Origin of the sequence: Glutamicibacter sp. MCAF14 (assembly GCF_052114325.1) — a bacterium.
Taxonomy (GTDB): Bacteria; Actinomycetota; Actinomycetes; order Actinomycetales; family Micrococcaceae; genus Glutamicibacter; species Glutamicibacter arilaitensis.
Genome location: NZ_JBFREO010000010.1, coordinates 1 through 56227, shown reverse-complemented (window position 1 = coordinate 56227; position 56227 = coordinate 1). Strand labels below are relative to the sequence as shown.

Below are 56227 nucleotides of genomic sequence, written 5' to 3'. Positions count from 1 at the left end.
ATCGCCATGATCGCGCCGCGAACCTGGCGGTCGGTGCCCTTCCACGATTGGCCCTTCGGAGTGTAGTGCGGAGCCGGCTGCCCAGCAGCAATCCATGCGCACTGCTCAAAGACCGGGCACTGCTCGCACTTGGGACTGCGTGCGGTGCACACCAGCGCGCCGAGCTCCATCACCGAAATGTTCCACATGTTAGCTATCTGGTGCTCTTCGGGCTGAACTTCCCTAGCGCGGGCGAATTCGCTGGCACGCGGGGTTGGTTCGGGTAAAGCCATGCCGCCAAAGAGCCTGGCGTGCACGCGGCGAATATTCGTGTCCACCACTACGGTGCGCTCGCCGAAGGCAAAGCAAGCGATGGCTGCCGCCGTGTAGTCCCCGATACCTGGCAAGGACAGAAGTTCGGCTTCGGTGCGGGGGACCTCGCCGTTGTATTCGGTGGTGATCTCCACAGCTGCGGCATGCAAGCGCTGCGCTCGTCGCGGATAGCCCAGGCGTCCCCATGCTTTCAACGCTTCAGACAGTGGTTCTGCGGCCAGGTCCTGCGGCCTTGGCCAGCGGCGCATCCATTCTTCGTAGACCGGTAGGACTCGGACGACGGGAGTCTGCTGGAGCATGAACTCGCTGACCATGACCTCCCAACCACTAACTCCTGGGCGTCGCCATGGCAGGTCGCGGGCGTTGCGTGAATACCAGCGGTTGATGCTGTTGTGGATTTGCTGCACCCCACCACTCTAAGCCAGCACGACAACCACCAAGAATCCGTGCGGCGGATTGGAAAAGGTGATTTGCCCCGGGCTTTACGCCATTACCGGTTTCAAGCCGGCAAATGAATTAGCCTTAAGCCATGAGCAACACATCAGGGGGAAAGCCGGGAGCCAGGGTCTACCGGCGCAGGCGGATCACCGTGGCAGTCATCGCTCTGGTGCTTCTCGGCGTGCTTATCTGGGGCATCGTTGCCCTGGTTGGCCTGTTTACCCCTGATGCGCAGAAAACTGCGGGCAATGAATCGCGCACTGAGCAAACCCAGCCAGCTTCTTCACCGTCGAGCGAGCAAAAAGACGATGAGGCTTCGGCGGCGATGTGCAAAGACGATGAGATTGAAATTACCGCGACTACCGATGCGAAACATTATGCATCGGATAAGAACCCGACATTGATCCTCGGCATTGAAAATGTCTCCAAACGCGAATGCGACCTGAACGTCGGAAGCAGGCAGCAGGAGTTCTTGGTTTCCAGCGGTGCAGACCGCATCTTCTCCACAATTGACTGCCTTGACCAGGCAGAGGACGTAAACCTGACTTTCAAGCCAGGCCAGAAGGAGAATTCTCGCTTTACCTGGAATCGGGAGCGTTCAGCACCCGGCTGCAAGGCGGTTAGCGTGCAGCCTCGACCGGGCACATACAAGTTCACCGCGGCAATCGGCGATTTCGTGTCGGAGCCAGTGAGTTTCGTTCTGGAATAAGAATCCTAGATGTAGCGATCCAGGAGCGAGGATTCGGCCATGCGCGCCAGGCCTTCGCGAATGGAGCGCGCACGCTGTTCGCCCACGCCTTCAATCTCCATCAGCTGGCTGGTCGACGCGGCCATGAGCAACTGCAAGTTATCGAAAGACGCCACCAGGCGATCGCCGACAAGCTTGGGCACCGTGCGGATCTGCGAAAGCAAACGGTAGCCCTTGGGGGTGAGCTGGTCATCTTGGCCAACCATTGAGTGCGGGAACAAGATCTTTATCAGTCCATCAATATCGATGAGCTGCGCATCGGAAACTTCATGCAGCTTCTCCAGAGCCTGCTCGATATCAAGCTCTTGGCCTTCTGCATCCGAGTAGTCGCGCAGCAGCAGCTGGTTATCTACTTGGATGCCGGAGAGCAACTCAGCATGCTGGGCTGCCAGCAGGCGCCCGTCGATACCCAGCTCGAGCACGTAACGGGAGATTTCTTCGCTGGTTCGGCGCAGCATCTCTGTACGCTGCAAGACGGCCAAGACTTCTCGTGCGGTGGCGACATCTTCGATTTCCGCAGCAGATAGTGTGCTGGTGACCTGGTCCAGGCGATGGCGATAGCGTTCCAAGGTAGCAATGGCCTGGTTGCCTCGGGCCAGCAGGCGCTCTGCAGGTTCGAGCACATGGCGCTCGCCGTCTGCATAAAGGGTAATGGTCTGCATGGACTGCGAAACGGAAATGGTGGGGAACCCGGTCTGCGCGGCAACACGTTCTGCAGTGCGGTGTCGGGTGCCGGACTCCTGGGTTTCGATCTGCGCATCTGGCATCAGCTGCACGCCAGCTTGCAGGATCTGCCGGCCGGTGCCATCCAGGATGATTGCCCCGTCCATCTTGGCTAGTTCGCGGATGCGCGTAGGGGTGTATTCGGTGTTGATCCGGAAGCCCCCGGAACTGATCGACTCGACGACTTTGTCATGTCCGAGCACAATCAGTGCGCCGGTACGTCCACGCTGGATTCGTTCCAGGCCTTGGGCCAGCTCGGTACCCGGGGCGATTTGAGCCAGAACGGCAAGAAATCCGGGTGTGGGGTGCGCTTTCAACTTGCGTCCTTTCGACGGGCAGCAACACTCAAGTTTATCCTGTTGGCTTCTGCCGTTGGTTGAAGGCGATATCCAGAGCCTGGGCGATGTTCTCCACCTGGAACACCCGGATGCCCTCGGGGATGTTCTTCAATGGTTCCGGGGTGGCCGGAGCCATGGCGAAGGAGAAGCCCAAGCGCTGGGCTTCGGTAATCCGCCTGGAGATTTCGGGCACCTGCCGCACCTCGCCAGCCAGGCCCACTTCGCCGAAGGCAACGAAGTCCTGCGGCAGCGGGAATTCATTCATCGAGGAGGCCAGGGCCAACGCGCAGGCAAGGTCCGAGGCAGGTTCGGCAATCTTTACGCCGCCGACGGTTGCGATATACGAATCCATGGACGACAGATCCATATGCGCACGGGCCTGCAGCACCGCCACCACCATTTGGGCGCGGGCGGCATCCAGTCCGCTGGTAGCCCGGCGTGCGGCAGGGGCATTGCTGCGCGAGAGCAGGGTCTGCACCTCGGCAACCAGCGGGCGCCGGCCTTCCAGCGTGACAGTAATGCAGGTGCCCGGCACCGGGTTGCGGGTGCGGGTGACAAAGAGCTTGGATGGGTCGGTCAGCGATTCGATGCCGTCTTCGTTCAAATCGAAGCAGCCCACCTCATCGGTGGCTCCGTAGCGGTTCTTCAACGCACGAAGAATGCGCAACCGGGAATGCTTCTCGCCATCGAACTGGCAGACCACATCGACCAGGTGCTCGAGCAGGCGCGGGCCGGCTACCGAACCTTCCTTCGTGACGTGCCCGACCATGATGGTGGACATGGCTCGGGTTTTGGCGGCATTGATGATCGAAGCTGCGACTTCGCGGACCTGGGACACGCCACCGGCCGCACCGTCAATCTCTGCGGAGGAGAAGGTCTGCACCGAGTCAAGGATCAGCAGCTGCGGATCGATTTCCTGGATCTGGCCCAAGGCCAAAGACAGGTCGGTTTCGGCGGCCAGGTACAGGGTGTCGGCGATGGCATTGATGCGTTCAGCACGGGACTTTACCTGTGCTGCCGATTCCTCGCCGGTCAGGTAGAGCACGCGCAATCCTGTTTGCGCCGCTTTCGCAGCAACATCGAGCAGCAACGTGGATTTGCCTACCCCCGGTTCGCCAGCGAGCAGGATCGCCGCGGCAGGAACCAATCCGCCGCCGAGCACGCGGTCCAATTCGGAGACGCCGCTGGGGCGGAAGGCCGCTTCTGAGCCATCAATCTGCGCGATCGGCTTGGCTGGATGGGCGATTTTGGCGGCGGCAACGGTGCGGGCGGACACGACGCCTACTTCTTCGACGGTGCCCCATGCCTGGCATTCGCCGCAGCGTCCTACCCATTTAATCGTGGTCCATCCGCATTCAGAGCATTTGAATGATGCGGAAGACTTGCTGCGGGTGGAGGTTTTGGCCATAGCCCAATGCTATCGAGCTATGCGGACATTTTTGCTCAGGACAGCTTGGGCAGTACGTCGATGGCCTCTTGATGCTCGCGGCCGGCTGCTTCCAGCAGGTCCACCACCATGGGGCGCAGCAACAGGACCAGGCCTTCGCCCTGCAGCCCTTCAACGCCCAAAGCGCGCGGATCCAGCTGAGCGGCGACACCTTCGAGCTGCAGCTGCGCGGACTTCTCGTATTTGCGTTGGCCAGCCACGGTTGTCTCGCGCACCGAGTGCGCCAAGGTGTTGACCGCTTCGGACAATTCGCGCATCAGCGGGGCCAGGGTCTGTGCGCCTTCGGGCGTCAGCGCGCTATTACTGAGCACCGATGCCAGTCGCCGGGCGAATACCCGGGAGTTGCGGGCCGCCCAGTCGTAGTGGTTGAACCGCTTGGATAGCCGGTTCAATTCATGGCGGTGGCGTCGCCCGGTGGGTGAAATCATCGCGATTTCCTTGGAAGCACGGAAAGCCGCAGGCAGCTTATCCAAGTGCTTCTGGGTGCCACGGGCCTTGATCAGTGCGTGGAAGGCGGCGCGCCGGTCATCGTCGCGGATGGCCCAGGCGCACTCCAGAAGGGCTTCGGAGAGTTCCTTGAACAGGTCCGAGAGTGCCGAAACCGGGCTGCGTCGCGGGTCGGTGGGCCAGAAAACTATGACCAGCAGGGCAAGCAGGGAACCGGTCAGCGCGTCAATAGATCGGGCAAACGGCCCGTCAACGCTGATTGGCAGCAGCACCACCAGCGCCGATTGCATGCCCAACTGGGTGGAAAAGATGGCTCCGGAATCCAAATAGCGGGCAACGACCAGGCTGAGCGACATCACCAGTGCGGCCTGCCAGATTCCCTGGCCGAACCAGTGCATGAGGGTATCGCCCAGAGCCACGCCAAGCGTGCATCCCAGGGCGACCTCCGCGGTCTTGCGTACCGTAGTGGAGGCCCCGAAGCCCAGCGAAACAAGTGCGCTGGTGGCCGCGAAAATCGGCTGGGAATGCCCCCAGATGCTTTCGGCGATCCAGAATGCACCGATGGCTCCCAGCGTCATGCGCAAAATCTTCGGCAGGGAGCTGCGCGCACGGATCAGCCCGGCGCGGTTGCGCTGGGATAAGAAGCCGAATACATGCGCTGGCATGCGCTTGGCCTTCCGTGTAGTTGCCATGGCTTCAGTCTTCCATGCGTTCGGTCCCAGATGGCAGAAGCTGCCGGCATATTGCATTGGTGAGCAGGATCACGAGCCTGTGGACAACTTGTTAACCTTCTGTTCACCTTCGCTGGGGGAGCTGGTTACTTTTGATCCTTAACGTCGTAGATGAAGCGGGAAGAAGCCGCTGAAGGTTTTACATCGATCTACCAACATGGGGAGTAAATCTCGTGAAGCTCAATCGCATTGGCAGCGCAGCTGCCGTTCTTTCCGTAGCGGCACTCGCGCTGACCGCTTGCGGTTCGGATAGCCCAACCGCTGCAGCCGGCTCCGAAGGCGCCGAGACCTCGGCGGCATCGGGTGTAACCGGTACCCTGACCGGCATCGGTGCTTCGAGCCAGAACTCGGCCATGGAAGCATGGAGCACCGGCTTCAAGGCAGCTAACCCTGACGCCAACGTCCAGTACTCGCCAGATGGCTCCGGCGCTGGCCGTGAAGCATTCCTGGCAGGCGGCGCACAGTTCGCTGGCTCCGATGCTTACCTGAAGGAAGACGAAGCAGCCAAGGCCAAGGAAGTTTGCGGCCCAGAAGGCGCCTTCAACATCCCAGCCTATGTTTCGCCGATCGCCATCGCTTTCAACCTTGAAGGCGTTGAAGAGATCAACATGGATGCAGCCACCATCGCCAAGGTGTTCAAGAAGGAAATCACCAAGTGGAACGATGAGGCTATCGCCAAGCAGAACCCGGATGTGGAACTGCCGGACACCGCCATCACCGTGGTGCACCGCAACGATGAGTCCGGCACCACCGAGAACTTCGTCGAGTACCTGAAGGCCGCGGCCGCCGATGTCTGGACCTACGACGTATCGGGCGACTGGCCAAGCGACATCCAGTCGGAGAACGCCAAGGGCACCTCCGGCGTGGTTTCCACCACCACCTCGACCGATGGCGCCATCACCTACGCTGACTTCTCCGCAGTGGGCAACCTGTCCACCGTGAACGTCAAGGTCGGCGAGGACTACACCAAGATTTCTGCTGAAGCAGCAGCCAAGGCGCTTGAGACCGCAACTCCAGTTGAGGGTGCAGCCGAGAACGACCTGGCTCTGGATCTGGAGCGCGACACCACCGAATCGGGCACCTACCCAATCGTTCTGGTTTCGTACCACATCTTCTGCAGCAGCTACAAGGACCAGGCAACTGCTGACCTGGTCAAGGCCTTCGGCAACTACGTCATCTCCGAAGATGGACAGAAGACCGCACAGGCTTCGGCCGGCAACGCGCCGATCTCGGCTGCGATTGCCGAAAAGGCCAAGAAGTCCATCGACGGCATCACTGTCGCCGAGTAATATCCCGCCGGGCAACCGGCACCAGGTGCGGGTGGATGCACTCACCCACCCGCACCAGCAGTACCCCTCCACCCCCGCAGTGAAAACTGCAACACCCCCGTTTCGTAAAGGCTCTAGCCATGACTGCAAATGCTTTGACAAGCAAGTCATCGACCTCCGGCCGCGCTGGTGACAAGATCTTCTCTGGTGCCGCTCTGGGCGCCGGTGTCCTGATCCTGATCACGCTCTTCGCGGTCGCGGTCTTCTTGCTGATCCAAGCCCTGCCGACGTTCTTTGCTGATCCAGCAGAGATTTCCGGCGGCGAAGGATTCTTCGCGTATATCTGGCCGATTATTATCGGCACGGTTATCGCAGCAGCTATCGCGCTGCTCATCGCTACCCCGATTGGCATCGGCGTAGCACTGTTCATCTCGCACTTCGCTCCCCGCAAGGTCGCAGGCCCGCTGGGCTACCTGATCGACCTGCTCGCCGCGATCCCTTCGGTGATCTACGGGGCCTGGGGCTACATGGTGCTCGCTCCGGCTCTGGTGCCCGGCTACGAATGGCTGGCCAAGAACCTGGGCTTCATCCCGATTTTCGAGGGCCCGGCCAGCCAGACCGGCAAGACCATGCTCACCGCCGGCATCGTGCTGGCCGTGATGGTATTGCCGATCATCACCTCGCTGAGCCGCGAAATCTTCTTGCAGACTCCGAAGCTGCATGAGGAAGCCGCTCTGGCGCTGGGCGCCACCCGCTGGGAAATGATCACCACTGCGGTGATCCCATTCGCCCGTCCGGGCATCATCTCAGCTGTCATGCTGGGTCTGGGCCGCGCCTTGGGCGAGACCATGGCAGTTGCCCTGGTGCTCTCCACCGGAAACTTGATCCCATCGTTGATCAAGACCGGCAACCAGACGATCGCCGCGGAAATCGCGTTGAACTTCCCAGAGGCCTTCGGTCTGCGCCTGGCAGAGCTGATCGCCGCCGGTCTGGTCCTGTTCCTGATCACTTTGGTCGTGAACATGATCGCCCGCGGAATCATCGCCCGCCACAAGGAATTCTCGGGAGCTAACTGATGAGCACCATGACGACTAATCAGAGCAATATGGCTGGCCGGCCGACTCCGCCGGTACGCAAGCGCAACTCGCTGGCCAAGGGCAAGCTTCCGAAGTGGGCTATCTGGGCCATCGCCGCAGGCGCCATCATTATCGGCGCCGCAGCCTCGACGCTCACCGGCTTCAACGTTGCTTCCTTCGCAATCTACTCGGCGCTCATCTTCCTGGTGGCAGCTTCGGTGATCACCAGCGCAGTGGAGGGCAAGCGCCGCGGCAAGAATGCGATGTGGACCTACCTGATCTATGCAGCGTTCATCGTCGCGGTAATTCCACTGGTATCCGTGCTCTACACGGTGCTGGAAAAGGGCATGCCGGGCATGAACGCCCACTTCCTGTTCAACTCCATGAACGGCGTGACCGGTGCGGTGGACAATGAATCCGTCGCCAATGGCGCCCCGGTAGTCGGCGGCGCGTACCACGCGGTGGTAGGCACCTTGCTGATCACCCTGTGGGCCACCTTGATCTCCGTTCCAGTGGGCATGCTGACCGCCGTCTATCTGGTGGAATACGGCCAGGGCAAGGCGTTGTCCAAGGCGATCACCTTCTTCGTCGACGTGATGACCGGCATCCCTTCGATCGTTGCCGGTCTGTTCGCAGCTGCGTTCTTCGGCATGATCCTGGGCCCGAACGCCCGCATGGGCATCGTCGCAGCGGTCGCATTGAGCGTGCTGATGATCCCAACGGTGGTCCGTTCCACCGAGGAAATGCTCAAGATCGTTCCCAACGAACTTCGTGAAGCATCCTTTGCACTGGGTGTGCGCCGCTGGCGCACCATCTTGAAGGTGGTCATCCCGACCGCGATCTCCGGCATTGCCTCGGGTGTCACCTTGGCCATCGCCCGAGTCATCGGCGAAACCGCTCCGATCCTGGTGACCGCCGGCATCGCAAGCCAGATCAACATGAATGTGTTCGCAAACTGGATGTCCACGCTGCCGACCTTCATCTACTACCAGATCCTGACCCCGACCAGCCCGACGAACATCGACCCGTCGGTACAGCGAGCCTGGGCCGCGGCCCTGCTGCTGATCTTCATGGTGATGGCGTTGAACCTCCTCGCCCGCCTGGTCGCCTCGATCTTCGCCCCAAAGAAGGGCCGTTGAGCTAAGGCTCCGGTCCGGACAACCCAAACTTTCCAAGGATTACATCATGGCAAAACGCATTGACGTCAACGATCTGAACGTCTACTACTCCAAGTTCCTCGCCGTTGAAGGCGTCTCGATCAACATCGAGCCGAAGTCCGTCACCGCTTTCATCGGCCCATCGGGCTGCGGCAAGTCCACCTTCCTGCGCACCCTGAACCGCATGCACGAAGTCATCCCCGGCGGCCGCGTCGAGGGCCAGGTGCTGCTGGACGGCGATGACCTGTATGGTGCCGGCGTTGACCCGGTGACCGTACGCAGCCAGATCGGCATGGTCTTCCAGCGTCCGAACCCGTTCCCGACCATGTCCATCAAGGACAACGTACTCGCCGGCGTGAAGCTGAACGGCCAGAAGATCTCCAAGTCCGATGCCGACTCCCTGGTTGAGAAGTCGCTGCGCGGCGCGAACCTGTGGAACGAAGTCAAGGACCGTCTGGACAAGCCAGGCTCGGGCCTTTCTGGCGGCCAGCAGCAGCGCCTGTGCATCGCCCGCACCATTGCGGTCAAGCCGGACGTGATCTTGATGGACGAGCCTTGCTCGGCACTGGACCCGATTTCCACGCTGGCAATCGAGGACCTGATCAACGAACTGAAGAACGACTACACCGTGGTGATCGTGACCCACAATATGCAGCAGGCTGCACGCGTCAGCGACCGCACCGCCTTCTTCAACATTGCGGGCACCGGCAAGCCGGGCAAGCTCATCGAGTACAACGACACTGCAGCCATCTTCTCCAACCCGGAGCAGAAGGCCACCGAGGATTACGTCTCCGGACGCTTCGGATAAAGATTTCGGATACCGCCGCTCCTTGAGCCGGCGGTAGACGGACCGGAAGGGGGGTCTTCCGGGGATCCTGGAGGGGATCACCGCCAGCGGCGCACCGATTACGGTGCGCCGCTGCACTTTAACTATCCATGTAAAGCACCCTTGACTGTAAAGCACGCTTGGCAGTAAAGTGAGGTTTACATCAATAGGGATAGGGGACAACGATGGATTCAAAAGCAGTTGGCCAGAGCAAATGGGGCCGTTCGCGCTTCGGTGGCGGGTCGGCCGCCCTGATTGCCGTCAGCCTCAGCGCAGGGGCCGTGCTTTCAGCCGGTGCAGGTGTGCTCTTCGCCCGGCTGAACGCCCCGGAGCATTTCGTCTTGGCAGCGTTGCTGATGGCCGCTGGCTTGCTGCCGGTGCTTTCAACAGCTTGCTGGGCGTTGCTGCTGGATCGCGACACCCTGCGCGGTGCCACAAGGAACCCCGAGATATCGGTGGAGAGCCAGTGGTATGACCGAGCTGCCATCGGAGTGTTCCAGGATTTGCTGTTAGTTTGCGGCCTCGGTGGCGCAGTGTTTTCCTTCATTCAGATCCAAGCATCACTTGGCCTCGTTCTGGCTGGTGTCGTGCTGCTGGCGTTGCTTGACTTCGGAATCCGTTATTTCATCATTAAGCGGGCAGAAAGCTAGTGGAGAACAATCTCAGCGCATACCGCAGGGAACGCGGGTTCTCCCAGCAAGCATTGGCCGACCTGCTGGGCGTCTCGCGGCAGACCGTCATCTCGCTTGAAAAAGGCCGCTACGACCCGTCCTTGCCGCTGGCCTTCAAGCTTTCAGCGGTCTTCGGGTGCAAGATCGAAGACCTCTTCATTCCAGGTGAAGACTAGGCGTTGCCCAGCAGCGGGTGCACCGCCAAGGTCAGGATCGCGCCACCGGCAACGCAGATGGCCGGGGTCAGCACCCAGTGCACCAGCACCTTGCTGACATTGCGCCAGACCACCGATTCAAAGGCCTGGTTATTGCCGGCACCGACGATGCCGCTGGTGACCGCCTGCGTGGTGGACAGCGGCAAATGCAAGACCAGCGAGCCGAGGAACAGCATGGTTGCGGCCACGCCCTGGGCGATCATTCCGCGCAGCGGATCGAAGTTCACCAGCCGTCGACTGAGCGTGTAGGTGATGCGCCATCCGCCCAGCAGCACTCCCAGGCTCAGCGCCGCACCTGCGGCCAGCTGGATCGCCCAGGTCATCGGCCCCGGATCCATCGCATGCCCGGTGATCAGCACCAGGGCGATCATCGCACCGGTACGCTGGCCGTCTTGCAGTCCCAATCCCAGGGCCACGGCGCAAGCGGCGATGGCCTGGCCTGCGCGTGACCCGTTGTTGACCGACTGCGAGGTGTTGTGGCGCATCAGCCAGGTTGCTGGAATCACCAGCAGATAAGACAGGATGTAGGCGATTACCGGGGTGACCAGCAAGGGCAGGAGCACCGAGCCCAGCAACAGGCCCCAGGCACCGGACATCGACATATCGCCCATGAACGCCGAGGCGCCGCTGGCGCCTACCAGGCCGGAGAACAGCGCGTGGGTGGAACTGACCGGCAGTCCGCGCCACCAGCAGTAAAGGCCCCAGGCCCCGGCGGTCAGCAGACCGCAGATCAGCAGCTTCAGGCCGACCACGCCATCGGGAACGTTGAAGTTCAGCTTGTCCACCAGGGCCACGCTCAGTCCCGTGGTCGCCAAGGTGCCCAGGAAGGCGAATAGGGCGGCCACTGAGACCGCAACAGCAGGACGCAGCGCCCTTGTGCGGATCGAGGCCGCGACGGCGGTGGAGGCATCCCTGAAGCCGTTGAGCACGCCATAGCCCAGGGTGAGGACGATCGCGATTCCGGTGAGGACCGAAAGGATGGCCATTTACCTAGGACTCCTTCACCAGCACGCGACCGAGGTGGTCGGCGAACTGGCGCAGGGTGTTGGCGGTGAGCATCAGGTGATCGGCCACCCGCTGGTGGCGGTGGATGGTTCCCGGCTTGGCGAATTTGGAAATCTCATTGACCCACACCAGGTGGGTTCGGGCCGCGCGCTTGGAGAACTGCAGCATCTGCAGCCAGTTGTCTTCCAGATCATCGAGGTTATGCAGGCGCTGTACCGAATCGGAAGCCAGCTCGGCCAGCTGCGAAATGAGCTCGAGCTGCTCCGAGGAACGTTCGGACAGCGGAGTGGAGCCGACATTCATGATCAGTTCGCCGGTGCCGCGCAGATGCTCCATGGTTTCGTGCAACAAGCGCGAAAGCGTGTACATGTCTTCGCGGGGAAGCGGGCTGATATAGCTGGTTCGCAGGTGGGTGAGCACTGCGTGCACCAGATCGGAGGCCTCGGCTTCTGCTGAGGCCAAATCGCGCAGCTGATCCGCACGGGTGTCGGGGGAGCCGATCATCTCGGACACATTGGCAACGGAGGTGCGAATGGTCGTCGTCAACCCGCACAGCAACTCGATGCCACGCGAGGTGGAGGGAAAGATCTGGAACTTCACTTTACGGCGCACCATTCGATTCGACAGCTAATTGGTACCAACGCAGAACAGTTTACGACGTGGAAGTTAACGAATCGTATTTGAAGGTGCCGGACCGGGAACGCCTCTCGGCGGAAGGCCGCTCGAAGCGGCAGAATTTTGGAGCCCGGGGTTACCAGCGGCCCGGCACCGATACCTAGTGTTCTCGCCCGGCACCGGTGCTGTCAACCGCAGACCGCCACCCGTGCGTTTTCTCACGCTAGCGGCGCACGCTCTTCTCGGCTCCGCTCAGGCAGAGCAGGGCGCAGCAGAACCAGATCGCGCCCGCCGGCCCCAAACCGGCAGCCACGGTACTTGAAATAATCGGCAAAGCTACTTGTCCGACCCGGTTTCCCATGAGCCTCACCGCCAATGCGGCACCGCGATCCACCGCCGGAACCGACGTGGAAATCATGGTCATGGTCATCGGCTGGCCCAGGCCCAGGAAGAATCCGCCAATCAGCAGCGCGGCTCCCGAGGCCCATAAGTTGTCGATGAATACCGGTGCCAGCGCAATGGCAATGCCCGAAATGTACAAGCTGGTAACCAGCAGGTGGTTGCGTTCAAAGTGGGCCGAGAGCTTGGGGATGAACAGCCGTGATACCACCGAGGCGAGGCCTCTAATGGCCAAAAGCACACCAACATCTTCCGGTGTGACACCATGTTTCTCCGCGACCAGCGGCAAGAACGCCGTGAGGATGTCCAGCATGGCCAGCAGGGTCATCGAGGCGAACATGTGCGAAGCCATGCGATTGACGCGCAAAACAGAGGCAAGGGAAGCCTTGGACTTCTGCGGGCGAGTATTCGACTTGGTTTTGGAGATCCGCGGCTGCCAGCTCGGAAGCAAGAAGGGGATGGCCAGCAATGAGAATCCGGCGGCAATCCACAAGGACAGGCTGATATCGGCAATGCGTTCCGGGGAAGTGGCATCGGTGCCGGAGCCGAGCACCAAGCCGCCGATCAGCGGTCCGGCGAATTGCCCGGCCGCATAGGCTGCGGTGAACCAGCCGAATCCCTTGTCCAGATCGCTGTCGGGGAAGAACCGGGCTATGGAAGATTGCCCGCCAATGGTGAACATCAGATGCCCAAGTCCCAGCACGGCACTGGCCAGGGCCACCGTCAATGCGTTGGGCGAGAAGTTGATGCCGATGCCGCCCGCGGCCAGCAAGGCCACGCCGGCGACCATCAAGAACCGCACCCTGCGGATCCGCGAACTGATGCGGCCCAGCAGCATCGCGGTGAACAGCGGGAGGATGGCATAGGCCGCGGTTACCACGCCGACGGTGAACTCGCCGGAGCCAAAAGAGATGAGCTTATAGGTGGTCACCGGGCGGATGAGGTTCAGCGCCGTTTGCGAAAGCAGCGCCGTTGCGATCAAGATCAGCAACCAGCGCACGAGTCCTGAAGAGTTGGTCCTCGATGCTGCGCCCACACCCACCTGCCTAAGATTGAGGGGTAACTTCCCCAGTCCATCCTAGAGGGGCGGGGCCGGTTTTCAGTCCAATGCGTCTTGGCGCCAAAGGCGGGCGCAGACTTCCAAGTCCGCTGCGGTGCCGTCCAGTGCCCGCGCTTGCTGGGTCAGTTTGGTGCCGCGATCGCTGTTGGAGAAATCTGCCGCATCGGCATGCTCGGTCATGCCCAAGGCCAATACCCGGCAATAGGCGGCGGTGCGTTCCAAGGCATGGGCGAAGTCGCCGTTGAAGGCGCCGGAGAGGATTGACCCGGTCATCTTCTTCATTTCCTCGGCGGTCGGCGGTTCAGCTACTCCGGCAACGACGCGTTCCACTTCGGCGCGATGGGCTCCGGCCATGAATCGCGCCGAATGCACCTCGGGCTTGCTCATGGTGGCCGCACGAACCGCATACAAGCGCCACAGGGCACCTGGCAGGGAATGGGCCGGGGCTTCGCTCCACAGCTGTGCGAGCACCTCCAGTCCCTCGTCTTCAGCCACCGCGATCAGCCGGCGGGATACTTCGGGATCGTTATTGGCGATGCCGCGCCGCACGAAAGCCTGTGCGGATAAGTGGGCTGCCTCCGATACCCGCGCCGGATCCGCGCCACCCTCGTATGGCTCGAATTCTGCCGGGGCGAAGGGGCGTGGTTTGTGATGGCGGAATCCCGCATCCTGGGCAACTCTTGATCCTGCGCGTGCACCTCTCATGCGCTCCAGAATACTCGCTGATCCTGAGTTCTCCGCTAACAAGTGATTTAGCTTGCAATCCCCAAGATCCAGCGGAAATTACGGGCTGCCGAATTGCGGAATACGCCGATTAATACTCATGCCGGTCCATCAGGTAGTATGGATTTTGGCCTTGTGCCGTGCGCCTTTAGCTCAGCTGGTAGAGCACTGGACTTTTAATCCATTGGTCGCGGGTTCGATCCCCGCAGGGCGCACAAAATGAAACCGGACCCGGCTTGCTAACGCAAGCCGGGTCCGGTTTTTCGATTTATTGTCCGGCATGGAACCAGCGGACTGCCCTCGTGCTAGACGTAGGGCTGAAGGAACTTGACCATGCGTTCCATCACCAACGCGCGAGCTTCTGGATCATGCGAGCGAAGCGAGCTGTCGGTGAACAGGTGCTGCTTGCCAGGGTAGGTGAAGAGCTGGGCGATATCGCCGCCCTCTGCTTCAACGAAGCGCTGAGCTGCCTCCAGGTCGCCTTCCTTCGCGAAGAACGGGTCCTGGTCCATGCCATGGATCTGCACCGGGACATTTTCCGGCCACGGACCGAAGCTCCAGTCGGCGTCCAGATCCACGAAGGATTCGAGCAGGATCGCGGCGATGGCGCCGGGACGTTGCTGCGCGCACTGCTGGGCCAGGGCCGCGCCCCAGGAAGTGCCGATGTAGACCAGCTCTTCGGGCAGTTTGCCAAATAGCTTGTCCACGCGGTCCTGGATCTTGTCCGCGGTCAGCTTGCCTGCCATGCGCATCCCGGCATCGAAATCCTTGGGCAGCTTGCCGGCGTACAGATCCAGTGCGTGCACGGTGTGGCCAGCGGCGCGCAATTCTGTGGCCATCTCCTGCACCCCGGGGGTCAGGCCCTGGACGTGATGGAAAAGAACAATCGTAGCCATGGGTGCTCCTAGCGGTTTCTAGCGTTCGTCGACCAGGTTCTCGATGCGCTGCGGCAAGTGCTCAATGGCCATGTCCCAGCCGGGCATCTGGCTATTGATCTCCACGCTGTACCCTTCGACCAGCATGAATTCTGCGCAGGTAAGGATTTCCTGGCCGGAACCCGTTTCATAGATGAAGGCACGTTTGATGTCCTGCCAGAGCAGGGTTGCGGACTGGTCGATCACGAGGCCGCTTTTGACGACTTCGACGGTGCGCTGGGGGTAGGACATACTCAACTTGCTTTCGGGGTCCTTGGCGGTGTGCTTTGAACAAGTCTAAACCGGCAGCACACCGCCGTGGGGTTATCAAACTGGATTCGGGTAGGACTTCGTCAAGGTTCCCTGAGGGCCGACTTCCAGCAAATAGTCCAGATCCAGCTGCGACAGGAAATGCTGATCGTGGCTGACTACCAGCAACGCGCCCTTATAGGCGCCCAGTGCTTCACTGAGCTGGCGCACGCTGTCCATATCCAGATTATTCGTCGGCTCATCGAGGATGAGCAGCTGCGCAGTTGGTTCTGCCAGCAGCAGCGTCGCCAGATAGACCCGGAAACGCTCGCCGCCGGAAAGCACCGCCAATGGCCGGTCGGCGCTGTCACCGCGCAGCAGCAACCGGGCAAGCATCTTGCGCACGTCGTTCGCGGTTGCCGCTGGCGCCACCGATGCCACGTTCTGCATGGCGCTCAGTTCCCCATCCAGGCCGTCCAGGCGCTGGGGCAGATACCCAACCCGGTCAAGGAAGAGCTGTCCGCCCAGTCCGGGGCCGGGAGCTTCGCCCGCGAGCATCTGCTTGAGCAGAGTGGTTTTCCCGGAACCGTTGGGGCCGACAAGGCCCACGCGTTCGGGTCCCTGGATGATGAACTGGTGATCCGCTGGACCCAGCGCCGCGACCTGCTTGCCCGAGGGCAGCCGCGGATCGGGCAACTCGATGTTGATGTGCTCGGCCTGCCGAACCCGCTGATCGGCATCATCGAGCCGGGCCTGTGCCGAATCGACCTTGCCATCCAGGTTGGAACGCATCTTCCCGGCGTTTGCCTCGGATTTCTGGCGAAGTTGGTTGGCCAGGATCTTCGGCATGCCTCCGGAAAGCTGGGTGGCCCGCCCCTTGCGTTTGGCACGCGCCAATTTCGTTTCGGCTTCTACCCGTTGGCGCTTTTCCACTTTCAGGGACGCCTGGGCGGTTCTGGCTGCCTGCTCGGCTGCCTGCTGTTCGGTTTCGAGCTGCTCCCGGTAAGCGCTGTAGGGCCCTCCGAAAACGCTGAGCTTCCCGTCGTAAAGCTCCACCGTATGCTCCATGAGCTCGAGCAACTCGATATCGTGGCTGACCACGACCAGCGTGCCCTTCCAGGCACGTACAAGGTCGTAGAGCAGCTCACGGGTTGGGTGATCGAGGTTATTCGTGGGCTCGTCGAGCAGCGTGATCGGCGAATCGGCCAGACGCAGGCCCAGTACCGCCAGCAGCATGACCTCCCCGCCCGATAAGGTGGTGATTTTGCGGCCCAGATCCAGGCCGCCAAAGCCCAATGGTGCCAGCTCGGCGCAAGCCCGGGCTTCCACGTCCCAGTTCGCGCCGACCGCATCGAAATCTGCCGGGTCGATGCTGCCTAACTCGATGGCTTCCAGAGCTGTCAGGACCTCATGTATCCCCAGCAGCTGGGCGACGGTGGTGTCCTTTTCCAAAGCGATGGTCTGCGGAAGATAACTCAGCGGCGCACTGGCTTCTACCGTTCCGCTGGTGGGGCGCAACTGCCCGGCGATCAATTTCAGCAACGTCGATTTGCCGCTGCCGTTGGCGCCGATCAAGCCGGTGAGCCCGGAGGGGAACGTGCCGTCCACATCCGCTAGGGCGTTTTCTCCCGAGGGCCAGACGAAGCTGAGGTTGTTCAGGGTAATTGGTGGTGTCAAAGACATGCAGGTTCCTCCCGCAATTGCGAAGGGGCTGCCAGCTTGGGGGATCGCAGAATCGGCTCAACCACGCAAGGGGAACCGCAAAGCAATGGATACCGAAGCCGGTAGCCGAAATGAACAGGGCGCACCGGACAGAATCGGTGCGCGGTCATTGGCTGGCTTAGTAGGTATCCATGCCAGAAAGTGTAGCAGTCAGGATTTCCGGTGACTACCCTGCTCAGTACACGAAGATCGGCAGCCATTCGCGGTTGTGGGCGTGGACCAGTGCAAGGAATAGGACGAAGTCGAAGATCAGGTGCACGGCGATGACATAGGACAGGGACTTCGTCAGCTTGAAGGTATAGCCCTGCAGCAGGGCGAAGGGGAAGGTCAGCAACGGGCCCCAGGATTGGTACCCAATCTCCCAGAGGAAGGAGGAGAAGATCACCGCCTGCAAGAGGTTGGCCTGCCAGTCCGGGAAATGCTGGCGCAGCAAGGTGAATGCCGTGCAGATGAAGAACAGCTCATCCCAGATGCCGACAGAATTCACTCCGAGGAAGAGCCGCCAGAAAATGGTTGGGTCCGAGGCATCCGGCCAGTTTTGGTAGACCCCGGTGCTGATCAGGTACACCGGAAGAATGAAGAACCCAGGGCAACTACCCCCAGCAGGTACAGCTTGGCAGCCACCGGCCACCTGCGGCCGGTGTTCACCGGGAACTTGATGATCTGCTCGCCTAGGGCGAAGCGGGAGATCAGCCAGGGCAGCAGCACCGCCGCGGCCAGCGCGCCACCCATTAATGCCATATGCCCCAGGCTCAGATCGGCATTCAGCGGAACCAGGCTGATGACCACCAAGCCGGTTGCGATGAGCCCCAGATGCCGTGCAAGCCTGCGGTCGATGAACCCGGCGCACAGCAGGCTCAGTGCCAGCAGGCTGTAGCCCAACATGTCGTTTTCGGCGCCGAAGAGGAACACTGCGGATGCCGAGAGCAACGCAGCTGGCAGCAGCTTCCAGCTGAGCGTCGTGCGCTTGATGGCAGAAGGGGACTGGCTCACGGACACAAGCATGCCAGCTGCGCCGGCAGAAAGACACAGCCCGCCGCCGCGGAACCGGTGCTTTAAAGCTTCTGGCCCGCATCCGTCATTTCGGCTGCGGGCCAGAAGGAAAAATCTGGAGAAGGGCTACTTCCAGGCGCGGTGCACCGCGACGATGCCACCGGTCAGGTTGCGGTATTCCGCGTTCTTCCAGCCGACGTTGACGAACTTGGCGCCCAGCTGATCCTGGTTTGGCCAAGCGGCAATCGATTCAGCCAAGTAAGCGTAAGCGGTCGGGTTGGGAGATACCAGGTAGCCCAGCGCTGGAACTACGCGTGGCAGGAACTGCTGGTAGGCCACCTTGATCGGAGTAATGGTCGGGGTGGAGAACTCGGCGACGACAATGCGTCCGCCTGGCTTGGTCACGCGGAGCATCTCCGAAAGGGCCTTCTCGGTGTCGTCGATATTGCGCAGGCCGTAGGAAATGGTCACGGCGTCAAAGGTGTTGTCCTCGAATGGAAGTTCGTGGGCATCGCCGTAGACGAAATCAAGCTGCGGGTAGCGCTTGCGGCCTTCTGCGAGCATGCCGTTGGACATGTCGCAGGCGGTGACCTTCGCGCCGGCCTCGGCCAGCGGAACCGAGGAGGTGCCGGTGCCTGCTGCCAGGTCGAGGATGCGCTCGCCGGGCTTCGGCGCGATCGCCTCGGTGGTGATCTTGCGCCAGTAGTTCACGATGCCGCCGGTCATCAAGGTATTGAGCAAGTCGTAGCGTGGAGCCAGCTTGTCAAACATTTCCTGAACCTGTTCGGCCTTCTTATCCAGGCCCGCGCGCGCATTCTGAGAACTCATGGTTCCAAGTGTTTCATATTTGCGCGCGCGTGGGCGTCGGATGTGGGGCGAATCGCCCTAGGCGGAGCATTTCGAGTCGCATTCTGCTGGCTGACTTTCCAACCAATATTGCTGACTGAGGAATTGCACGGCATTTGACCTGTTCTCAGCCACGGTATGCAGGCAGCCTCCACTACAGAAATTCGGTAGACTTATCTAATGGAAATAGATGCAGAATCTACTACTCATAGTTGACAGTCAAAAGGGGTACTCGCACACTGGAAGTGCTGGTACCCCCTTGTCGGCATGGGTGTTCACCGATCTTGTGATTTCCGGACTATGGTCGCAATGCCCCCTTGGTGACCTTCCCGGAAGCTACGTCGGCTAGTGCCTCGTTGACATCCTCCAGATGGTAGACGGAGAGGATCGAAGCTAGATCGTGGTTCTTCACTAGATGCGGCAACGACTTCACATACTTGACGTAGTGCGACGGTGCGAAGCCCCACGATCCGAACATCTTCAGCTGCTTCTTGGTGATTAGGTGTGGATTGATTGGGGTAGGGCCGTGGTCCGTGTATTGGCCGAGAATCAGGACTTGCGCATTCGGACGAGCCAAATCGATGGACTCGGCGACTGCGGCTGGAACACCTGCGCATTCAATGACCACGTCCGCGCCATGACCGGCAATTTCATGGAAGGCCGCCAAGCGTTCTTTGGCAGTCGGGTAGGTATCCATATCGATGCCGGCATCTGCCGCGCCGATCTCTAGGGCAACTTCGATGCGCGAGGTCGGACCACCAAGCATGATGACCTGGGAAGCTCCCATGGCCTTTGCGTACATGGCAGATGCCAAGCCGACAGGACCTGCGCCCTGGACGGCAACGATCGAGCCTGGTTCAATATTTAGGTTCTCAACGACGCCGTGGATCGCAGTGGGCCCGGCGCAACCGAGCGTGATGACCTCTTCGAAGCTGACCGAGTCTGGCAGCTTGATAATGGTCGTTCCTGCCTCGAGAGAGATGGTTTCGGCCCAGCCGCCCTGCAGGTGAGGAGCATCAGTAGCCTTGCGATTAATTCCGTAGATCTTGCGGCTCTTGCAAAGGGTCGGCTCCTTGAGGACCATGCATTCATAGCAAGATCCGCAAGGAATGTTGTTTGCCCAAACCACGCGGTCTCCCACAGCGAGAGGTTCACCTTCCACGTCAGTGGTCAGGCCTTCGCCCAAGGTGCGGATGCGTCCGACACCCTCGTGGCCCATGGCAATTGGAAGTGGAACGGAAAGATGCCCCGTGCGGAGGTGGACATCGGTACCGCAGATTCCACCTAGGGCAACATCTACCAATGCACCGCCCGGCGACACCTCGGGTAGGGGAAATTCTTGCAACTCTACCGAGGTGTTGAATTCTGTCAATACTGCCAATTTTGGCATGGAGTTTCTCCGTTCGTTAGCCCGCTGGCAGAGAGGAATATCTCTTTAGGGCCGAGTACAATTCATTTCTATTTGTTGACGGTCATCCCGTCAACCGTCTAGCCGACCTTGCTGGAAGAAGTCGAATCTGCACGCATTTCAACCCGCCGCTTCGCCGGGCGTCCCAGAGCGATTGCAATGAAGCCGACAGCGGCGGCAACCGCGATGTAGGTTGCTACAGCCATGGAAGAGCCGGTGTTCTGCATAAGGTACTCCGCCAGGAATGGTGCAGGAGCTGACGTGATGATGCCACCGATCTGGTAGGCCAGTGAGCTGCCGGTGAAGCGGACTTCGGGATGGAATAGTTCAGGAATGAAGCTAGCAACGACCGCGTAGGCTGTAGCGTGAGCGATTGGCAAGGACAGAATCATGGCGCCCAAGACGGCCATGGGCTCACCGGTGTTGACCAACCAGAATACCGGGTAGATCAGTAGGGCAACCAGCGTTGCGCCGGCGAGCATGACCTTCTTCTTACCCACGCGGTCGGCGATCATAGCAACCATTGGAATGGTGAAGACTTGGATGGAAGCGGAAATGATCAGTGCAATAAAGATCGAATCGCGTTCCAAGCCGACGTGAGAAGGTCCGTAGCTGAGCAGGTAGACCGAAGAGATATAGAAGATAATGTTCGGCGAAGCGAGCGTGAAGGTACCAAGGATCAACGGCCACCACGCCGTGCGGATGAGCTCGAACAGCGGAACGCGCACTTCGCGCTTCTCCGACTTCATCTTGAGGAACTCAGGCGATTCACTAATGCGCAAGCGGATGAAAAGGCCGACGACGATGAGCAATGCCGAGATCCAGAATGGCACTCTCCAGCCCCAAGCGTGGAAAGATGCCTCGTCCATCTGTTGCATTAGCAGGAAGATGGTCGAAGAGAGAACCAATGCGGCAGGCACGCCCGACTGGGTCCAAGATGCGTAGAAAGCCTTCTTCTTTTCAGGAGCGTGCTCCAATGCCATGAGCACGGCACCACCCCATTCGCCTCCAACGGCCAGACCCTGAAGGAATCGAAGCGCCACCAGGAGGATAGGGGCCCAAATGCCTATCGCGTCATAGTTCGGCAGAAATCCCACGATGAAAGTCGACATGCCCATCAACATCAGTGACCAGACCAAGATGGTCTTGCGACTGAGTTTGTCGCCGAAGTGTCCGAAGATGATGCCGCCGAATGGGCGGGCGATGAAAGCTACTGCGAACGTAGCTAGGGCGGCCAGCGTACCTGCCGCAGGAGACAGGGCTGGGAAGAATTGATCGTTCAAAACCAGAACGGCGGCGGTGCCGAAAATGTAGTAGTCGTACCACTCGATGGTGGTGCCGATCATCGAGGCGGCAGCAACTTTCCTTGCCCGGGGCGGTTGCCCATTTGCGATCGAAGACATGCGGAATTCCTTTGCGAGATCATGTGACTTTCTCGTCACGTAAGTATTTTAAGTCACACCAATAGTTGCTTGCATGTAACATGTATGTCAAGAAACATTGCTAGAACCAGTGTCAAGAAGTCGAGAATTCAGGAAGATGAGGGCAACAAATGACTAGCAAAATCTGGAAGAAAATCTCTGGAGGATCTGGGGAAATTGAACTCCCACTTGGCCTTTACATTGAGGGGGAATGGCGCGCTGCTAAAGACGGTAAGGTCTTCGGCGTGCAGAACCCGGCAGATGAAACCACCATTGCTTCGGTCTCGGACGCAGGAGATCAGGACGCCTTAGATGCACTGTCGGCGGCTCATGCGGCGCAGTCGGAGTGGGGTAGCACTACTACCCGCCACCGTTCCAATGTTCTTCGTTCCGTTTACGAATTACTTCAGGAGCACAAGGAAGAAATCGCCTGGGTTATGTCCCTTGAAATGGGCAAGCCGCTGGCCGAAGCTCGCGGAGAAGTCCAGATCTCGGCAGACTACTTCCAGTGGTTCTCCGAAGTAGTCACTCAGCAGCAGGGGACTTTCACCGAGTCGCCGACCGGTGGTTACAAGATCATCACGACGCACCAGCCCGTTGGCCCGTCATATCTGGTCACTCCGTGGAACTTCCCGCTATTCATGGGAGCCCGCAAGACTGCCGCGGCATTGGCAGCTGGATGCACGATCATCATCAAGCCGGCAGCACTGACGCCGCTGGTAACTCACATGTTCGTACAGGTGTTGCATGAGGCAGGGCTTCCGAAGGGTGTAGTCAACCTCGTTACGACCAGCTCCTCGTCGAAGCAGTCCAAGCTACTGATGTCTCGTCAGGAATTGCGCAAAGTCAGCTTCACTGGATCCACGAATGTTGGAGTTACCCTGCTCAAGCAAGCTGCGGATAACGTTATGGCTACGTCGATGGAGCTGGGTGGCAACGGACCATTCGTAGTCCTTTCCGATGCAGACCTCGATGCCGCGGCGGAAGGTGCGGTGATTGCCAAGTTCCGCAATGCCGGACAGGTTTGCGTCGCAGCAAACAGGATCATCGTGGAGAAGTCTGTCGCTGCGGCATTCCGTGAGAAATTCGTGGCCAAGGTCGCCCAGCTGCGAGTTGGCGCGGGAACGGATGAAAAGGTTAATATCGGGCCTCTAGTAGATAAGAAGCAACGCGATAGCGTGACGGAATTGCTCGGCACCGCTGTGGACGAAGGAGCCGAGATCATTTTTGGCGGCGTAGCCGTCGAGGGGCCGGGCTTCTTCATCAACCCGACCGTTGTAGCCAATGCTGGAACTGATTCGTCGATTGCAACCAGCGAGATTTTCGGCCCGGTAGCTTCCATTTACGAGGTCGAAGGTGACGACGCAGCGTTGGAGGTGGCCAACCAGACTCCATTTGGCTTGGTCTCATATGTCTATACGCGAGATGTTAGCCAAGCATTGCGGGCCGCCGAGAAGCTAGATAGTGGAATGGTCGCCGTAAACCGTCCCGTGGTCGCCGATCCGGCTGCACCATTCGGCGGCATCAAGGCTTCAGGCTTCGGAAAGGAAGGTGGGCATGCAGGCATCGAGGAATATCAGATTGAAAAGTACATCGCGTTGACCATGTGATCCGCGAGCGCGATCTAGAAGGCGTCGTGGCTAGGGACTGACAACCAAATAAAGGACTGCTCGACGTTGGCCATCGCGAATTCGGGGCTCTTCTGGTTCTCCTGGTGGATCAGCATTTGCGCCGTGTTAGTGATGTGGCGGAATACTGCTCGTTCGACAGCTTGCGGGTCGCCATCTCGGTAGCCCTTGATGATATCGGCGTGATCGTCGAAGCATTCCATGGCAGAGCGAGACGCAGGTACAGTGCCCACGCCCGTGCTGAGGACGAAGTCCCGCTGTTCGTGAAGGAGGACTAGCGCCTTGTCGTTGCCAGATCCTGCCAACAGCGTTTGATGGAAATCCCTGTCGGCGCGTAGCACCGAATCTGGATCTCCGGATTCGGCGGCTGTCCGGAATTGAGCAACAGCGGTTTCGAACTGGGCCGAAGTGGAATCGTTCTTCTTCAAGGTCGCCAGCCGGGAAAGTGGAACCTCAAGCATGATGCGGATCTGGAAAACCTGGATCAGTGAATCGAGCGAGGTTTTGAGAACTCGGAACCCCTTTTTGTCTTCAATCCGCACCATTCCGCGGCGCGCGAGCTCCATGAGTGCCTCGCGGACCGGGGTACGAGAGACACCGAGCTTCCGGGCAACCTCTGACCCCGTGTACAGCGGTCCGGGGATGAGGGAACCTTTGACGATTTCCAAGCGGATCGCGTCGACGGCTTGTTCAGTCAGGGTTGCATTGCGATTGACAGATTCCATATACCTATTATCCCAATTCAAGTATGAGTAAAGAAAATTTCACAAGGAGAAACTTATCCATGTCTACATATTCGTTCGGTGTTGTGGGCGCCGGCATCATCGGAGCGGCGGTTGCGCGAGAATTAATGCAGCGTCACCCTGGCGCTCAAATCACGATCATTGAGAAGTCAGAGGAAGTTGCAGCCCACCAAACCGGGCATAATTCCGGTGTCGTGCATGCCGGTTTATATTATCAGCCAGGAAGCCTCAAGGCGCGCTTGTGCCGCCGTGGTGTAGACCTGCTGCGTGACTACGCTATTGCCAAGAACGTTCCCTATGAGGAATGCGGAAAGCTAGTCGTTGCCCTCACTGAGGAAGAAGAGGGCCGCGTCCGCGCTATCTACTCCAAGGCAGTTGCAAACGGTGTGCCTGATGTTGAACTCATAGGCCCCGAAGAAATTCGGAAGATCGAACCAAATGCTGTTGGTCGGCTCGCACTGCACTCGCCACATACAGCCATCATCGACTATGCCGGTGTAACCCGTGCCATGATCGAGGAAGTAACCGACGGTGGTGCAAAGCTGCTGCTTAACAGCGAAGTCATAGGCATCTCCAACGCCGGAAACGAGTGCATCGTGACCGTTGACAGTGACGGGCAGAGCAAAAAGCACAAATTCGACTATCTGGTCGTGTGCGCAGGACTGCAGTCCGACCGTGTTGCACGGTTGGCAGGTGGCGCTGCCTACCCGAAGATCGTTCCGTTCTTCGGTCAGTACTCCAAACTTGCTCCAGAGCAGCGCAACATCCTCAACGGCCTGGTCTACCCGGTTCCGGATCCAGAGTACCCATTCCTGGGTGTGCACTTGACCAAGAGGGTGGACGGCGAAATGCTGGTTGGACCGAATGCCTTCCTCTCCTTTGGACGGGAGAACTACAAAGGTTGGCGGATCGGCGTCAAAGATACCCTTGATGTCGTCTTCAGTCGCGCTTTCTGGAAGTTTGCCTCGGGAAATATGAAGGCTGCCGTCCAGGAATTCGGCGCTGTGGTGTCCCGTAAGAAGTTCCTCGCAGGCGCAGCAGCATACGCTCCAGATCTCAATGACGCGGCCTCGACGCCCATCACGCGGGGAATCCGTGCTCAGGCTATGGACGAGAACGGCCAGCTGGTCGACGACTTCGTTATCGAACGCTTGGGCCGTGTGACCGCGCTGCGCAACGCTCCGTCGCCGGGTGCAACCTCGTCGCTGGCAATTGCCGAGCATCTCGTCGAGCACCTTGGCGAGACTCTGGAAATATCCGACAACAAGTTGCCGAGTTCGGATAGCAACTAGCGCTCAGGGTGGGAGGGAACGCGCTCAGTTGCCGTCCATGCTGAGGTCTGTTCTCTTGTTGGCATTTCCGGGAGATGTGCATGGTTTCGCTTGCAGCGAGCAAGGACTTGCGCAGTGGTGGGGACCGCCTGCAGCGACTCTGGATGAGTGGATACCGCGGAAAGCGTATTGGACGAGGTTCGCTCTTCTCATGCTCCGCCCCTTCGTCTAGGCTTGTGGGAACTGCGGAAAACAGGCCTTGCTAGCTAGGGGATTGCATGAGTGGTTTCGCCATTGATTGGCCCGGCGCATCGCGCCGCGCCAAGCATGCCCACGAGCTCCTGGGATCCAGCGGAACCGGTGTTGCCGAGTTGCCGTTGCGGCGGGATGTGCGCGAATCCTGGAAGCGATCCCTGGAGAGCTCCGCCCAGTTGCGCGGCCCTTCGGTGCTCAGTGATGACCACTTGCGCCTGGCACGCGAGCGAAGCGAACTGCAGCGCATCTGGCCCGTTTTCGAAAAGCTCCTAGTCCCGGCGGCCGCTGACTCCAATCTCCTGGTAGCGCTGGCCGATGCTGGTGGAACGTTGCTTTGGGTTGCCGGCGGCAATGGCGCGATGAGCCAGGCTGAAGGCGTGGGTTTCATGGCGGGTGCCGACTGGGCTGAGCAGAGCGTTGGCACCTCGGCGCCGGGCATGGCCTTGGCTACTGGCTCAGGTTCCCAGGTATCGGGCGCCGAGCACCTCTACGAGCAAGCCCATCACTACAGCTGTTCCGCGGTGCCGATCCGCGATCCGCGCACCGGGCAGGTAATTGGCGCAATCGACCTGACCGGTGGCCCCGAAGCCATTGCCACGCACTCCTTGCCGCTGCTGCAGGCGGCGGTCATGGCCGCGGAAACCCACCTGCTCCTGCCGGGTGCCGGAGTCGTGGCCGATCCGGACTATCTGGACTTGGGTCGATCCGATGGAGCCCATTTGGGTTCGGTTCCGATTTCGCTTCGCCATGCAGAGATCCTGACCCTGCTGGCGCATTACCGGGAAGGCCTGAGCACTGCCCAGCTGGTAGAGGAACTGTTCGAGCGTCCCGATGCCGCGGCAGCCGGCACGGTCCGCGCCGAAATTGTCAGGCTGCGCAAGGTGCTCGCCGGTCCAGGTGGCCGCTCCCTGACCTCGCGGCCTTACCGTCTTGAATGGGAACTGCACACGACCATCGGCCGGCTATGGCACGCACTGGAGCGTGGCGATCTCGACACTGCCCTGCCGCTGTACACTCCGGGCCTGCTGGCCCGATCCCAAGCGCCAGGCGTCGTCGCGCTGCTGTACCGGACCGAAGCGGCACTGCGTGAAATGGTGCTGGATCGCGGCACTGCGCATCAGTTGCTCAACCTGGGACGCCAATTGGCGGACCCCGGCCTATTGCGCGCGGCTTTGCGGGAATTGCCCGAGCAGTCACCGGCTCGTTCACTGGTTGTTGCCGAAGTCCAAGGCCTTGAAGGCTAGCGAAAATCATGGCGGAAATAATCGTCGCGAAAGCACGGAAATAGCATTCTGAATCTCGTTACTTCAGACCCTTAGTTGAATTCTCTTGTTATTCGATGATTATTCCGTCTTCGTTGAAATCAAGTTCTGAGTCAGAATCATTATCAATCAGATACTTTAAAGCTCGTTCAATAGACGTGAGCTTCTTCTTGATTTCAGTTAACCCTGTAGCGTTGCGATCAGAAAATTCATCGAGACGTTCGTATTCTCGACGCACCTGAATTTCAGTCTCAATCAAAGTCCTACGTACGGCAGGATCCGCGGGTAGACCTTGAAGGCTCCTCAGGATCTCCGTTGACAACATTCGTTCTACGACTGCTTCCATATCAGCCGCCGAGGTAGCAGCACTTGCGAGCCCGAACGCAATTCCACCGCCGCCGACGCTCGCGAGCGAACCGGCGGTAATGAGTCCGCCGATCATGCCACCCGGGCCGAAGCTTGCCAATGCGCTCGAAAGCAGGGCCGCGCCCGCAAGGCCCGGGGCGGCAGCTAATGCCAACCCTCCTGTGGCTGCGACAAGAGCTGCGGCACCCAGACTAACGGCTCCCCACTTTTTCCAATTTAAGCCGCCTTGCCCATTGAGTGTTACTTGCGCTTCCTTTGCGGCTTTAAAGACGTCGGACCCGAATTTGCTGGAGAGTCCCATTTCGGCGGAGAGGTCTTCTAGGGCTGCTTGGCGAATTTCAGGCTTCACCGAGATTTCGAAAGGTCGAATGACATTTTCAGAAGCAAGCGCCGAGAGCGGGAGGATCGCCTGATCGATTGGAAGGTGAATGGCCGGCGAAGGAACCGGGGTTTCTGCGTCGAGGTCCGAAAGATCAAACGCTAGACGCGATAGAGAGTAGGGGGTCCTCCTTCCTTCAGACTCATTCCAGCGCATAATTCCGTCTATCACGGTTGCCTGAACCTGACGCAGCGCGCCGGAATAGCGTTCTTTCAGGTCGTTTTCCAACCGCATGTTGATTAGGTGAGCGAAGCGCAATGCGAACATGGCCATTTGTTCGGTATCGCTTAACTTTGATTCAACCGGAGATTCTTTGGCGACAATTTCTTTGGATTTGGCTCCGTAGAGGCCGTATCCGATTGCTTCGGCGACTATCGGGCGCTGAAGATAGTCGACTGCCTTATGTGCTTGGAGCTTCGAAAGTGATAGTGCATCGATCTTGTAGTCGGTCATCCACGGGAAACGAGAAGACAGTCCGCGGTGGGCAGTTACGGGATCGTTTTCATTCCAGAAGTTAACCCACCACGATAGGTGTGCAGGTGGCTCCTTGAGGTAGTCCCAAACTTTGTCGATATTGAATGCCTTGTGCCCCAGGGGGCTGCCGATCGTTACCAGTCCTGCGATTTCTACGTCCTTAGGCAGGCGCATCAGCAAATCAGCGGCGATTACCGACCCGAGGCTATGTGCCACGATGACAAGGCGACCTGAATTGGGAAGCTTGCTCAAGATCCGCCTGAGCACCTGTCCTCGAATGTCTTCATTTTTTAAATACAGCGAGGCTTGGGCCATATGAGGCAGGTATTCGACAGCGGCGTGGATAAGGAGATCGTCTCCAAAGCGGCTTTTTCCTTGGTTGTACCGGCCGAGCTTAAACTCCATGGCTGCCATCCGTCGCTCAAAGTCACGGCGGATTTGTGGCGCCTCGGATCGATTAGGACGTTTGTGGACTCTTGGCGGTATTTCGGAAGGTTCATCTGCACCTTTGAGTGCATGGGCAAATTTGGGGATAACTAGATCGATGTTTTCAAGCGCTGGGTAGTCGATTTCTGCCAGCGATTGACCCAATTGCTGCTGCCACTTATTTTCCGGGTCGCCGTTGCCGACGCCGTGAATAAACAGCAAGGTCGTCTTTTTTGTCAACGTGTAGTCCTCCGCTTGATGCGCATGAAAAGTAATTGATTATTTATTGTTATCACATACGAGGGGCAGTTATTTGATTGATGAATTTTAAGATCATGATTAAATTCTGATTTTTTCATCCTTGACGAACTCGGAGCCCGCACCTCATGATCGGATTTCGGTATAAAGGTGAAAATTGGGGACGTGAAGGGGATGGGGCTGCAATTTCTGGCCTGCTGAATCTCCTGATGGCAAGCAGGAACTTGCTGATTTTCGACACCTGAATCCCGTTGCAACCTGCCTGCAACCTTCATGTGACTAGAGTCACATGCAAGGTGCTGCGATGATCTGATCGCGGCCAGGAAGTCCGAACAAGGAGTCGTGGAGCAATGGCGGTTTACGCAAACCCGAACACCGATGGCGCGCTGGTTAATTTCAAGGAGCGCTACGAGAACTACATTGGCGGCCAATGGGTCGCCCCGGCCAAGGGCATGTATTTCGAGAACGTCACCCCGGTGACCGGCAAGGTCTTCTGCGAGGTGGCCCGTTCCACCGCCGAAGATATCGAGACTGCCCTGGATGCAGCCCATGCGGCCGCTCCTGCTTGGGGCAAGACCAGCCCTGCCGAACGCGCTGTCATCCTGAACAAGATCGCGGACCGCATCGAGGAAAACCTCGAAATGATGGCCGTGGCCGAAACCTGGGACAACGGCAAGGCCATCCGCGAGTGCCTGAACGCCGACCTGCCGCTGGCAGTTGACCACTTCCGCTACTTCGCCGGAGCAATCCGCGCCCAGGAAGGCAGCCTCTCTCAGCTCGACGACGACACCACCGCATACCACTACCACGAGCCGCTGGGCGTGGTCGGGCAGATCATCCCGTGGAACTTCCCGATCCTCATGGCCGTCTGGAAGCTCGCCCCGGCGCTGGCTGCCGGCAACGCGATCGTGCTCAAGCCCGCCGAGCAGACCCCGGTCTCGATCCTGGTGCTCATGGAGCTGATCGGCGACCTGCTGCCAGCCGGCGTGCTGAACGTGGTCAACGGCTTCGGCGTGGAATGCGGCAAGCCGCTGGCCTCCAACAAGCGCATCCGCAAGATCGCCTTCACCGGCGAAACCACCACCGGCCGGCTGATCATGCAGTACGCGTCGGAAAACCTGATCCCGGTCACCCTGGAACTGGGCGGCAAGTCCCCGAACATCTTCTTCGAGGACATCGCTGCCAAGGATGACGCCTTCTACGACAAGGCGCAGGAAGGATTCACGCTGTTCGCGCTGAACCAGGGCGAAGTCTGCACCTGCCCATCGCGTGCGCTGATCCAGGAAAGCATCTATGACCGCTTCATGGGCGATGTGGTGGCCCGCACCAAGGCCATCAGGCAGGGACACCCGCTGGATACCGACACCATGATGGGTGCCCAGGCATCCAACGACCAGCTGGAGAAGATCCTCTCCTACATGGACATCGGCAAGTCCGAGGGCGCCAAGGTGCTGCTCGGCGGGGGACGTGCGGATCTGGGCGGAGAGCTCTCCGGCGGCTACTACGTGCAGCCGACCATCTTCGAGGGCACCAACGACATGCGCATCTTCCAGGAGGAGATCTTCGGGCCGGTGGTAGCGGTGACCAAGTTCAAGGACTACGACGACGCGATCTCCATCGCCAACGACACCCTGTACGGGTTGGGTTCGGGGGTGTGGAGCCGCAATGGCAACGTGGCCTACCGTGCCGGCCGCGCCATCCAGGCCGGACGCGTGTGGGTCAACCAGTACCACGCCTACCCGGCGCACTCGGCCTTCGGCGGATACAAGTCCTCGGGTATCGGCCGCGAGAACCACCTGATGATGCTGGACCACTACCAGCAGACCAAGAACCTGCTGGTTTCCTACTCGGAAGACAAGCTGGGCTTCTTCTAGGAGCAGTAGCTGCCACGAGCAGCATGAGATGACAACAGACCTCGAAGGTGCGGGGCCAGCCGGGACAGCGTCCGGGGATCGATTGGCCTCATCCCCCGCACGCCAGCCGGCACCCCGCACCTTCGAATGCCATGCAAAGGACAAAGTACATGAGCAAGATGAAAGCTGCAATAGTCGAAGGCTTCGGCGAAGAGTTCCAGGTGAAGGACGCCGAGATCCCCGAGCCCGGCCCCGGCCAGGTGCTGGTGAAGCTGATCGCCTCGGGCGTCTGCCACACCGACCTGCACGCCGCCGAGGGCGATTGGCCGGTCAAGCCGAAGCTTCCGCTGATTCCCGGGCATGAAGGCGTGGGCATCGTGGAAAAGCTCGGCGAAGGAGTCACCGAGGTCGCGCTCGGGGACATGATCGGCAACGCGTGGCTGGACAGCGCCTGCGGGCACTGCCAGTACTGCGGCACCGGCTGGGAGACGCTGTGCGAAGCCCAGTCCAATGGCGGATACTCCATGGACGGTTCCTTCGGCCAGTACATGCTGGTGGATTCCCGCTATGCCGCGCACATCCCGGAGGGCTCGGATCCCCATGAAATCGCGCCGGTGCTGTGCGCGGGAGTGACTGTCTACAAGGGCCTGAAGATGACTGAGGTCAAGCCCGGCCAGTGGGTGGCTATTTCGGGTATCGGCGGACTGGGCCATATCGCGGTGCAGTACGCGGTGGCCATGGGCATGCGGGTGATCGCCATTGACGTGGCCGATGACAAGCTGGCGCTGGCCTCGAAGCATGGAGCGGAAATCACCGTCAATGCCTTCGCCCAGGACCCGGCCGAGATCATCCAGCAGAAGGTTGGCGGAACGCACGGCGTGCTGGTTACGGCGGTGCATCCAAAGGCGTTCGGGCAAGCGATCGGCATGACCCGGCGCGGCGGAACGATCGTGTTCAACGGGCTGCCCGCCGGTGATTTCCCCGCACCCATTTTCGACATCGTGCTCAAGGGCCTGACCATCCGCGGATCGATCGTGGGAACACGGCAGGACATGATCGAGGCGCTGGAATTCTATGCGGCAGGGAAGATCAAGCCGACCTTCCATACCCGCCCGCTGGAAGACATCAACGCCGTATTCGACGAAATGCGCCATGGCAAGATCGATGGGCGCGTTGTCATCGACTACGCCGGCAGGGCGTAGCCGGATCCGCAACGGTTGATGGCACGGTACCGGATGCGGCTTTTCGAAGCGGCATCCGGTACCGGTGTCCTGGCCGCCCTGGCCGAGCGATGGACGGTGCGGCCCAAAAAGAGGACACTGGCCACAACGAGATAAATCCGGACGTGGACAACGAGGCAGGAGCAGGACATGAGCACCGTAACCGAAACGCGCGCCGCAATCGAGGGCGAAGAGTTCTCGCGGGTGGCCTTCACCTCCGAAGCCCTGGACCTGCTGCGCAAGCTGTGGGGGATCCACGGCCCGCTGATGTTCCACCAGTCCGGAGGGTGCTGCGACGGGTCCTCGCCGATGTGCTACCCGGCCGGCGAGTTCCGCACCGGGGGATCGGACATCCGGCTCGGCGTGCTTTCCCTGGACGGCGCTGATGGCACCGCTCTGGGCGACATCGATTTCTGGATGTCCAAGGAGCAATTCGAATACTGGAAGCACACCAAGCTCACCGTGGACGTGGTCAACGGGCGGGGATCCGGTTTCTCCGTCGAAGCCCCGGAGGGCAAGCGCTTCTTGATCCGCAGCGAGATCATCGAGTTCCCGGCTGGCCCGAACCCCGACTAGGCTTGGCCCATGCGACTGTGGTCCCTGCACCCCTCATTGCTCGACGCCAAAGGGCTCGTTGCCTGCTGGCGTGAAACACTGCTGGCCCAGAAGGTGCTCGCAGGCCAGACCAAGGGCTATACCGGGCACCCGCAGCTTCTCCGGTTCAAGGCGCAGCCCGCCCCGCTGGTGCATATGGGCGGCTACCTGCAGGGCTTGTGGGACGAAGCGGCTGTCCGGGGCTATCGCTTCGACGCCGCGAAGATCCTGCATCCGGCAGCCGCCGCGCAGCTGGAAAAGATCCCGGTCACCCAGGGGCAGGTGCACTTCGAGCGCGAGCACCTGCTGCGCAAGCTCTCCGTCCGGGATCCCGCGCGCATCGCCCGCTTGGAACCGGCAGGGCAGGTGGCCCTGCATCCGCTGTTCGTGCAGGTCCCGGGGCCAGTGGAGGCCTGGGAGAAGGATGCGCTCGCCAGCGGATGAGCTGCTGGCCCGGCAAAATCCTAGAGCAGCTCCGCGCGCAACTGTGCGGGGGACTTGGGCGAGAGCAGCCCCGGGGCCACATCGTACACGGTCTGCGCACCGGTGATGCCGCGCTGGTTCATCCGGAAGGCGGCCCGGGCGTAAGCCACCAGCACGCTGGAAGTGAATTCCGGGTTGGAGCCAAGGGCCAGCGAATACTCGATGACCTGCTTCTGCTCGTCGCTGGTATTGCCCGAACGGATCACGAACCCGCCGTGGGGCATATTCGAATGCTCGGCGGCCAAGGTCTGCTCGTCGATGAACTCGACGGTGGTGTCGTACTGGTCGAAGTAGTGCTCCATGCCCACGATCGCTTCGCGCACCGCCTGCGCATCGGCACCGTCTTCGAGCACCACGAAGCATTCGCGCTGGTGCTTCTCGCGGGTGCTCAGCGAAGGCCGCTGCCCAGCGCGGACCCGGTCGATGGCCTCTTGGCTTGGGATGGTGTACTGCACGCCGGCGGCGACACCCGGCACGCGGCGGATCGCATCCGAGTGGCCCTGGCTCAGGCCGCGGCCCCAGAAGGTGTACGTCTGCCCGTCGGGCAGCAGTGCTTCGCCGAAGACGCGGTTGATCGAGAACATGCCCGGATCCCAGCCCACGGAGATCAACGCGGTCTTGCCCGCAGCTTTCGCCGGGGCATCCACGCTCTGGAAGTACTCCGGGATGCGGGCGTGGGTGTCGAAGCTGTCCACGGTATTGAACAGGGCCGCGAACTTCGGGCCCTGTTCTGGCAGGTCCGAACGCGAACCGCCGCACAGGATCAGCACGTCGATGCCGCCCGCGTGCTGCTCAAGCTCGTCCATGGCGAAGCGCGGGGCAGGCTGGGCCAGATCCAGGGTGCCAGGGTCGCGACGGGTGTAGACACCCACCAGTTCCATATCCGGATTCTTCGCGATCGCGCTCTGCACGCCGCGTCCCAGATTTCCGTAGCCTGCAATGCCGATGCGGATCTTTGAAGTCATGCCAGCCGTTTCCTTGGGGTTGAAGTTTGCGCAGCCGCTCAGGGGCTAAATACTTCGGATTATGCCAATGAAACAGCGGGCGGGGAAACCTTAGGCGGAGTATGACCTCGGACTTAGCCGAACAGGCGCTTGAAGAAGCCCTTCTTCGGCTCCGCTTCGTGGCCCTGGCAGCGATCCTTGTTCGGGACGTTGCGCATGGTTGCTTCGACGTGCTGGCCGCAGCCAGCCCAGGTGGTCTTCTTGCAGGTCTTGCATTGAACCTGACGGCACATGGTGTTCCTTAGGGGGTTGTGTTGCGGTTAGGACAGGGAGAGGAACAGCTTTTCGAGTTCTTCGACGCTCAAGCCGTCTTCTTCCTCGGAAGCCTTTTCGGGATCCGCAATGCAGTACTGCATTGCCGAGGAGACAATGGCGAATCCGGCGCGGTCCAGTGCGGTGGAGACGGCAGCCAGCTGGGTGACGACCTCCTTGCACGAACCGTCGGTTTCCACGGCATTGATGACCGCATCGAGCTGGCCGCGGGCGCGCTTGAGTCGGTTGAGGATTCGCTTGCGGGTTGCTTCATCAGCAGTGCGCATCATTCTCTCCTTGGTAGGGATGGTGGATCAACGGGCTTTTGCAGCTTCATGAGAAGCTGCTCCAAAGCAGCGGCTTTCAATGCTCCAGGTTTCGAATGTACAAGTATCCCATTCTTGAACGCCACGAGCGTCGGGATGGACGCAATCTGCATTGTTCGTGCCAGCTCCGGCTGGGTTTCGGTATTCACCTTGGCGAACGCGATGCCCTCATGGGCCTCGGCGGCCAGCTCGAAGACCGGGGCAAATCTCTTGCAGGGGCCGCACCACGGTGCCCAGAAGTCAACGAGCACCATTTGGTTATTCCCAATGAACCGCTCGAAGTTCGCGGCGGATAATTCCAGCGGTTTCATCAGGCACCGGATTTCATGGCTAGCGGACAGCGTGCGTGCAACGCCGGAACCTTGCGGCACAGCAGCATCAGCAAGCCCGCAAACACGGCGATTAGCGCAATGGCCAACCCGCCGGGAGCCGGCACCTCCTGGCTGAGCACGAATACGCCCATGGCCAAAACGAAGTAGCCGAATCCCTTGCGCAGGCGGTGCTCAGCAATCCGATGCGAGAGCCGTGCGCCAAGCAGCGAGCCGAGGATCGCTGTGACAGCCAAGGACATGGCCAGCGGCCAATGCAGCGCCACCGAATTCAGCTGTCCGGCCAGCGCCGCCGCCGAATTCAAGGTGATCACCAGCAAGGAGGTGCCCACCGCCTGCGCCATGGACAGCCCGGCTAGCAAGGCCAGTGCCGGGACGATCAGGAAGCCACCGCCAGCGCCCACCAGGCCGGTGACCGCCCCGATGCCCAGGCCAACCGGCGCGAAGAGCCATACTGGCAGCGAAGCGCCGCCGGGGTTCTTGCGACCGCGGATCATCCCGCGGGCACTGGCCAGCATGATGACCGCAAAGCCGAGCATCAGCAGCTGGGCTGGGATGCTCTCAGCCAGCAGCCCGCCACCGAAGGCGCCGAGCATGCTGGTGGTCGCGAAGACCAGCCCCTGTGCCCAGCGCACATGCCCCTTGCGGGCATGCGGAATCAGGCTGGCCGCCGAGGTCGATCCCACCACCAGCAGGGAGGTGGCGATCGCTTCCTTGCCCGGCATGCCCGCGACATAGCTGAGCAGCGGAACCATCAGGATTGAACCGCCGCCGCCAAACAGCCCCAGGGTGAGCCCGACGACGCCTGCCAGCGCAACGGCCAGAATCAGCAGCGGTCCTACTTCCATGGTTTACTTCGCCACCTTGTTCCAGGGCATCTTGCCCAGGGCGCTGATCATCGGGCAGGAATCGCGCACTGCCGAGAACACCAGTCCGCCGCCGATTCCGGCCGAGAGGTAGGCGAACTTCGGGGAGATGAACTTTGCGCCCAGCAGGCCGGCGAGCACCAGCGAACCTGCGGTCATGCGCATCTGGCGATCCAGTGCCCAGCGCTGCACCCCGCGCACCATTGTTCCGCCGGCGTTTTCGTAGGCGGTGACGCCGCCGATCAGTACGGTGCTGTGCCCGAGCTGCTGCTCGTTCAGGGCGCGCTGCGCCTTGGAGGCGCGGTTGCCGCTGTGGCAGATCAAGACCGGAGTGCCCGGGATCTTGGCCAGCACTTCGGCGGCGTTCGCGGTGAATTCTTCCAGCGGTACGTTGTACGAGCCGGGAATGTGGACGGTCTCGAATTCGCCCGCGGTGCGCACATCGATCAAGGCGAGGTCGGCGTCGGGGGCGTCTACCAGGCACTTGAGCGCTGCGGCGTCCATGGTGTTCAAAGTGCTAGTCATTGGCGGGGGTTCAGCTTTCGTTGCAGGGGTGGTTAGTTGGCGAAGGCGGACCAGCCGAGGTAGCTGCCCTGAAGCTCGATGATCTCGAAGCCGGCATCGCGCAGGGCGCTGGCGGCCACGGCATTGCGCATGCCGCTCTGGCAGTAGGTCACGATGGCGCCGCGGGTTGGCAACTGATCCTGGTTCCACAGCACGCGTCCGCCGGACAGCTGCGTAGCGCCCGGGATGTGCCCGGCGGCGAACTCGGTCTTGTTGCGCACATCCAGCAGCATTGCGTAGTCGAAACCTTCCAGCTGGGCTGGGGTGATCGACTTCGGCTTCACGAGGGTCAAGCCTTCGAGGCTGGTGGTGAAGCCCTTGACCGCGTCGATTCCCACGCGCATCAGGTGGGCGCGGATCTGGGCGGCATGCTCGACGGAGTCGGCGAGCACGATCAGATCGCGTTCATCCTTTTCCGGGTCGTAGGCCCAAGCGCCGAAGCTTGCGGTCTTCGCCGTGCCCGGGATGGACAGGGCCCCGGCTACGGTGCCTTGGGCGATCTGGGTGTGCCCGCGGGTGTCGACGAATGCCGAGGCGCCCGAGCGCATCTGCTCCGCGATTCGCGCTGCCGGTACTTCTTCCAGTGCTTCGAGCTCGCCGAGGACCGCTGGGCCCAGGCGGTTCTGGCGCTTCATGCGGCCAAAGTACGCGTGAGCGTCGGGCTGGCCGTTGAGCAGTTCGGCAATGAAGCCTTCCTGGTCGTCGTTGGCCAGGTAGGTGCTCCACCATGCGAATTCGCGCTCGTAGCCCAGGGTGGTGGAAGGGACCGCGCCCAGCGCCTTGCCGCAGGCGCTGCCCGAGCCGTGGCCAGGGTGGATCTGGATGTAGTCGGGCAGTTCGGCCAGGGTCTTCTTCAGCGAGGCGTAGAGGTCACGGGCGCCTTGGAAGCGGGTGTCCACTCCGCCGGCTGCCTCATCGAGCAGGTCTGGTCGGCCCAGGTCGCCGGCGAAGATGAAGTCGCCGGAGAGCAGGTAGCCCGGGGCCTTGCTGAAGGCGCCGTCGGTGACGGCGTAGGCCAGGTGTTCTGGGGTGTGGCCGGGGGTGTGGCGGGCGGTGATGCGCAAGTTGCCCAGCACGATGGCGTCGCCATCCATCAGGCGCTCGGCTTCGAAGCCGTACTGCCAGTCCTTGCCGCCTTCGCCCGAGACGTAGCTGGTGGCGCCGGTGGCGGCGGCCAACTCGCGGGTTCCGGAGAGGTAGTCGGCGTGGATGTGGGTTTCGGCTACGGCAGTGATGCGCATGCCGTGCTTGGCCGCCAATGCCAGGTAGTCGGAAATGTCGCGGCGTGCGTCAACTACCAGGGCTTCGCCCTTGGCCTGGCAGCCGATGAAGTAGCTGGCCTGTGCGAGGTCTTCGTCGTAGAGGCGTTCAAGCAGCATGGTTGGTTCCTTTCAAAGATGAATTGAAACCACCATACATGATACCCCCGGGGGTATGTCAAAAATACGGGTGGGGGTATACGTTGAACTGTCGAAAATCACTTCTGGGGGAGGGTGGTTCTAGCCTTGTGCGAACTGGCGCAACCAGCTGTGCAGCTGTTTCTGCTCGAGAGGATCCAATGAACCTAGCAACTGCAGTTCCCCGTCGCTGGAGGGATGCAGGATGCCGAGGTGATCTGCGGGAAGGTGCGCCATTGCCGCGCCGGCATCGGAGTCGGCGGATGCGCTCGCCGGAGCGGAGATGAATATTTCCGCAGGAGAATCCGGCCACCCTTCGAGGATTGAAATCGTGCCCTCTAATAGGCGCAAAGTTTCATGCGCGCTGAGCCATGCGGTGACCGTGCCGATGCCCAGTTCCAGGCCCGCCTCGGGGGTGTTTTTGCGCATTCCCTTGGTGAGAATCTGGGTTTTCACGTTGAACTTGTCCGTTGCCATTGGCTTCGCCCGGGCCAGGCGCTGTTCCATGCGCGCGAAATGCTGCTCGATGCTTTTACGGCTTGCGAAGATACCCATGTAAGTAACTTTGCCTGCTTCGGTGGACGCTGTCGAGCTATTTGCCGGTTGCAGCCGAAAGTACCGAAGTGAAAGCCGACTTCAGCGACTGCGCCAGATCTGCAGATTCTGCCAAATAGCCATTGACCATTGCTCCGTCGCGCAGCATCATGAACTGGCGTGCAGCGGTTAGTGGATCCTTGACTCCGGCATCGGAGGCGATGTCGGCGAATTTTTCGAGCATCCACTGGCGGTGCGTGCCGATGATTTCGCGTACCGGGTCTGCCGGATCTGAATACTCGGCCGCCGCGTTAATGAATGCGCAACCGCGGAATCCCGGGTTGCAGCTGGACGCGCCAATGCCTTCTGCGATCGCGCCGAGTGAAGCGGCCGGGTCTGAGGGGTCGTGCACGCTTTGGAGCCACTCGCGTTCCTTTTCGCCCAGCTCGCCGAGGTAGGCGACGACCAGGTCGCTTTTGCTGCGGAAGTGGCGGTAGAAGGTGACCTTGGTGATTCCTACTTCTTCAATGATCTTGTCGGCGCTCGTTGCGCGGATGCCTTGGGTGTAGAACAGGCGGCTGGTTGCCTCCAGGATGCGCTCGCGAGTGGCACCGGCCGAGCGGGTTCGGATGGATTTGGCCGCTGCTTCTGATTGCACGAGTGCCTCCAAGTAGAAAAAAGTTCTTGCGCAGGTATACGAAGTAGTCTACCTTAGTGAATGTAGACGAACTAGCAACTCTACTAGTTCCGGATTTTGAGGAGACGCAACATGTCAGCACCCCTGTACAGCACCACCGCAACCGCAACCGGCAATGGCCGTTCCCAGGCCCGCGCTGTCAGCGACGATGGCTTGCTCGATGTCACGCTGGAAACCCCGACCTCCATGGGCGGCCCGGGCGGTGCAACCAATCCCGAGCAGCTTTTTGCTGCCGGCTGGGCCTCTTGCTTCCATTCCGCTCTGAAGCTCGTCGCCGCGAAGCGCAGGGTCAAGATCGCGGACTCCACCGTCACCGCAGAAGTTTCCCTGCGTAAGACCCCGGAAGGCGGGTTCGGATTGGAAGCGGCACTGCAGGTGAACTTCGCTGCGGGCCTGAACAAGGAAATGGCTGACGAGCTAGTTGACGCCGCGCACGCCGTCTGCCCCTACTCCAACGCCACTCGCGGCAATATTCCGGTGACGCTGACCAGCGTCGTAGCTTGAGCACCGCCATGAGCATCACGTCCAGCGATTACAGCCGCAAGTTGCGCAACCTTTATTTCGCCCGCTTCGCCGTGGCAATCATCTGGGTTGGCCTCATGCTTGCAGCGGCCGCCCGGGCGACTGAACCGAGCATCTTGCTGACAGCGCTGCTGGTAATTTTTCCAGCATTCGATGCAGGCGCCGTGCTGTGGCAAATGCGAGCGGATCCCGCGGGGCGGGGCTCCTGGGCGGTACAGAAGGCAGCGATTGCCTTGAGTTCAGTGGTTGCCATTGCCTTGGGGATCGCCTCTTCGATCTCGCTGCCGGCGGCCGTTGCTCTCTGGGGAGTGTGGGCGATTGCCTCCGGTGTCGCGCAGTTGCTGACCGCGATTCGCAACCGAGGTGCCGGCGGCCAAATTGCGCAGGTGCTATCGGGAGGTATCTCGGTGCTCGCCGGTGGCGGTTTCCTCTACCAAGGGCTCCTGGGACGCGCAATGATGGCCGGGGTAGCGGGCTATGCGACCCTCGGGGCGGTCTTTTTCCTCGTCTCGGCCATCGTCTTGAGCGCAAAACTGCGCAAGGTCAGCGTCTAGGCCAAGCTGTCGAGGTGCTTGGCCAATCGTGCGCTGGCGTTGGCCAGATGCTGGGCCAATACCTCGGCGGCACCGTGGGCATCACCGGCTTCAATGCACTGAAGCAGGCGTTCGTGCTCGTCGGCAATATCTGCGGTGTTGAGCAAGGTCGCATCCTGCACATGGGTCATGCACAAGCGGATTTCATCGCTGAGCTGGCCGTAGATGGAGCTGGTGCGCTGCGACTGGAGGGCTTGGACCAGGGCGGAGTGGAACTGGACATCCGGGTCCACGATGTCGATCGGGGACGCATCGCGCAGGGCAGTGATTTCCGCATTGGCTTGGCGAGCGGCTTCTGGGACTTGGCCGGTGCTCGCCAGTAGTCGGACCGCCTCGGCTTCGATGATGGCTCGGGTGCGGTAGATGTCGCGAGCGTCGGCCGAAGTCAGCAGCGTGACTTTAGCGCTCTGATGCGCGTTGCGCGTCAGTAAGCCGCTGGCAACGAGGTTTTCCAAAGCCGCTTTTGCTGTTGGCCGGGCCACCTCATAGTGCGCAGCAACGTCGACCTCGCCCAGCGGCGTGCCGGGGGCCAGTTCTCCGCTGAAAATTCTGGCACGCAAAGATTTCACGATGGCCTGAACCACGGAAACCACACCTAATCGGGCTGCCACATGGATCCTTTCGCCCTGCTGGAAAACAACCTAACAAGTATCCCACGAATCGTACTACTATGACATGAGTACTTGTTAGACAATTTTCGTATTCGGCAAGCGGCGCTTGCCAACCGCACAGGAGCGCACCATGGCTTTGAGCACGCCAGCACTCGGCGAAACAACCGTTTCGTCCACGATCCTTGACCTCGTCGGGGACCAAGACCGCGTTAAAACCCGATCCATCGACCGCGTTGCCTACGCTTCGGATGCCTCGCACTACCTGTACACCCCGCAGGCAGTGGTGCTGGCCAAGGATGCTGCCGAAGTATCGGCGTTGCTGACGGCCGCCGCCGCCAAGGGCCAGCCGGTCACCCTGCGCTCCGGCGGCACCTCGCTGGCCGGACAGGCCAGTGGCGACGGGCTGATGATCGATGTGCGCCGCAACTTCCGCGGGATTACCGTGCTCGATAAGGGAGCACGCGTGCGCGTGCAGCCCGGAACAACCGTGCGCCAGGTCAACGCCCGCTTGGCGGTCTACGGAACGAAGCTGGGCCCGGACCCGGCCAGCGAGGCCGCATGCACCATCGGCGGCGTGATCGCCAACAACTCCTCGGGCATGGCCTGCGGCACCGAATTCAACACCTACCGGACCCTGGAATCGATGACCTTCGTGCTGCCATCGGGCACTATGATAGATACCGCGGATCCCGAGGCTGACCGCAAGCTGGCCGCCGCCGAGCCGCGGCTGGTTGCCACTTTGGACAAACTGCTCAAGCGCGTGCGCAGCAATCCTGCTTCGGTCGCGAAGATCGAAAAGCACTTCGCGTTGAAGAACACCATGGGCTACGGCATCAACGCCTTCCTGGACTTCGATAGGCCTGCCGAGCTGATGGCACACTTGATCATCGGTTCCGAGGGAACCCTGGCGTTCGTCGCAGAGGCCGTCTTCCGCACTGTGCCGATCCGCAAGCTGGCTGTCGCCACCTTGGCCGTATTCGACAACCTGGATCTGGCCACCCGTGCGCTGCCTGAGCTCGTGGAATCCGGTGCAGCCACCCTGGAGCTGATGGACTCCACCTCGCTGCGCGTCGGCCAGTCCTTGCCTGGCGTGCCCGATGCCATCATGGGCTTCGACGTCGAGCAGCAGGCCGCCTTGCTGGTGGAGTACCACGCGGACACCGAAGAGGAGCTGGCTGGGCTGCGATCCGCAGGCCAGTCGCTGCTCGATGCTTCGGCATTGCGTGCTCCAGCCATCTTGTCCCCGGATGCCAAGAACCGCCAGGCCGCCTGGAAGTTCCGCAAGGGCCTGTATGCTTCGGTGGCCGGCGCCCGCGTTTCGGGTACCACCGCGCTGCTGGAAGACGTCGTCGTCCCGGTTGAGACCCTGGCCGAAACCTGCGACAGCCTGCAGGAGCTATTCACCGAGTACGGCTACGAGGATTCGGTGATCTTCGGCCACGCCAAGGACGGCAACATCCACTTCATGCTCACCGACCGCTTCGAGGGCGATGTGGCGCTGAACCGCTACAACTCCTTCAACGACAAGATGGTGCAGCTGATCCTGGACAAGGACGGCAACCTGAAGGCGGAGCACGGCACCGGCCGCGCTATGGCGCCATTCGTTCGCGCGCAGTACGGCGATGAGCTCTACGAGGTGCACCTGGAACTGAAGGCCGCCTGCGACCCCCGCCTGATGATGAACCCGGGCGTGATCATCGATGAGGACCATGCCGCGCACATCCGCAACATCAAGCTCAACGAGACCATCGAGGTTGAAGCGGACCACTGCGTGGAATGCGGCTACTGCGAACCGGTTTGCCCGTCCAAGGACCTGACCCTGACCCCGCGCCAGCGCATCGTGGTGCGCCGCGCCATTGCCAAGGCCGAAGCCGAGGGGAACACCGCCCTGGTGGCCGAACTCGAGCGCGACTACGAGTACAACGGCGTGCAGACCTGTGCCGTTGACGGCATGTGCGTCACCGCATGTCCTGTGGGCATCAATACCGGCCTGCTGGTCAAGCGCCTGCGCCGCGAAGATGCACATCCTGTGCTGGAAGCCGGTTTCAAAGCCGCTGCCAAGGGCTGGGGTGGTGCGACCCGCGCTGGTTCGCTGGCGCTGAGCGTTGCCGACAAGTTCCCGACCGCAGTGGTCCGCGGCGCTACCGACTTGGTTCGCAAGGTGGTCAGTGAGGATCTCATGCCACGCTACGATGCTGACCTGCCAGGTGGCGGCGAAGCCCGCAAGCCAATGGCCGGGAACTTAGGTGCCGTTGGCACCGAGCCTCTGGCGATCTACCTGCCAGCCTGCGTGAATTCGATGTTTGGCCCGGCTGGAGATGGCGAGGGTGTTGCCCCGGCATTCACCAAGCTGCTGCACGCTGCCGGCGTCTCCGTATACGTCCCAGAAGGCATTGAATCCACCTGCTGCGGCACCCCTTGGACTTCCAAGGGCTACGAGCAGGGCCACGAAGTCATGGGCCAGCGTGTGCTGGAGGAAATCCGAGCTGCCATGCCGGGCAAGAACTTGCCGATTATCTCGGATGCTTCGAGCTGCACGGAAGGCTATGAGCACACCCTGGCCGAGCACGGTTACGAGGTAGTGGATCTGTTGGCATTCACTTCGCAACACCTGCTCGACAAGCTGCCCGAAATGCAGAAAATCTCCTCGGTGACCCTGCACCCGACCTGCTCATCCACGCAGATGGGCTTGAACCCGGATATGCAGAAGATTGCCGAGGCAGTCGCTGACACCGTGAACACCCCGGTCAATTGGGGTTGCTGTGGTTTTGCCGGCGATCGCGGCATGCTGCACCCTGAGCTGACCGAGTCTGCAACTGCCCGGGAAGCGGCCGAGGTTCGTGAATTGGATGCGCAGGAACATGCTTCGTGCAACCGTACCTGCGAACTGGGCATGACTCGTGCGACCGGCAAGGAATACCGCCACATCGTTGAATTGCTGGCAGAGGCTGCTGGCAAGTAGCACTCAGGACAAAGCCGCTTGAAAGGCAACTTTCAGGCGGCTTTGCCGCAGGGTGATGCTTAGAGCTGGTACTTGCCGAGGATCAGGCCGCGAGATCTTCGGGGCCGTCATGCGGTTTCAGTCGTTCCTTGAGTTTCTGCATCCATTTCGAATCGCATCTCAATTGAGGGAACGGTTTGTGCGCGTATCCGGTGGCCGGTGGTGCGGTGGACTTGTACGACATTGCTGATCCTGGGCAAACCATGATGGGATGGCCGTTGCCGAATGCAATGTATTCGTACCAACCGACGGCTTCCTTGGCTTTGTTGCAGGCAGCGCACCGGCCATCGCCGTTGAAAACAGTGGTCTTGCCGCCACGGGCGTATTGCTTGACGTGGTCTATTTCCTCGACGATTCCGTCGCAGAATGGCGTGCGGCAGTGTCTGTCGCGGACCGCGATGAACTTCTTGAGCTTTTCCGGGAAAATCCGGGCTTTAGAATCCATGGTGATCAGGTCCTGGTCACCGGGCGCCGTGTAGAAGCGGGCGAGTTCGGTGCGCACTTCGAGCTGTTCGATGAGTTCTTGGTCAGGTTTGGCATCGATCTGCTCGGGGGTCAGGTCATTTGGGATCTGATGCCCGCTAATCCATTCACGCACGCTCTGGGCAGGAATGAATCCGTAACCTTCCAAATAGGCTGGTTCGCGTTCGCCGGCGAAGAGGGCTCGGTCGGTCATGATCACACCGACGTGCAGCGCGATGGGCATCTTGGAAGGTTCACCAATCATCATGTAGCTGAAGAGCAGGTCGGCACGAATCTGGGCGCGAGAGCGCTTATCGCCTTTTTTGCGCAGGGCTTTTGACTCATCGTCCAAGTAGTTCTTCAGGCACATGCCCTGCAGCAGGGGGTATTCGCCGTTGATCATGATGCGGCCGCGCTGATGGTCGATTTTCAGGCTGAGTTTGCGTTGTTCTTCAACGGTTTTCTGCTCGATTGATTCCTGGTCTGAAGTGTAGGACAGGACGAACTTATGGACCGTTTCCTTGATCTGGTTAGTGCCCATGGACTCGAACATGTCCGGGTTCTGGGCGAAGAACTGGTCGAACTCGGTGCGACGCAGGGGTTTGAGGGCTTGCAACGGAGTCAGGATGGCTTGGGCTTGCGCCTCGGTGAATTCTCCGCGTGCGCAGGCTGCCGCGAGGTGAGGGGTGTCTTCGAAGAGGATGCGGCAATTGACCAAGTAATTGCGCATTCCGTGCGGTGATTGCCTGCGGGCCAGAGCGACGCTGGCGGCTGCGCCGCGCGTTTGGTCATCCATGTGGATGCCACGTTCTTCATGGTCTCGAACGAATTCCTTCTCGAGTTGGTGGCCGAGGGCGGCCTGCTTGAAGCGCAATGTGGAGATGAAAGACTCCAGTAATTCGATGCCTTGGGCGCACTCGGTTTTGCTGCCATGTTCTTCAATAGCAGACAGGTCGTCTTGCACCATTTGCATGTGGAGGTCGAAGTCCTCATGTGGTGCTGGTGGGGTGAGGCTGCTTCCGTGCGCCTTTGCTTCGGACATGTTCTAATTATACTTCTTTAGATAGAACATGTCTTCTAATAATGTGGAAAACTTCGGAATCTGCGTTGCGTGCATACTTATGCAAACCTTGTAATGATATCCATCTCAAAATCTCGATGGCCCGCACGGTGCAATATCGTTGAATGCCCAAGTAAAAGGGCGTAAATGCGGAAAATTCGCTGGTTTCCAAGAGATCCTGGCCCGGTGGGAGCATGACATGATGTTCCAGTTCGGAACTTCCATTTGCAGCGCCCGGCCGCATCCAAGGCCGGATCGAGGCAGCAATAACACCCCCATTGAGGACTCGCGATGAATCGCAAACCATCCATGAGCTCGCGCCAGGCCACAATGCTCGGTGCCCAGCTGCGTCGTCGCAAGTCGATCGCGAACATGATCACCGAGTCGCAGACCAATGCGGGAGCGGGCCAGCTGCGACGAACCTTGGGCATGTGGCAGCTGACCATGATCAGCGTCGGCGCCACCATGGGCACGGGCATCCTGGTAATCCTCGGCGATACGGTGCCGGTCGCAGGCCCGGCCATCTGGATCTCTTTCGTGATCGCGGGCATCACCGCCCTGCTCTCTGCGGTGTCCTATGCGGAAATGGCCGGCATGGTTCCGGTATCCGGCTCCAGCTACTCCTATTCTTACGCGACCATGGGCGAAGGCATCGCCTGGATCTGCGGCTGGTGCCTGGTGCTCGAATATGCGGTATCGGTGGCTGCGGTGGCCGTAGGTGCGGGCCAGTACGTGAACGAAACGCTGCGGACCTTCGGCATGGAACTGCCCCAGATGCTTGCCGGGGGACCTGCTGAAGGCGACGTGGTGAACTTGCCGGCACTGATCGTCATCGCGCTGGCCACCTTGCTGCTGGTGCGCGGGGCGCGCGAATCGGCCATCGTGAACTCGATTGTCGTGGCCATCAAGGCCGGAATCCTCATCTTCTTCTCGATCGTCGCCTTCAGCGCCTTCAATGCGGGCAACTTCGAACCGCTGCTGCCAATGGGCGCCGCCGGCGTGACCGCCGCGGCCTCAAGCGTGTTCTTCTCCTACATCGGTTTCGATGCCGCCTCCACCGCCGGCGAGGAAGCGAAGAACCCGAAGCGCGATTTGCCGCGTGCCATCATGCTCTCGATGCTGATCGTGACCATCAGCTATGTGCTGGTAGCCGTTTCGGCCATCGGTGCGCGCGAATGGAACTGGTTCGAAGGTGCGCAGGCGCCGCTGGTGCAGATCGTTGGCGAGCTGACCGGCCGGCCGGTCTTCGTGCTGATCTTCGCGGTGGCTGCCGTGCTGGCCATCGCCTCGGTGGTGCTGACCGTGCTCTACGGCCAGACCCGCATCCTGCTGGCCATGTCCCGCGATGGACTGGTGCCGCCGGTGTTCGGCAAGGTTTCGGCGCGCACCGGAACCCCGGTTGCCGGAACCTGGATCACCGGCATCCTGGTCGCGATCACGGCTGGGTTCATCCCGCTAGGCGCGCTGGCTGACGCCACCAGCATCGGCACCCTCTTCGCCTTCGCGCTGGTGGGCGCATCGGTGATGTACCTGCGCAAAACCCAGCCGAAGGCCGAACGCACCTTCCGCGTGCCGCTGTACCCGATTACCCCGATCCTGGGCATCCTCGCCTGCTTGTTCCTGATGAGCCAACTCGGCTGGCATACCTGGGCGGTGTTCATCATCTGGATGATCGTCGGTGCTGCCGTCTACCTGGGCTATGGCCGGCGTCGTTCGCGCCTGGGCCAGATGACCAAGCAGGAATACGCCGCCACTCTCGCCGACGAGAAGTAGGAACGCCAGGTGCTGCAGGAGAAAGAGGTTCGGTGGAAGGTGTGAATTCCATGGTATTCATCGGCGCTATTCGGCTCGTGCTTGCGATACGCGTAGGGTGGGAATCACTCGAATGAGCAGGAGTTTGCAATGAGCACCACAGGCCGCAGGGATATCCATCTTTCGTTGACCGCCGACCAGGCCGACGACCTGATCAGCGCGCTGGAAGCGCACCGCGGAAGCTTCGAACGCCTGGAGAAGGAGGCGGGCCATGGTTTCGGGCTTCCTGCGGCGTATTGGACTGGCCGGGTTCAAGAGGTCCAAGAGCTGCTTGATGCGGTGCGCCGGCAGGAACCCGGCGATGATACCGGGCTGCAAGGCGAGGGCGGAGCTGGCCGGGCGCTTGGGCAAGCGGACTAGCCAGCTGGGCTCTGCCGCCGGATCAGTCCTGGTGCTTGTCGCTCTGGGAGTCCGATAAGTCCAGATGCTCGGAGGACTCTGCTCCGGGAGCGCTCTGGGTCCTGATCGAAAACGGAATCTCATGGATTGCGGCACTGTGGGCCCAGTACCCGACGCGGAAGGTGGCGAGCCGAGACTCGCTGTTCCGTCGGCACAGGTCGCCCATCGTGGATTCTGCCGGGAGCGCGGGAACTTCGGGGAAGATGGGGCTGGGCACGGTCACGTGCCAAATCTGCAAGTTATCAGGTTCTCCTCCGCACAGCACCAGCAGGACCGCGCGGCCTTGGGTGGAGATGAATCCCATGACGTCTTCAACCAGTTCATGGGGTTCGGCGATGACTACCGGCATGCCCTCTGTCCAGCCGTAAGTGGACAGGTGCCGTCGTGCTGCGTGTGAGTTGAGCAGTTCGGTGATGCGCCGGGTGGCATTTGAGCGCAGGTTTGAGTGGTTCAAGGAATCCTCCGTTGATGGCAGCTCGCCGTTAGGTGAATGCCCACGAAATCAGGGTGTGACGGATCACAGCTTGAATCCCCGGGTTTCGCCTCAGGCGCTCGGTGAACATCGTGGAGTTATTTTCCTAGAATATGCGAATTCCTCGAAAAAATGTAGCCCCAGCCTGCGAATGCAGGCTGGGGCCCCGGGGGCTGTATCGGCTAGTAGCTCAGGCCGAAACCGTAGTCGAAGAGCGCACCGTCGGAGGTCTCAGCGTAGCCGGGCAGATCGCTGAACTGCTCGGTGATAGCCTCGCGTGTACCAGCCAACGCGAACGGCGTGTGGCCTTGCGGAGAGAACTTGCCGGAGAGCACGTCCATCAGCGCGGTGTCGGTCATGCCGAAGCCGGCCACGATGGCGCCCGCCTCGCGCAGCCCGCTGGGCTCGTCCATGACGAATGGCTGGCGGAAGTACACGTGCCTGACGACCTTGCTGGGGTCCTCGACCTCGCTCATCACCTGCTTGATGGTGTCCAGCGACGGGCTGATCTCCCAGGACTGCGACTCGGCCATGCCGGTGAAGTCCAAGATGCTGGATTCCCAAGGCAGCGACCCGCCGAAGCGCAGGCTGTTATCCGTGCAGGATTCGGCGCCCTGGGTCACACAGGCATCGGCTGCGCCGAATGGGCTGGCTCCGTCAAGGCCTTCAATGCCGTCCATGGTGATCGGGCTGATGTGCTCCGGGTTCATGCCCGATTCCGGATCATCGGACTTGTAGGAACTGGTGTTCTTGTTGTTCACCGATACCGAGAACTTTCCGCATTGTGGTCATGGGTGTTTCAGGCTGTGGAAAATCTACGGTGGGCGAGTTGCTCGGTGGCCAGATCAAAGCAGAGTTCCTCGATGGAGACTCCCTGCATCCGAAGGCGATCATCGACAAAATGGCTTCGGAAAAGCCGTTGGATGATGCCGATCGCGAGCCCTGGCTCGGTGAAATCGGGCGTCTGCTGGCGGCAGCCGGAGAACGTGAGCCATTGATCATTGCGTGTTCAGCACTCAAGCGGAAGTACCGCGATCAGATCCGCGAGCAGGCGCCTGCAACGGTGTTCATTCACCTGCACGGGAGTCTTGAGCTGCTGACCGTACGCATGGGCGAGCGTGCTGGGCACTTCATGCCAGTCGGATTGCTGAAGTCCCAGTTCGAAACGTTGGAAGAGCTTGAACCAGATGAACGCGGACTGGTGCTCGATATTTCAGCATCGCCGCAACAACTGGCCAGTCAGGCAGCCAGTTGGTTGGGCAACCATTAAGTAGGGCTGGCGCAGCCCGAGGCAGGTACGGACAAATCCGTGCGTGCCTCGGGTTTTGCGTTTGGTCCCCGAGGTTCCGCCGGCGAGGCCTGGTGCATTCCACTTTCGGCCAGCAGCGTGCCAGCGTCAGGGAAGCCAGGCGCAGCAACAGCTCCGAGGCGCAGCTGGAGGTGCCGTCCTCGCTGTAGGAGGAATCGCTGAGGAATCCCTTGATTTCGGCGCCTTGCCTCGGGCACTCGTTCTGCAAGACGCCGTAGCGAGGGTCGCACGTTCGACTGTCTGCAGATCATCTTCGGAGCTGCTCGAATTCTGTGCAACTGTCGTGGCAAAAGTTTGCCATAGGGCACCGGAGTCCAGGATCTATGGCCATTTTCCTGAGGTGTGCCTTATTATTTAGAAGTCAGGAATCCAGCTCAAGCAGGTTCCGGCGCTCTCAAAAGGGGCGATACCCGTTGCGGCCCAGCAACCGGTAACGGCAGACATATATGGAATTTCTTCAGCACGATTTCTTGAAAAGAGTCCATAATGTCTAGCGTTTCAGCTGCCATTTCCCATGCCCTCAAGCCCATCGCCCCGCAGATCTTCGGATTAATGGGCAACGGCAACGCCCACTTCCTGGATGCCGCCGTCCGCGCGGGATTCGACTACACCGCCGTGCGCCACGAATCCGCCGCTGTTTCCGCGGCCGACGCGTACTTCCGCATCTCCAACAAGCTGGCCATCGCCTCGACCACCTACGGAGCCGGGTACACCAATACCATCACTGCCCTGGCCGAAGCCGCCGCAGCACGCACCCCGCTGCTGTTCATCACCGGCGATGCCCCAACCACCGGCCTGCGCGGTTGGGATGTCGACCAGGCTGCGATCGATGCCGGCGTGGGGGCAGCGCGCTACGTCGTGGACCGCCATACCCCGGGTGCCACCGCGATGGAAGCGGCCGCCCATGCGCTACGCGAACGCCTGCCGGTGGTCTTGGCTATTCCCTATGATTTAGCGGCAGCGGATCCCCTCGAAGAACAGCTTCCTGATTTCGCATCGCTGCGCAGCACCCCGCCGGCGCCGCAACTGAACTCCACCCAGCTGGAGCAGATCGCGCAAAAGCTCAATGCGTCCGAGCGCACCCACATCCTCTACGGCCGCGGCGCGATAGATGCCGCAACCCACGTCAAGGACTTGGCGCAGAAGCTGGATGCCACCACCTCGGGCACTCTGCTGGCCCGCGACCTGCTGGACTACGAGTTCGATCTGGGCATCACCGGCGGCTTCTCCACCGAGGCCAACGCCCGCATCATCGCCCAGGCCGACACGGTGCTGGTGCTGGGCGCTTCGCTGAACCAGTTCACCATGCGCTTTGGCGATCTCATCGCCGCCGATGCAACGTTGATCCAGGTCGATCTGGGAAGCACCGCCACCAACCCGCGCGTAGACTACTTTGCCACCGCAGATTCGGCTCTGGCCGCAGCAGATCTGCTCGAAGCGGTTGATCCGGCAGCCGGCGGATGGCGTTCGAGCCTGGATCTGTCGAACCTGCGCAGCCGCCCGGCCGGTGACGAGCAGGCCGCCGACGGGCAGCTTGATCCGCGCCGCGTGGCCAGCGAGCTGGAGCAAATCCTGCCGGCCAACCGGCTGCTGGTGCAGGACGGCGGCCACTTCATCGGCTGGGGACCGATGTACTGGTCGACCACCGGGGCGCGCTCCGTGAGCTGCGTGGGCACCGCCTACCAGTCCATCGGCCTGGGCATCGCTTCGATGGTCGGTGCCGCCCCTGCGGCGGATGGCCGCACGGTAGTGCTGGCCGCCGGCGATGGCGGGTTCCTGATGGGGCTGGCGGATCTGGAATCGATCGTGCGCACTGTGGAAAGTGGCGTAATCGTCATCTACAACGACTCCGCCTATGGAGCGGAAATCCACCAGTACGGATCCATTGGCCTGCATGAGGACCCGATGCTGATCCCGACCGTCGATTTTGCCGGCATTGCCAACGCCATGGGTGCCACCGGAATCCGCCTTGACACGCTCGAAGACCTTGCTGGGGTGCGGCAGTGGGTCCAGGCTGGAGCGCGAGGGGTGTGCCTGGTCGATGCCCGCGTATCAACGCATGTGCGCGCCCCTTATATGGAAGAAGTCCTGGCTGCGAACAAGAAAGCAGCGGCGGCTTCGGGATTACAATCCGGTAAAGGCGTTGGAAAGCGATAGCTGAACGTCGTAGGGTGGTTAAGTGCGCAAGTTATTAGTTGGAACCGCAAGTCTGGGTCTAGGGGCACTTTTGATGTTCCCTGCGGCTGCCGCATTTGCCGTCCCATCTGGAACTGGTGATGAAACGGGAGCCAGCTCAGCACAGCTTTCCGAGACCTCCCTACGCGTGGCAACCATCCAGGCAAACCTCAGCGGCGAAACCCCTGAGCAGCTTCCGGCGGATCTGCTGCGTGGCTCTGACCGCCAAGCGGGGCAGGTTGCTGACAAGATCAGCCGAGCCAACGCCGATGTCGTAGTGCTCACCGAGATGGATGCCACCCAGGAAGCCGTGGATGCATTCAACGACCAGTACCTGCAGAACCCGGACGATGACCGCGCGGATGTGGAATACGAGTATTCCTATCTCGCAGTGGGTTCCAAGGGCCTGCAGAGCGGTGCTGATCTGAATGCAGACGGCGTAATTGGCAGCGCCGAGGATGCATGGGGCCAGGGCGCCTTTGCCGAGCAGGGTTCCATCGTGGTGCTTTCGAAGTATCCGATCGCTCAAGACCAGGTCACCGGCGTATCCCAGCTCCGGTGGCAAGAGGTCGCACATGACATGATGCACCACACCGACTTCTCCGGCGTGCTTGCTGCTTCCATCCCGGTGATGAGCACCGGTTTGTGGGACATCCCGATCCAGTACCGCGGCGAGCCGGTGCATGTGCTGGCCACCCAAACCCAGCCAGATGCACAGGACCAGGAATTCGCTGACGCCCGTCTGGCCGATGAGCTGAAGGTCATCAACGGCTACCTGGCCGGCGAGGACTACATTCGCACCGATGAGGGCCGGCAAGCCGAAGGGGTTGGCGAAGACCGCTTCGTCATCGCAGGAGCCCTGGGCCTGCAAGAAGGCGCGGCCGATCGCGTGGAGCCATTCCTTGCGGGACTGGACCGCGAGAACGCATTGGATGATTCGGGCAGTTACCTGGTTCCAAGCCAAGCCTGGCAGGTACTAGGCCAGGGCCGCATCCAGGAACACCAGCCGAGCATTTCCCAGCCGATTTCCGGTACTGTGCCTAATCTGGTTGAGGAATCAACTCCACTGATCTGGACCGATATCCAGTTCTAAGCGCCAAGCAGCTCACGAAGATACGGGTTGAGGAATAGTCCCTGCGGATCGAGAGTTTCGCGCAACCTGGCGAAGTCGCTGAATTTCGGATAGAGCCGAGCCAGCTCTGCTGCCTGCAGGGAATGCTCCTTGCCCCAGTGGGGCCGGCCGCCCAAAGACCGGAAGATCTCTTCCATGGCCGCAAAATATCCCGGAGCCTGATCACGGATATAGCGGTGCACGGCAATATACACGCTGTCCCTTCCGGTAGCCGTACCCAGCCACGTGGAATCCGCGGCGGCAGTTCGCACCTCGATGGGGAAGAACACCTCAACCCCGTTGCGCTCGAAGTATCCGCGCACCCGGGTGAAGGCTTCGGCGAAAGTATCCAGCGGCAACGCATATTCCATTTCGGCGAAACGCACCCGCCGGGGGCTGGTGAAGGCTTCGTTCCAAGGTGAGATGGAGCTGCGGCCAGATAAGGCAGCGCAAGCTACCGCATTCAACTTGGCCGTGCTGCCGGGCACTGCCGCGCTCACCGAGCTGAGCAGCTGCAACGCACCATTGGAAAGCAGCTCATCGTTGAGCCACTGGGCCACCGGATTCGGCTTCTTTGCAGGGCTCTGCCCATCGAGCCGGGTATTGATCTTCACCTGGGCTTTGCTGGTGCCCGGGAACCAGAAGAATTCCAGATGGTCTTCGTGCCGGGCCCGGTCCATGAAGCTTTCTGCGATCTGCCCAATTGGTTCGATGCTTTCGGCCGCATGGATCATGAAGTGCGGGACGCAGCGCATGCGCACATGGGTGAGGACGCCCAGCACGCCCAAGCCGAGACGGGATGCTTCGAAAAGTTCGGGATTCTCCTGCGAACTGGCACGCACATGCGAGCCGTCGGCCAGCATGATCTGCACGCCGGTAACCGCCGCGCTCAATCCGGTGAATTTCAGGCCCGTACCGTGGGTACCGGTGCTGATTGCCCCCGCGATCGATTGCCTGTCGATATCTCCCATATTTTCCAACGCGAGGTGGAATGGCTTGAGCAGCGCGGGGACTTGCCAAAGCCGGGTTCCAGCGCGGAAGAGCACCTCGTGGGTGAACGCGTCGACTTCTTCTATTCCCTGGAAACCATCCAGGTTCAGCAGCACCCCGTCGGTATGTACCAGCGGGGTAAAGGAATGCCCGGCGCCGACGGTGCGCACCGGCTGATGCCGGGCAGCGGCCTGCTGGAGATACTGGGATAATTCGGTGACGCTGCGCGGACGGTTGATTGCTGCGGGATGAGCGCGGACAGTCCGTGCGAAATTCTTGAAGGTGCTCACAAGAATGCTTTCCCTTCACCGCGGTAGGTAGGCCATTGCTCGATGATCTTGCCTTGGCCGTAGACCGCTACCTTATTAACCCGTTCGGCTGGTTCGCCCGCTTTGGCATGGCGCAGCCACACCCGTTCGCCGATGGCGATGCGATGCGCTGCCGGTCCGGTCAGCGGGGTCTGCACTTCACCGGCTCCTTCCAGTGCCAGAAAGCGCAGCTTCTTAGGATGTTCGATCTTGGGCAAGCGGTCCTTGCCGGATGGACCCGATGCCACCCATCCGCCGCCGAGGATGGTTACCGTCTGCTCATCGGGGCGGCGGACCACAGGGAAGCCCAAGAACAGTGCAGGGGCAGGGCGGAATGCGCGGAAGGAATCGAATAGCGCAGGGGCGAATAGTCCCGAGCCCGCAGCTATTTCGGTTACTGCCGGCTCCTGTACGGTACTTTCCACCGAGCCGGTCCCACCGGCATTCACAAATCGAAGGTCACCAAGGTTGCGTACCAGCTCCACGGTTTCTGCACGGCGCTGGGCCAATTCGGCAGCGCTACGCTGCCGCAGTTTTCGGGCGACCAGGGCCTTGGGGCTGAAACCGCCATCGGGGACCGAAGCGATTTGGGACTCGTAGCCCATCAGCCCGTCCAGGATGAAATTAGACCGGCGGTGCACTTCGGCGGCCAGCTCGGCGACCTGGGCCGGACGGGTCAGTGGAGAGCGTGCAGCACCGATGCGCCAATTGCTGCTGGGGTAGTATGCAGCATCGAGTTCCAAGGCGACCTTTAACGGTCCGTGCTTCGGGGCAATCCGATCGATCAGGTCCAGTTGCTCTTCGGTGTCCACCATCAGCGTCACTTCTTCACGGGCCTGCTCGCTGGCAGCCCAGCGGCTGATCGCCTCAGCGTCGGTTTGCGGGTAGGCGACCACTAGATCCCTCAACCCATGGCTAGCCAGCCAAAGCGCTTCGGCCAGGGTGAAGCAGAGAACTCCGCGAAATCCGGGTTCATCCAGTGCCCGTTCCAGTGCCTTGCGGACGCGCAGCGATTTGGAAGCGACACGAATCGGCACCCCTGAGGCACGTTCGCGTAGGGCGATCAGATTGGAATCAAAGGCATCCAGGTCCAGCAGAGCCACTGGATGCTCTGAAATGCCGGCACTTTTCAAGGTGTGGTTATACCGTTTGGCCTGTGCGTTCTTCATAGGCCAACTCTTTCACCAGGTTCATGGAGTATCAACGAATTTTTCAAGGTGCTTGTGCTCAAGCTGAAAGCTCAAGGAAACTCTCAGGGTCTTGCGGTTAGGCTGGAGCCATCATGAAAAACGATCCAATTTCAATGACCCTGCTTGGCAAGGATGGAAAGCCGCGCTCGGGCGTGCAAGATGCCATCATGAAGGCCATTGGCGTGCAGCGTCCGCTGGTACTTGCGTACATCAAGCGTCTGCGTAAAAAGCACCCCGAAGCCACTACTGCTCAGCTGGCAGCAATCGCCGAACGCGATTACCTGCGCGTAGTAACCGGTAGCGGCGCGGCCGTTGGCGGAACCGCAGCAGTTCCAGCAGTTGGTACCGGTGTAGCGCTGGGTCTGTCTGTCGCAGCGACGCTGGGCTTCCTCGAAGCTTCGGCGTTGTATGCGCAGAGCTTGGCGGAGTTGCACGGTATTGCCATCGATGATCCGGATCGTTCCCGAGTACTGGTCATGGGCATCATGATGGGCGAGGAAGGCAGCTCGATGATTTCCGGATTGACTTCCCAGGTTGCCGGGCGTGGTGGCGGACCTATCCAGGGATGGGCGAGGTCCTTCGGAATTGGCAAGTCCAAGACTGTCTACTCCTCGGTGCAGCGTGCCTTGCAGAAGAAGTTCCTGCGCAAGATCATCGGAACCCAGGCTGCTAGCACCTTGGGACGCTTGGTTCCGTTTGGTGTTGGCGCAGCGATCGGTGGCGTAGGCAACCGGTATATGGCAAAACGAGTCATCGAGAATGCTGGTGTTGCTTTCGCCGGTATCCCGACGATTGCTCCGAGTTCGTTGCCTTTGGACGACCCGCGGGTCATTGAAGCGGAGATTGTCGAAGACTAGCAGCACGGCAAAGTGCGTTTTCAACCGTCTCCTTAATATGTTTCACGGATTTTTACGCACGTCGATCCGCATGAATACGGGCTTTAATCGACGATCGAAAATTAAGTGTGCACGGTCACCGCTGAAAAAGACTTCGCCGATTTGCAGACCCCCCAAAACCTGTGTATAGTTTTTCCTTGTCGCCGAGAACAAAACGGAAGAAATAACCGGATGTGAAACGGCAGCAAAACCCCAGAAAATCAAGGTTTTTCCACAGTCCTGTGGACAACGTTGGAAAAGAATGGGAACTAAGAATACCGATTCAAATCACAAACAATGGATTTGACTTTCAGGAATTCGAAGTTATAGAATATGAATATAACGCTGGACGAAATTACCGCCTGGAATGGTGGGTAAAGAACCGGTAAGTGTTTGTTGTTTGA

The 56227-nt window shown here is 60.5% G+C and carries 54 protein-coding genes, 1 tRNA gene and 1 pseudogene (1 of these 56 cut by a window edge); 24 read left to right on the top strand and 32 right to left on the bottom strand.

The features are described from left to right. Nucleotides 1–719, bottom strand: the 5' portion of a protein-coding gene (locus tag AB4Y71_RS16300) for an A/G-specific adenine glycosylase (protein ID WP_441722041.1). Its footprint begins 190 nt before the window's first position; the window shows 719 of its 909 coding nt (coding positions 1–719); the start codon lies at nucleotides 717–719; the stop codon falls past the left edge of the window. A 122-nt stretch (nucleotides 720–841) separates the two neighbouring features. On the opposite strand from AB4Y71_RS16300, the gene AB4Y71_RS16295 reads away from it, so the two are divergent. Then, nucleotides 842–1459 carry a hypothetical protein gene (locus AB4Y71_RS16295; RefSeq protein WP_013347504.1) on the top strand — a complete coding sequence of 206 codons (618 nt, stop codon included), beginning with the start codon at nucleotides 842–844 and terminating at the stop codon, nucleotides 1457–1459. A gap of 5 nt (nucleotides 1460–1464) precedes the next feature. Here AB4Y71_RS16295 and disA read toward each other — a convergent pair whose 3' ends face one another. Genes disA through AB4Y71_RS16280 form a run of 3 tightly spaced genes read right to left on the bottom strand, consistent with a single transcriptional unit; the run spans nucleotide 1465 to nucleotide 5145 of the window. Continuing rightward, entirely contained in the window at nucleotides 1465–2538 is a 1074-nt protein-coding gene (disA, locus tag AB4Y71_RS16290) for a DNA integrity scanning diadenylate cyclase DisA (RefSeq protein WP_013347505.1), read from the bottom strand. Nucleotides 2539–2572: 34 nt separating this feature from the next. Continuing rightward, nucleotides 2573–3967 (bottom strand): DNA repair protein RadA, encoded by a 1395-nt coding sequence (radA, locus tag AB4Y71_RS16285; RefSeq protein WP_134778936.1) that lies wholly within the window; start codon nucleotides 3965–3967, stop codon nucleotides 2573–2575. A 35-nt stretch (nucleotides 3968–4002) separates the two neighbouring features. Then, nucleotides 4003–5145: an FUSC family protein gene (locus AB4Y71_RS16280; protein WP_441722038.1), complete on the bottom strand. Its 1143-nt coding sequence runs from the start codon at nucleotides 5143–5145 to the stop codon at nucleotides 4003–4005. Between the two features lie 212 nt (nucleotides 5146–5357). Here AB4Y71_RS16280 and pstS point away from each other — a divergent pair, with 212 nt between their 5' ends. The 6 genes from pstS to AB4Y71_RS16250 all read left to right on the top strand — a co-directional run bounded on the left by pstS (nucleotide 5358) and on the right by AB4Y71_RS16250 (nucleotide 10358). Continuing rightward, on the top strand, nucleotides 5358–6473 hold the full coding sequence (pstS, locus tag AB4Y71_RS16275) for a phosphate ABC transporter substrate-binding protein PstS (RefSeq protein ID WP_441722035.1): 1116 nt from the start codon (nucleotides 5358–5360) through the stop codon (nucleotides 6471–6473). Between the two features lie 119 nt (nucleotides 6474–6592). Further along, the gene (pstC, locus tag AB4Y71_RS16270) at nucleotides 6593–7528 is read left to right on the top strand and encodes a phosphate ABC transporter permease subunit PstC (protein ID WP_441722032.1); all 936 of its coding nucleotides are present in this window, start codon (nucleotides 6593–6595) and stop codon (nucleotides 7526–7528) included. Further along, a complete protein-coding gene (gene pstA / locus AB4Y71_RS16265; protein WP_013347510.1) occupies nucleotides 7528–8667 on the top strand; it encodes a phosphate ABC transporter permease PstA in 1140 nt (379 codons plus the stop codon). The genes pstC and pstA overlap by 1 nt, the downstream gene beginning before the upstream one ends. A 46-nt stretch (nucleotides 8668–8713) precedes the next feature. Next, complete coding sequence (gene pstB / locus AB4Y71_RS16260) at nucleotides 8714–9493, top strand: phosphate ABC transporter ATP-binding protein PstB (protein WP_441722029.1); 780 nt, start codon at nucleotides 8714–8716, stop codon at nucleotides 9491–9493. 203 nt (nucleotides 9494–9696) lie between these two features. After that, entirely contained in the window at nucleotides 9697–10161 is a 465-nt protein-coding gene (locus AB4Y71_RS16255) for a hypothetical protein (protein WP_134778933.1), read from the top strand. Continuing rightward, nucleotides 10161–10358 carry a helix-turn-helix transcriptional regulator gene (locus AB4Y71_RS16250; protein WP_105658998.1) on the top strand — a complete coding sequence of 66 codons (198 nt, stop codon included), beginning with the start codon at nucleotides 10161–10163 and terminating at the stop codon, nucleotides 10356–10358. Before AB4Y71_RS16255 ends, AB4Y71_RS16250 begins: the two co-directional genes overlap by 1 nt. On the opposite strand, the gene AB4Y71_RS16245 is transcribed toward AB4Y71_RS16250, so the two are convergent. The 4 genes from AB4Y71_RS16245 to AB4Y71_RS16230 form a co-directional block, all read right to left on the bottom strand. After that, entirely contained in the window at nucleotides 10355–11383 is a 1029-nt protein-coding gene (locus AB4Y71_RS16245) for an inorganic phosphate transporter (RefSeq protein WP_013347516.1), read from the bottom strand. The genes AB4Y71_RS16250 and AB4Y71_RS16245 overlap by 4 nt on opposite strands. Before the next feature lie 4 nt (nucleotides 11384–11387). Beyond that, a complete protein-coding gene (locus AB4Y71_RS16240; protein ID WP_041649201.1) occupies nucleotides 11388–12002 on the bottom strand; it encodes a hypothetical protein in 615 nt (204 codons plus the stop codon). 238 nt (nucleotides 12003–12240) lie between these two features. Beyond that, nucleotides 12241–13452, bottom strand: coding sequence for an MFS transporter (locus tag AB4Y71_RS16235; protein WP_441722024.1), 1212 nt, complete (start codon nucleotides 13450–13452; stop codon nucleotides 12241–12243). 63 nt (nucleotides 13453–13515) lie between these two features. Next, nucleotides 13516–14181 carry a hypothetical protein gene (locus AB4Y71_RS16230; protein ID WP_102598763.1) on the bottom strand — a complete coding sequence of 222 codons (666 nt, stop codon included), beginning with the start codon at nucleotides 14179–14181 and terminating at the stop codon, nucleotides 13516–13518. 160 nt (nucleotides 14182–14341) lie between these two features. Between AB4Y71_RS16230 and AB4Y71_RS16225 the strand changes: the two genes are divergently transcribed. Continuing rightward, nucleotides 14342–14414 (top strand) — tRNA-Lys (locus AB4Y71_RS16225). Nucleotides 14415–14504: 90 nt separating this feature from the next. Here AB4Y71_RS16225 and AB4Y71_RS16220 read toward each other — a convergent pair. From AB4Y71_RS16220 to AB4Y71_RS16190, 7 genes and pseudogenes are all read right to left on the bottom strand, one after another. Then, the gene (locus AB4Y71_RS16220; RefSeq protein ID WP_441722021.1) at nucleotides 14505–15095 is read right to left on the bottom strand and encodes a dienelactone hydrolase family protein; all 591 of its coding nucleotides are present in this window, start codon (nucleotides 15093–15095) and stop codon (nucleotides 14505–14507) included. Nucleotides 15096–15113: 18 nt separating this feature from the next. Then, nucleotides 15114–15365 carry a hypothetical protein gene (locus AB4Y71_RS16215; RefSeq protein ID WP_105658992.1) on the bottom strand — a complete coding sequence of 84 codons (252 nt, stop codon included), beginning with the start codon at nucleotides 15363–15365 and terminating at the stop codon, nucleotides 15114–15116. A 75-nt stretch (nucleotides 15366–15440) separates the two neighbouring features. Then, a complete protein-coding gene (locus tag AB4Y71_RS16210) occupies nucleotides 15441–17045 on the bottom strand; it encodes an ABC-F family ATP-binding cassette domain-containing protein (protein ID WP_441722018.1) in 1605 nt (534 codons plus the stop codon). 214 nt (nucleotides 17046–17259) lie between these two features. Continuing rightward, a pseudogene (locus tag AB4Y71_RS16205) lies at nucleotides 17260–18089 on the bottom strand (CPBP family intramembrane glutamic endopeptidase). 114 nt (nucleotides 18090–18203) lie between these two features. After that, entirely contained in the window at nucleotides 18204–18905 is a 702-nt protein-coding gene (locus AB4Y71_RS16200; protein WP_134778929.1) for a class I SAM-dependent methyltransferase, read from the bottom strand. Between the two features lie 316 nt (nucleotides 18906–19221). Continuing rightward, on the bottom strand, nucleotides 19222–20313 hold the full coding sequence (locus tag AB4Y71_RS16195; protein WP_441722014.1) for a zinc-binding dehydrogenase: 1092 nt from the start codon (nucleotides 20311–20313) through the stop codon (nucleotides 19222–19224). A 98-nt stretch (nucleotides 20314–20411) separates the two neighbouring features. After that, entirely contained in the window at nucleotides 20412–21734 is a 1323-nt protein-coding gene (locus AB4Y71_RS16190; protein ID WP_441722011.1) for an MFS transporter, read from the bottom strand. A gap of 149 nt (nucleotides 21735–21883) precedes the next feature. Here AB4Y71_RS16190 and AB4Y71_RS16185 point away from each other — a divergent pair, with 149 nt between their 5' ends. Further along, nucleotides 21884–23362, top strand: coding sequence for an NAD-dependent succinate-semialdehyde dehydrogenase (locus tag AB4Y71_RS16185; RefSeq protein ID WP_441722008.1), 1479 nt, complete (start codon nucleotides 21884–21886; stop codon nucleotides 23360–23362). A 14-nt stretch (nucleotides 23363–23376) separates the two neighbouring features. On the opposite strand, the gene AB4Y71_RS16180 is transcribed toward AB4Y71_RS16185, so the two are convergent. Next, nucleotides 23377–24105 (bottom strand): GntR family transcriptional regulator, encoded by a 729-nt coding sequence (locus AB4Y71_RS16180; protein ID WP_441722005.1) that lies wholly within the window; start codon nucleotides 24103–24105, stop codon nucleotides 23377–23379. Nucleotides 24106–24164: 59 nt separating this feature from the next. Here AB4Y71_RS16180 and lhgO point away from each other — a divergent pair, with 59 nt between their 5' ends. Beyond that, the gene (gene lhgO, locus AB4Y71_RS16175; protein ID WP_441722003.1) at nucleotides 24165–25415 is read left to right on the top strand and encodes an L-2-hydroxyglutarate oxidase; all 1251 of its coding nucleotides are present in this window, start codon (nucleotides 24165–24167) and stop codon (nucleotides 25413–25415) included. A 257-nt stretch (nucleotides 25416–25672) separates the two neighbouring features. Further along, the gene (locus AB4Y71_RS16170; RefSeq protein ID WP_441722000.1) at nucleotides 25673–26893 is read left to right on the top strand and encodes a GAF domain-containing protein; all 1221 of its coding nucleotides are present in this window, start codon (nucleotides 25673–25675) and stop codon (nucleotides 26891–26893) included. Nucleotides 26894–26981: 88 nt separating this feature from the next. Here AB4Y71_RS16170 and AB4Y71_RS16165 read toward each other — a convergent pair whose 3' ends face one another. Next, a complete protein-coding gene (locus AB4Y71_RS16165) occupies nucleotides 26982–28796 on the bottom strand; it encodes a hypothetical protein (protein ID WP_441721997.1) in 1815 nt (604 codons plus the stop codon). Between the two features lie 368 nt (nucleotides 28797–29164). Between AB4Y71_RS16165 and adh the strand changes: the two genes are divergently transcribed. The 4 genes from adh (at nucleotide 29165) to AB4Y71_RS16145 (ending at nucleotide 32925) form a co-directional block, all read left to right on the top strand. After that, on the top strand, nucleotides 29165–30688 hold the full coding sequence (adh, locus tag AB4Y71_RS16160; RefSeq protein ID WP_441721994.1) for an aldehyde dehydrogenase: 1524 nt from the start codon (nucleotides 29165–29167) through the stop codon (nucleotides 30686–30688). A gap of 149 nt (nucleotides 30689–30837) precedes the next feature. Continuing rightward, complete coding sequence (gene adhP, locus AB4Y71_RS16155; protein ID WP_441721992.1) at nucleotides 30838–31869, top strand: alcohol dehydrogenase AdhP; 1032 nt, start codon at nucleotides 30838–30840, stop codon at nucleotides 31867–31869. 168 nt (nucleotides 31870–32037) lie between these two features. Beyond that, nucleotides 32038–32463: a DUF779 domain-containing protein gene (locus AB4Y71_RS16150; protein WP_013347532.1), complete on the top strand. Its 426-nt coding sequence runs from the start codon at nucleotides 32038–32040 to the stop codon at nucleotides 32461–32463. 9 nt (nucleotides 32464–32472) lie between these two features. Further along, on the top strand, nucleotides 32473–32925 hold the full coding sequence (locus AB4Y71_RS16145; RefSeq protein ID WP_105658982.1) for a pyrimidine dimer DNA glycosylase/endonuclease V: 453 nt from the start codon (nucleotides 32473–32475) through the stop codon (nucleotides 32923–32925). A gap of 20 nt (nucleotides 32926–32945) precedes the next feature. On the opposite strand, the gene AB4Y71_RS16140 is transcribed toward AB4Y71_RS16145, so the two are convergent. From AB4Y71_RS16140 to AB4Y71_RS16100, 9 genes are all read right to left on the bottom strand, one after another. Beyond that, nucleotides 32946–33929, bottom strand: a complete 984-nt coding sequence (locus tag AB4Y71_RS16140; RefSeq protein ID WP_134778924.1) for a diaminopimelate dehydrogenase — start codon at nucleotides 33927–33929, stop codon at nucleotides 32946–32948. Nucleotides 33930–34042: 113 nt separating this feature from the next. Next, entirely contained in the window at nucleotides 34043–34201 is a 159-nt protein-coding gene (locus tag AB4Y71_RS16135; protein ID WP_013347535.1) for a hypothetical protein, read from the bottom strand. A gap of 27 nt (nucleotides 34202–34228) precedes the next feature. Further along, nucleotides 34229–34507: a metal-sensitive transcriptional regulator gene (locus AB4Y71_RS16130; protein WP_041648278.1), complete on the bottom strand. Its 279-nt coding sequence runs from the start codon at nucleotides 34505–34507 to the stop codon at nucleotides 34229–34231. Continuing rightward, on the bottom strand, nucleotides 34507–34857 hold the full coding sequence (gene trxA / locus AB4Y71_RS16125) for a thioredoxin (RefSeq protein ID WP_134778923.1): 351 nt from the start codon (nucleotides 34855–34857) through the stop codon (nucleotides 34507–34509). Before trxA ends, AB4Y71_RS16130 begins: the two co-directional genes overlap by 1 nt. After that, complete coding sequence (locus AB4Y71_RS16120) at nucleotides 34857–35723, bottom strand: sulfite exporter TauE/SafE family protein (RefSeq protein ID WP_441721989.1); 867 nt, start codon at nucleotides 35721–35723, stop codon at nucleotides 34857–34859. Before AB4Y71_RS16120 ends, trxA begins: the two co-directional genes overlap by 1 nt. 3 nt (nucleotides 35724–35726) lie before the next feature. After that, on the bottom strand, nucleotides 35727–36266 hold the full coding sequence (locus AB4Y71_RS16115) for a rhodanese-like domain-containing protein (RefSeq protein ID WP_102598754.1): 540 nt from the start codon (nucleotides 36264–36266) through the stop codon (nucleotides 35727–35729). A 32-nt stretch (nucleotides 36267–36298) separates the two neighbouring features. Next, the gene (locus tag AB4Y71_RS16110; protein ID WP_441721986.1) at nucleotides 36299–37684 is read right to left on the bottom strand and encodes a rhodanese-like domain-containing protein; all 1386 of its coding nucleotides are present in this window, start codon (nucleotides 37682–37684) and stop codon (nucleotides 36299–36301) included. 120 nt (nucleotides 37685–37804) lie between these two features. Continuing rightward, nucleotides 37805–38257 carry a hypothetical protein gene (locus tag AB4Y71_RS16105; protein WP_441721983.1) on the bottom strand — a complete coding sequence of 151 codons (453 nt, stop codon included), beginning with the start codon at nucleotides 38255–38257 and terminating at the stop codon, nucleotides 37805–37807. Nucleotides 38258–38294: 37 nt separating this feature from the next. Then, complete coding sequence (locus AB4Y71_RS16100) at nucleotides 38295–38894, bottom strand: TetR/AcrR family transcriptional regulator (RefSeq protein ID WP_134778919.1); 600 nt, start codon at nucleotides 38892–38894, stop codon at nucleotides 38295–38297. 111 nt (nucleotides 38895–39005) lie between these two features. Between AB4Y71_RS16100 and AB4Y71_RS16095 the strand changes: the two genes are divergently transcribed. Next, complete coding sequence (locus AB4Y71_RS16095) at nucleotides 39006–39437, top strand: organic hydroperoxide resistance protein (RefSeq protein WP_134778918.1); 432 nt, start codon at nucleotides 39006–39008, stop codon at nucleotides 39435–39437. Between the two features lie 8 nt (nucleotides 39438–39445). Further along, on the top strand, nucleotides 39446–40009 hold the full coding sequence (locus tag AB4Y71_RS16090) for a hypothetical protein (RefSeq protein ID WP_441721980.1): 564 nt from the start codon (nucleotides 39446–39448) through the stop codon (nucleotides 40007–40009). On the opposite strand, the gene AB4Y71_RS16085 is transcribed toward AB4Y71_RS16090, so the two are convergent. Beyond that, entirely contained in the window at nucleotides 40006–40659 is a 654-nt protein-coding gene (locus AB4Y71_RS16085; protein ID WP_134778916.1) for a GntR family transcriptional regulator, read from the bottom strand. The genes AB4Y71_RS16090 and AB4Y71_RS16085 overlap by 4 nt on opposite strands. Nucleotides 40660–40789: 130 nt before the next feature. On the opposite strand from AB4Y71_RS16085, the gene AB4Y71_RS16080 reads away from it, so the two are divergent. Further along, entirely contained in the window at nucleotides 40790–43621 is a 2832-nt protein-coding gene (locus AB4Y71_RS16080) for an FAD-binding and (Fe-S)-binding domain-containing protein (protein ID WP_441721978.1), read from the top strand. An 82-nt stretch (nucleotides 43622–43703) separates the two neighbouring features. Here the strand turns inward: AB4Y71_RS16080 and AB4Y71_RS16075 are convergent, their stop codons facing one another. After that, the gene (locus tag AB4Y71_RS16075) at nucleotides 43704–45164 is read right to left on the bottom strand and encodes an HNH endonuclease (RefSeq protein WP_013347546.1); all 1461 of its coding nucleotides are present in this window, start codon (nucleotides 45162–45164) and stop codon (nucleotides 43704–43706) included. A gap of 309 nt (nucleotides 45165–45473) precedes the next feature. Between AB4Y71_RS16075 and AB4Y71_RS16070 the strand changes: the two genes are divergently transcribed. Together AB4Y71_RS16070 and AB4Y71_RS16065 are read left to right on the top strand one after the other, a co-directional pair. Further along, the gene (locus AB4Y71_RS16070; protein WP_441721976.1) at nucleotides 45474–46955 is read left to right on the top strand and encodes an amino acid permease; all 1482 of its coding nucleotides are present in this window, start codon (nucleotides 45474–45476) and stop codon (nucleotides 46953–46955) included. 129 nt (nucleotides 46956–47084) lie between these two features. Next, nucleotides 47085–47354, top strand: a complete 270-nt coding sequence (locus AB4Y71_RS16065) for a hypothetical protein (protein ID WP_441721974.1) — start codon at nucleotides 47085–47087, stop codon at nucleotides 47352–47354. Between the two features lie 22 nt (nucleotides 47355–47376). On the opposite strand, the gene AB4Y71_RS16060 is transcribed toward AB4Y71_RS16065, so the two are convergent. Together AB4Y71_RS16060 and AB4Y71_RS16055 are read right to left on the bottom strand one after the other, a co-directional pair. Continuing rightward, nucleotides 47377–47847: a hypothetical protein gene (locus AB4Y71_RS16060; RefSeq protein WP_441721971.1), complete on the bottom strand. Its 471-nt coding sequence runs from the start codon at nucleotides 47845–47847 to the stop codon at nucleotides 47377–47379. 200 nt (nucleotides 47848–48047) lie between these two features. Continuing rightward, complete coding sequence (locus AB4Y71_RS16055) at nucleotides 48048–48626, bottom strand: glycoside hydrolase family 3 C-terminal domain-containing protein (RefSeq protein ID WP_441721968.1); 579 nt, start codon at nucleotides 48624–48626, stop codon at nucleotides 48048–48050. 29 nt (nucleotides 48627–48655) lie between these two features. Between AB4Y71_RS16055 and AB4Y71_RS16050 the strand changes: the two genes are divergently transcribed. The 3 genes from AB4Y71_RS16050 (at nucleotide 48656) to AB4Y71_RS16040 (ending at nucleotide 52442) form a co-directional block, all read left to right on the top strand. After that, entirely contained in the window at nucleotides 48656–49135 is a 480-nt protein-coding gene (locus tag AB4Y71_RS16050; protein ID WP_441721965.1) for a gluconokinase, read from the top strand. A 525-nt stretch (nucleotides 49136–49660) separates the two neighbouring features. Continuing rightward, complete coding sequence (locus AB4Y71_RS16045; RefSeq protein ID WP_441721962.1) at nucleotides 49661–51331, top strand: thiamine pyrophosphate-binding protein; 1671 nt, start codon at nucleotides 49661–49663, stop codon at nucleotides 51329–51331. 166 nt (nucleotides 51332–51497) lie between these two features. Then, nucleotides 51498–52442 (top strand): endonuclease/exonuclease/phosphatase family protein, encoded by a 945-nt coding sequence (locus AB4Y71_RS16040; protein WP_441721959.1) that lies wholly within the window; start codon nucleotides 51498–51500, stop codon nucleotides 52440–52442. Here the strand turns inward: AB4Y71_RS16040 and AB4Y71_RS16035 are convergent. After that, nucleotides 52439–53740, bottom strand: a complete 1302-nt coding sequence (locus AB4Y71_RS16035; protein WP_441721956.1) for a D-arabinono-1,4-lactone oxidase — start codon at nucleotides 53738–53740, stop codon at nucleotides 52439–52441. The two genes, AB4Y71_RS16040 and AB4Y71_RS16035, sit on opposite strands and share 4 nt — an antisense overlap. Next, complete coding sequence (locus AB4Y71_RS16030) at nucleotides 53737–54927, bottom strand: alanine racemase (protein ID WP_441721953.1); 1191 nt, start codon at nucleotides 54925–54927, stop codon at nucleotides 53737–53739. The genes AB4Y71_RS16035 and AB4Y71_RS16030 overlap by 4 nt, the downstream gene beginning before the upstream one ends. Nucleotides 54928–55040: 113 nt before the next feature. On the opposite strand from AB4Y71_RS16030, the gene AB4Y71_RS16025 reads away from it, so the two are divergent. After that, the gene (locus AB4Y71_RS16025; protein WP_134778908.1) at nucleotides 55041–55805 is read left to right on the top strand and encodes a hypothetical protein; all 765 of its coding nucleotides are present in this window, start codon (nucleotides 55041–55043) and stop codon (nucleotides 55803–55805) included. Nucleotides 55806–56227 lie beyond the last annotated feature (422 nt).

Excerpts from the sequence above, each read along its gene's own strand:
- AB4Y71_RS16110 (WP_441721986.1), bottom strand. The coding sequence starts at position 37,684 with ATGCTGCTTGAACGCCTCTACGACGAAGACCTCGCACAGGCCAGCTAC.
- radA (WP_134778936.1), bottom strand. The coding sequence starts at position 3,967 with ATGGCCAAAACCTCCACCCGCAGCAAGTCTTCCGCATCATTCAAATGC.
- AB4Y71_RS16025 (WP_134778908.1), top strand. The coding sequence starts at position 55,041 with ATGAAAAACGATCCAATTTCAATGACCCTGCTTGGCAAGGATGGAAAG.
- AB4Y71_RS16070 (WP_441721976.1), top strand. The coding sequence starts at position 45,474 with ATGAATCGCAAACCATCCATGAGCTCGCGCCAGGCCACAATGCTCGGT.
- adhP (WP_441721992.1), top strand. The coding sequence starts at position 30,838 with ATGAGCAAGATGAAAGCTGCAATAGTCGAAGGCTTCGGCGAAGAGTTC.
- AB4Y71_RS16045 (WP_441721962.1), top strand. The coding sequence starts at position 49,661 with ATGTCTAGCGTTTCAGCTGCCATTTCCCATGCCCTCAAGCCCATCGCC.
- pstC (WP_441722032.1), top strand. The coding sequence starts at position 6,593 with ATGACTGCAAATGCTTTGACAAGCAAGTCATCGACCTCCGGCCGCGCT.
- pstA (WP_013347510.1), top strand. The coding sequence starts at position 7,528 with ATGAGCACCATGACGACTAATCAGAGCAATATGGCTGGCCGGCCGACT.
- AB4Y71_RS16150 (WP_013347532.1), top strand. The coding sequence starts at position 32,038 with ATGAGCACCGTAACCGAAACGCGCGCCGCAATCGAGGGCGAAGAGTTC.
- AB4Y71_RS16255 (WP_134778933.1), top strand. The coding sequence starts at position 9,697 with ATGGATTCAAAAGCAGTTGGCCAGAGCAAATGGGGCCGTTCGCGCTTC.
- AB4Y71_RS16120 (WP_441721989.1), bottom strand. The coding sequence starts at position 35,723 with ATGGAAGTAGGACCGCTGCTGATTCTGGCCGTTGCGCTGGCAGGCGTC.
- AB4Y71_RS16080 (WP_441721978.1), top strand. The coding sequence starts at position 40,790 with ATGGCTTTGAGCACGCCAGCACTCGGCGAAACAACCGTTTCGTCCACG.
- AB4Y71_RS16145 (WP_105658982.1), top strand. The coding sequence starts at position 32,473 with ATGCGACTGTGGTCCCTGCACCCCTCATTGCTCGACGCCAAAGGGCTC.
- AB4Y71_RS16195 (WP_441722014.1), bottom strand. The coding sequence starts at position 20,313 with ATGCCAAAATTGGCAGTATTGACAGAATTCAACACCTCGGTAGAGTTG.
- AB4Y71_RS16180 (WP_441722005.1), bottom strand. The coding sequence starts at position 24,105 with ATGGAATCTGTCAATCGCAATGCAACCCTGACTGAACAAGCCGTCGAC.
- pstB (WP_441722029.1), top strand. The coding sequence starts at position 8,714 with ATGGCAAAACGCATTGACGTCAACGATCTGAACGTCTACTACTCCAAG.
- AB4Y71_RS16185 (WP_441722008.1), top strand. The coding sequence starts at position 21,884 with ATGACTAGCAAAATCTGGAAGAAAATCTCTGGAGGATCTGGGGAAATT.
- AB4Y71_RS16105 (WP_441721983.1), bottom strand. The coding sequence starts at position 38,257 with ATGGGTATCTTCGCAAGCCGTAAAAGCATCGAGCAGCATTTCGCGCGC.
- AB4Y71_RS16170 (WP_441722000.1), top strand. The coding sequence starts at position 25,673 with ATGAGTGGTTTCGCCATTGATTGGCCCGGCGCATCGCGCCGCGCCAAG.
- AB4Y71_RS16065 (WP_441721974.1), top strand. The coding sequence starts at position 47,085 with ATGAGCACCACAGGCCGCAGGGATATCCATCTTTCGTTGACCGCCGAC.
- adh (WP_441721994.1), top strand. The coding sequence starts at position 29,165 with ATGGCGGTTTACGCAAACCCGAACACCGATGGCGCGCTGGTTAATTTC.
- AB4Y71_RS16210 (WP_441722018.1), bottom strand. The coding sequence starts at position 17,045 with ATGTCTTTGACACCACCAATTACCCTGAACAACCTCAGCTTCGTCTGG.
- AB4Y71_RS16230 (WP_102598763.1), bottom strand. The coding sequence starts at position 14,181 with ATGAGAGGTGCACGCGCAGGATCAAGAGTTGCCCAGGATGCGGGATTC.
- AB4Y71_RS16095 (WP_134778918.1), top strand. The coding sequence starts at position 39,006 with ATGTCAGCACCCCTGTACAGCACCACCGCAACCGCAACCGGCAATGGC.
- AB4Y71_RS16140 (WP_134778924.1), bottom strand. The coding sequence starts at position 33,929 with ATGACTTCAAAGATCCGCATCGGCATTGCAGGCTACGGAAATCTGGGA.
- AB4Y71_RS16280 (WP_441722038.1), bottom strand. The coding sequence starts at position 5,145 with ATGGCAACTACACGGAAGGCCAAGCGCATGCCAGCGCATGTATTCGGC.
- AB4Y71_RS16050 (WP_441721965.1), top strand. The coding sequence starts at position 48,656 with ATGGGTGTTTCAGGCTGTGGAAAATCTACGGTGGGCGAGTTGCTCGGT.
- AB4Y71_RS16200 (WP_134778929.1), bottom strand. The coding sequence starts at position 18,905 with ATGAGTTCTCAGAATGCGCGCGCGGGCCTGGATAAGAAGGCCGAACAG.
- lhgO (WP_441722003.1), top strand. The coding sequence starts at position 24,165 with ATGTCTACATATTCGTTCGGTGTTGTGGGCGCCGGCATCATCGGAGCG.
- AB4Y71_RS16190 (WP_441722011.1), bottom strand. The coding sequence starts at position 21,734 with ATGTCTTCGATCGCAAATGGGCAACCGCCCCGGGCAAGGAAAGTTGCT.
- AB4Y71_RS16030 (WP_441721953.1), bottom strand. The coding sequence starts at position 54,927 with ATGAAGAACGCACAGGCCAAACGGTATAACCACACCTTGAAAAGTGCC.
- AB4Y71_RS16130 (WP_041648278.1), bottom strand. The coding sequence starts at position 34,507 with ATGCGCACTGCTGATGAAGCAACCCGCAAGCGAATCCTCAACCGACTC.
- AB4Y71_RS16245 (WP_013347516.1), bottom strand. The coding sequence starts at position 11,383 with ATGGCCATCCTTTCGGTCCTCACCGGAATCGCGATCGTCCTCACCCTG.
- AB4Y71_RS16090 (WP_441721980.1), top strand. The coding sequence starts at position 39,446 with ATGAGCATCACGTCCAGCGATTACAGCCGCAAGTTGCGCAACCTTTAT.
- AB4Y71_RS16115 (WP_102598754.1), bottom strand. The coding sequence starts at position 36,266 with ATGACTAGCACTTTGAACACCATGGACGCCGCAGCGCTCAAGTGCCTG.
- AB4Y71_RS16075 (WP_013347546.1), bottom strand. The coding sequence starts at position 45,164 with ATGTCCGAAGCAAAGGCGCACGGAAGCAGCCTCACCCCACCAGCACCA.
- AB4Y71_RS16215 (WP_105658992.1), bottom strand. The coding sequence starts at position 15,365 with ATGTCCTACCCCCAGCGCACCGTCGAAGTCGTCAAAAGCGGCCTCGTG.
- AB4Y71_RS16135 (WP_013347535.1), bottom strand. The coding sequence starts at position 34,201 with ATGTGCCGTCAGGTTCAATGCAAGACCTGCAAGAAGACCACCTGGGCT.
- AB4Y71_RS16220 (WP_441722021.1), bottom strand. The coding sequence starts at position 15,095 with ATGGCTACGATTGTTCTTTTCCATCACGTCCAGGGCCTGACCCCCGGG.
- AB4Y71_RS16295 (WP_013347504.1), top strand. The coding sequence starts at position 842 with ATGAGCAACACATCAGGGGGAAAGCCGGGAGCCAGGGTCTACCGGCGC.
- trxA (WP_134778923.1), bottom strand. The coding sequence starts at position 34,857 with ATGAAACCGCTGGAATTATCCGCCGCGAACTTCGAGCGGTTCATTGGG.